Source organism: Flavobacterium bizetiae (assembly GCF_024271895.1).
In the GTDB taxonomy this organism is placed as follows: domain Bacteria; phylum Bacteroidota; class Bacteroidia; order Flavobacteriales; family Flavobacteriaceae; genus Flavobacterium; species Flavobacterium bizetiae.
In genome coordinates, this window is sequence record NZ_CP091861.1 from 1,214,557 (window position 1) to 1,272,227 (window position 57,671).

General features: G+C 34.5%; 52 protein-coding genes (2 of these 52 only partly in view). 7 read left to right on the forward strand and 45 right to left on the reverse strand.

Features of this window, described 5'->3' with window-relative positions; genetic code table 11:
• The 34 genes from L0669_RS05480 to flxA form a co-directional block, all read right to left on the reverse strand.
• Positions 1-1,267, reverse strand: the 5' portion of a protein-coding gene (locus tag L0669_RS05480) for a C45 family autoproteolytic acyltransferase/hydrolase (RefSeq protein WP_263761903.1). 404 nt of this gene lie to the left of the window's left edge; the window shows 1,267 of its 1,671 coding nt (coding positions 1-1,267); the start codon lies at positions 1,265-1,267; the stop codon falls past the left edge of the window.
• Positions 1,268-1,276: 9 nt separating this feature from the next.
• On the reverse strand, positions 1,277-2,794 hold the full coding sequence (locus L0669_RS05485) for a phytoene desaturase family protein (protein ID WP_263761905.1): 1,518 nt from the start codon (positions 2,792-2,794) through the stop codon (positions 1,277-1,279).
• 1 nt (position 2,795) lies between these two features.
• Entirely contained in the window at positions 2,796-6,476 is a 3,681-nt protein-coding gene (locus L0669_RS05490; RefSeq protein WP_263761907.1) for a 1-acyl-sn-glycerol-3-phosphate acyltransferase, read from the reverse strand.
• 255 nt (positions 6,477-6,731) lie between these two features.
• Positions 6,732-7,919: a DUF2062 domain-containing protein gene (locus tag L0669_RS05495; RefSeq protein WP_263761909.1), complete on the reverse strand. Its 1,188-nt coding sequence runs from the start codon at positions 7,917-7,919 to the stop codon at positions 6,732-6,734.
• A gap of 18 nt (positions 7,920-7,937) precedes the next feature.
• Positions 7,938-8,423 (reverse strand): hypothetical protein, encoded by a 486-nt coding sequence (locus L0669_RS05500; protein ID WP_173971344.1) that lies wholly within the window; start codon positions 8,421-8,423, stop codon positions 7,938-7,940.
• A gap of 2 nt (positions 8,424-8,425) precedes the next feature.
• Positions 8,426-8,797 carry an ApeI family dehydratase gene (locus L0669_RS05505; protein ID WP_083692048.1) on the reverse strand — a complete coding sequence of 124 codons (372 nt, stop codon included), beginning with the start codon at positions 8,795-8,797 and terminating at the stop codon, positions 8,426-8,428.
• A gap of 12 nt (positions 8,798-8,809) precedes the next feature.
• Positions 8,810-9,424: an outer membrane beta-barrel protein gene (locus tag L0669_RS05510; RefSeq protein ID WP_263761911.1), complete on the reverse strand. Its 615-nt coding sequence runs from the start codon at positions 9,422-9,424 to the stop codon at positions 8,810-8,812.
• Positions 9,424-10,029, reverse strand: a complete 606-nt coding sequence (locus tag L0669_RS05515) for a porin family protein (protein ID WP_263761913.1) — start codon at positions 10,027-10,029, stop codon at positions 9,424-9,426. The genes L0669_RS05510 and L0669_RS05515 overlap by 1 nt, the downstream gene beginning before the upstream one ends.
• A gap of 36 nt (positions 10,030-10,065) precedes the next feature.
• Positions 10,066-10,701: a flexirubin biosynthesis protein LolB2 gene (lolB2, locus tag L0669_RS05520; protein ID WP_263761915.1), complete on the reverse strand. Its 636-nt coding sequence runs from the start codon at positions 10,699-10,701 to the stop codon at positions 10,066-10,068.
• Positions 10,667-11,293 (reverse strand): flexirubin biosynthesis/transport protein LolA2, encoded by a 627-nt coding sequence (lolA2, locus tag L0669_RS05525; RefSeq protein WP_263761917.1) that lies wholly within the window; start codon positions 11,291-11,293, stop codon positions 10,667-10,669. Before lolA2 ends, lolB2 begins: the two co-directional genes overlap by 35 nt.
• A 111-nt stretch (positions 11,294-11,404) precedes the next feature.
• Positions 11,405-12,190 (reverse strand): polysaccharide deacetylase family protein, encoded by a 786-nt coding sequence (locus L0669_RS05530; protein WP_263761919.1) that lies wholly within the window; start codon positions 12,188-12,190, stop codon positions 11,405-11,407.
• Positions 12,187-13,248, reverse strand: coding sequence for a beta-ketoacyl synthase N-terminal-like domain-containing protein (locus tag L0669_RS05535; protein WP_263761922.1), 1,062 nt, complete (start codon positions 13,246-13,248; stop codon positions 12,187-12,189). The genes L0669_RS05530 and L0669_RS05535 overlap by 4 nt, the downstream gene beginning before the upstream one ends.
• A 1-nt stretch (position 13,249) precedes the next feature.
• Entirely contained in the window at positions 13,250-14,446 is a 1,197-nt protein-coding gene (locus L0669_RS05540; protein ID WP_173971352.1) for a beta-ketoacyl-[acyl-carrier-protein] synthase family protein, read from the reverse strand.
• Positions 14,447-14,575: 129 nt separating this feature from the next.
• Positions 14,576-14,833, reverse strand: a complete 258-nt coding sequence (locus L0669_RS05545) for a phosphopantetheine-binding protein (protein ID WP_017496902.1) — start codon at positions 14,831-14,833, stop codon at positions 14,576-14,578.
• Positions 14,834-14,835: 2 nt separating this feature from the next.
• Positions 14,836-15,450, reverse strand: a complete 615-nt coding sequence (locus L0669_RS05550) for a 3-oxoacyl-ACP synthase (protein ID WP_263761924.1) — start codon at positions 15,448-15,450, stop codon at positions 14,836-14,838.
• Positions 15,450-15,947: a hypothetical protein gene (locus L0669_RS05555; RefSeq protein WP_263761927.1), complete on the reverse strand. Its 498-nt coding sequence runs from the start codon at positions 15,945-15,947 to the stop codon at positions 15,450-15,452. Before L0669_RS05555 ends, L0669_RS05550 begins: the two co-directional genes overlap by 1 nt.
• 65 nt (positions 15,948-16,012) lie before the next feature.
• Positions 16,013-17,155, reverse strand: coding sequence for a beta-ketoacyl-[acyl-carrier-protein] synthase family protein (locus L0669_RS05560; RefSeq protein WP_263761928.1), 1,143 nt, complete (start codon positions 17,153-17,155; stop codon positions 16,013-16,015).
• A gap of 116 nt (positions 17,156-17,271) precedes the next feature.
• Positions 17,272-17,721: an acyl-CoA thioesterase gene (locus L0669_RS05565; protein WP_173971356.1), complete on the reverse strand. Its 450-nt coding sequence runs from the start codon at positions 17,719-17,721 to the stop codon at positions 17,272-17,274.
• A complete protein-coding gene (locus tag L0669_RS05570) occupies positions 17,696-18,985 on the reverse strand; it encodes an ABC transporter permease (protein WP_263761930.1) in 1,290 nt (429 codons plus the stop codon). Before L0669_RS05570 ends, L0669_RS05565 begins: the two co-directional genes overlap by 26 nt.
• Positions 18,975-19,727: an ABC transporter ATP-binding protein gene (locus tag L0669_RS05575; protein WP_263761932.1), complete on the reverse strand. Its 753-nt coding sequence runs from the start codon at positions 19,725-19,727 to the stop codon at positions 18,975-18,977. The genes L0669_RS05570 and L0669_RS05575 overlap by 11 nt, the downstream gene beginning before the upstream one ends.
• Positions 19,728-19,733: 6 nt before the next feature.
• On the reverse strand, positions 19,734-20,732 hold the full coding sequence (darH, locus tag L0669_RS05580) for a BtrH-related acyltransferase DarH (protein WP_263761934.1): 999 nt from the start codon (positions 20,730-20,732) through the stop codon (positions 19,734-19,736).
• Positions 20,732-21,136, reverse strand: coding sequence for a flexirubin biosynthesis protein DarG (DarG, locus tag L0669_RS05585; RefSeq protein WP_263761936.1), 405 nt, complete (start codon positions 21,134-21,136; stop codon positions 20,732-20,734). The genes darH and DarG overlap by 1 nt, the downstream gene beginning before the upstream one ends.
• Before the next feature lie 12 nt (positions 21,137-21,148).
• Positions 21,149-21,427, reverse strand: a complete 279-nt coding sequence (locus L0669_RS05590) for a hypothetical protein (RefSeq protein ID WP_263761938.1) — start codon at positions 21,425-21,427, stop codon at positions 21,149-21,151.
• 49 nt (positions 21,428-21,476) lie between these two features.
• The gene (locus L0669_RS05595) at positions 21,477-21,938 is read right to left on the reverse strand and encodes a hotdog family protein (protein WP_173971386.1); all 462 of its coding nucleotides are present in this window, start codon (positions 21,936-21,938) and stop codon (positions 21,477-21,479) included.
• Positions 21,939-21,946: 8 nt separating this feature from the next.
• A complete protein-coding gene (locus L0669_RS05600) occupies positions 21,947-22,378 on the reverse strand; it encodes a hotdog family protein (RefSeq protein ID WP_263761940.1) in 432 nt (143 codons plus the stop codon).
• Positions 22,378-23,511: a dialkylresorcinol biosynthesis protein DarB gene (darB, locus tag L0669_RS05605; protein WP_263761942.1), complete on the reverse strand. Its 1,134-nt coding sequence runs from the start codon at positions 23,509-23,511 to the stop codon at positions 22,378-22,380. The genes L0669_RS05600 and darB overlap by 1 nt, the downstream gene beginning before the upstream one ends.
• Positions 23,512-23,527: 16 nt before the next feature.
• Positions 23,528-24,430, reverse strand: coding sequence for an NADPH-dependent FMN reductase family protein (locus L0669_RS05610; protein WP_263761944.1), 903 nt, complete (start codon positions 24,428-24,430; stop codon positions 23,528-23,530).
• Positions 24,431-24,474: 44 nt separating this feature from the next.
• Positions 24,475-26,115, reverse strand: coding sequence for a phytoene desaturase family protein (locus L0669_RS05615; RefSeq protein WP_263761945.1), 1,641 nt, complete (start codon positions 26,113-26,115; stop codon positions 24,475-24,477).
• Positions 26,116-26,334: 219 nt separating this feature from the next.
• Positions 26,335-27,213 (reverse strand): LpxL/LpxP family acyltransferase, encoded by an 879-nt coding sequence (locus tag L0669_RS05620; protein ID WP_263761947.1) that lies wholly within the window; start codon positions 27,211-27,213, stop codon positions 26,335-26,337.
• Positions 27,213-27,467, reverse strand: a complete 255-nt coding sequence (locus L0669_RS05625) for an acyl carrier protein (RefSeq protein WP_263761949.1) — start codon at positions 27,465-27,467, stop codon at positions 27,213-27,215. Before L0669_RS05625 ends, L0669_RS05620 begins: the two co-directional genes overlap by 1 nt.
• Entirely contained in the window at positions 27,460-28,695 is a 1,236-nt protein-coding gene (locus tag L0669_RS05630; RefSeq protein WP_263761951.1) for a beta-ketoacyl-[acyl-carrier-protein] synthase family protein, read from the reverse strand. Before L0669_RS05630 ends, L0669_RS05625 begins: the two co-directional genes overlap by 8 nt.
• 172 nt (positions 28,696-28,867) lie before the next feature.
• Positions 28,868-29,599, reverse strand: a complete 732-nt coding sequence (gene flxB / locus L0669_RS05635; RefSeq protein ID WP_263761953.1) for a flexirubin biosynthesis SDR family reductase FlxB — start codon at positions 29,597-29,599, stop codon at positions 28,868-28,870.
• Between the two features lie 89 nt (positions 29,600-29,688).
• On the reverse strand, positions 29,689-30,936 hold the full coding sequence (locus tag L0669_RS05640; RefSeq protein ID WP_263761955.1) for a WG repeat-containing protein: 1,248 nt from the start codon (positions 30,934-30,936) through the stop codon (positions 29,689-29,691).
• 38 nt (positions 30,937-30,974) lie between these two features.
• Complete coding sequence (flxA, locus tag L0669_RS05645; RefSeq protein ID WP_263761957.1) at positions 30,975-32,495, reverse strand: flexirubin biosynthesis tyrosine ammonia-lyase FlxA; 1,521 nt, start codon at positions 32,493-32,495, stop codon at positions 30,975-30,977.
• A 101-nt stretch (positions 32,496-32,596) separates the two neighbouring features.
• On the opposite strand from flxA, the gene L0669_RS05650 reads away from it, so the two are divergent.
• Entirely contained in the window at positions 32,597-33,847 is a 1,251-nt protein-coding gene (locus L0669_RS05650; protein WP_173971372.1) for an NAD(P)/FAD-dependent oxidoreductase, read from the forward strand.
• 263 nt (positions 33,848-34,110) lie between these two features.
• Here L0669_RS05650 and L0669_RS05655 read toward each other — a convergent pair whose 3' ends face one another.
• The 5 genes from L0669_RS05655 to fucP form a co-directional block, all read right to left on the reverse strand.
• Positions 34,111-34,944, reverse strand: a complete 834-nt coding sequence (locus L0669_RS05655) for an amidohydrolase family protein (protein ID WP_263761960.1) — start codon at positions 34,942-34,944, stop codon at positions 34,111-34,113.
• Between the two features lie 219 nt (positions 34,945-35,163).
• Positions 35,164-36,012, reverse strand: coding sequence for a fumarylacetoacetate hydrolase family protein (locus L0669_RS05660; RefSeq protein ID WP_263761962.1), 849 nt, complete (start codon positions 36,010-36,012; stop codon positions 35,164-35,166).
• A 52-nt stretch (positions 36,013-36,064) separates the two neighbouring features.
• Positions 36,065-36,829: an SDR family NAD(P)-dependent oxidoreductase gene (locus L0669_RS05665; protein WP_263761964.1), complete on the reverse strand. Its 765-nt coding sequence runs from the start codon at positions 36,827-36,829 to the stop codon at positions 36,065-36,067.
• 37 nt (positions 36,830-36,866) lie between these two features.
• Entirely contained in the window at positions 36,867-38,522 is a 1,656-nt protein-coding gene (locus L0669_RS05670; protein WP_263761966.1) for a UxaA family hydrolase, read from the reverse strand.
• Positions 38,523-38,529: 7 nt separating this feature from the next.
• Complete coding sequence (fucP, locus tag L0669_RS05675; RefSeq protein ID WP_263761968.1) at positions 38,530-39,813, reverse strand: L-fucose:H+ symporter permease; 1,284 nt, start codon at positions 39,811-39,813, stop codon at positions 38,530-38,532.
• A 109-nt stretch (positions 39,814-39,922) separates the two neighbouring features.
• On the opposite strand from fucP, the gene L0669_RS05680 reads away from it, so the two are divergent.
• Positions 39,923-40,789, forward strand: a complete 867-nt coding sequence (locus L0669_RS05680; protein ID WP_173971378.1) for an AraC family transcriptional regulator — start codon at positions 39,923-39,925, stop codon at positions 40,787-40,789.
• Between the two features lie 132 nt (positions 40,790-40,921).
• Here L0669_RS05680 and L0669_RS05685 read toward each other — a convergent pair whose 3' ends face one another.
• From L0669_RS05685 to L0669_RS05705, 5 genes are all read right to left on the reverse strand, one after another.
• Positions 40,922-41,704, reverse strand: a complete 783-nt coding sequence (locus L0669_RS05685) for an L-fucose dehydrogenase (protein WP_263761970.1) — start codon at positions 41,702-41,704, stop codon at positions 40,922-40,924.
• A gap of 104 nt (positions 41,705-41,808) precedes the next feature.
• A complete protein-coding gene (locus L0669_RS05690; protein ID WP_173971380.1) occupies positions 41,809-43,494 on the reverse strand; it encodes a sodium/sugar symporter in 1,686 nt (561 codons plus the stop codon).
• Positions 43,495-43,716: 222 nt separating this feature from the next.
• Complete coding sequence (locus L0669_RS05695; RefSeq protein ID WP_263761972.1) at positions 43,717-44,772, reverse strand: UDP-glucose--hexose-1-phosphate uridylyltransferase; 1,056 nt, start codon at positions 44,770-44,772, stop codon at positions 43,717-43,719.
• Between the two features lie 16 nt (positions 44,773-44,788).
• Complete coding sequence (gene galK / locus L0669_RS05700) at positions 44,789-45,949, reverse strand: galactokinase (RefSeq protein ID WP_263761973.1); 1,161 nt, start codon at positions 45,947-45,949, stop codon at positions 44,789-44,791.
• 59 nt (positions 45,950-46,008) lie between these two features.
• On the reverse strand, positions 46,009-47,064 hold the full coding sequence (locus L0669_RS05705; RefSeq protein WP_263761975.1) for an aldose epimerase family protein: 1,056 nt from the start codon (positions 47,062-47,064) through the stop codon (positions 46,009-46,011).
• Between the two features lie 102 nt (positions 47,065-47,166).
• Here L0669_RS05705 and L0669_RS05710 point away from each other — a divergent pair, with 102 nt between their 5' ends.
• The 3 genes from L0669_RS05710 to fsa all read left to right on the forward strand — a co-directional run bounded on the left by L0669_RS05710 (position 47,167) and on the right by fsa (position 51,439).
• Complete coding sequence (locus L0669_RS05710) at positions 47,167-48,165, forward strand: GntR family transcriptional regulator (protein ID WP_263761977.1); 999 nt, start codon at positions 47,167-47,169, stop codon at positions 48,163-48,165.
• 553 nt (positions 48,166-48,718) lie between these two features.
• Positions 48,719-50,773 (forward strand): transketolase family protein, encoded by a 2,055-nt coding sequence (locus L0669_RS05715; RefSeq protein ID WP_263761980.1) that lies wholly within the window; start codon positions 48,719-48,721, stop codon positions 50,771-50,773.
• Between the two features lie 9 nt (positions 50,774-50,782).
• Complete coding sequence (gene fsa, locus L0669_RS05720; RefSeq protein ID WP_263761981.1) at positions 50,783-51,439, forward strand: fructose-6-phosphate aldolase; 657 nt, start codon at positions 50,783-50,785, stop codon at positions 51,437-51,439.
• A gap of 435 nt (positions 51,440-51,874) precedes the next feature.
• Here fsa and L0669_RS05725 read toward each other — a convergent pair whose 3' ends face one another.
• Positions 51,875-52,564, reverse strand: a complete 690-nt coding sequence (locus L0669_RS05725) for an NUDIX hydrolase (protein WP_173968776.1) — start codon at positions 52,562-52,564, stop codon at positions 51,875-51,877.
• A gap of 556 nt (positions 52,565-53,120) precedes the next feature.
• On the opposite strand from L0669_RS05725, the gene L0669_RS05730 reads away from it, so the two are divergent.
• Together L0669_RS05730 and L0669_RS05735 are read left to right on the forward strand one after the other, a co-directional pair.
• Positions 53,121-56,177, forward strand: a complete 3,057-nt coding sequence (locus L0669_RS05730; RefSeq protein WP_263761983.1) for a SusC/RagA family TonB-linked outer membrane protein — start codon at positions 53,121-53,123, stop codon at positions 56,175-56,177.
• A gap of 31 nt (positions 56,178-56,208) precedes the next feature.
• Positions 56,209-57,671 carry the 5' portion of a RagB/SusD family nutrient uptake outer membrane protein gene (locus tag L0669_RS05735; RefSeq protein WP_263761985.1) on the forward strand. Its footprint extends 100 nt past the window's final position, so only the first 1,463 of its 1,563 coding nucleotides appear in the window; the start codon lies at positions 56,209-56,211; its stop codon lies beyond the right edge, outside the window.

The following is a 57,671-nucleotide window of genomic DNA, read 5'->3' on the forward strand; positions in this document are numbered from 1 at the left end:
ACTGATACGGATTTGCCGAAACCCAAACCAGTTTTTCTTTTGGTTTAAAAATTACTCCATGATGCGCCATTAACTGATTCAGGGCTTTTTCATTGCCATAACCCAGTGCAATATTTTGTAAACCGTCTTTATTTCTTAGAATTTCAGAGGCAATTTTTGGATTGATTTTTGGGTTTTGCGCAAAAAGTTCCTGCATTCTTTCAAAGCGATATTCAGAATGACTGTTTGCAATTTGCAACTGATTTCGTTTTTCGTTTTTTAAATCTTCTCCCTGAAAATGGTTCGAACAAAACAATTGATCGGTATTTGGTACTTCGTAAACGTCCATTTTTTTGGGTGAAACTTCAATTAAAATCGCTTTGTTATCGTGTGCACTTCCCACCATAATAGATTCTGAAACAAAAACTTCCCTTTTTTTAGCAATCGCAATCGCTTCTTCAATATTCTTGGCATGTTGCAAAATTTCACGTGTCAAAATCGAAATAGGAGTTTTGGCAATCAACGGTATTTTAGATTTCGAAGCATTAATCGTAACCGTTAAACCTTCTTCATTCATTCCGGAAACCGCGCCCACCATTCCGGGCCAGGTTATCATCATAAATTGATGTCCTTCTTTCGGATTTATAAACGCCACGATTTTATTTTCCGCGAAAGCGTCATTAACATAAAAATCAAAATTACGCCCGAGGATTAAATTTCCGTCCTCAGATTTTTCTCCCCAGGCAGCAAAAGAGGAGCAACCCACCAAAGCCAAATCCTGCAAAGCGTGACCAATATCGTGCGCGGCGTGCAAATACAAACTACGCTGAAATTGTGGCGCAATATTATCGAAATCATGCGATGTGTATTGCGAGACTCCAAAAATTTCGGTTTGATATTCTTCAGGAACGTTCAGATATAATTTTCTGTTGTACCATTTTAGAAAATTACGAAGGAGTCTTTGCTGAAATTTCGACGGAACAATATCTTTTATTTTCGAGAAGAATATATGTTCCTGATTTTTTAAAAGAGAATCAGATAAAGCGCCGGTATTAAGACCAATTTCAAGCGGATCGCCTTCAACATATAATTCCCAAAGTCCTTGTTTATTTTTTAAAAGTGAATTTTTTCCCGAAACAAAAGCGCTGTCAGATTGTTTTACGACAACGGGCTTTGTCGCATTATAATTGGCAACTTCAGGAAGATGATGCATAGATTTTGATGTTCCGCAAGAGGCTAACACCAATAAAAAACCAACGAAAAAAAATAAATTAATTCGGCTTTTCATATCTACATTTTATTCAGATGCTTGATTTATTTTGGTGACTAAATATTCTTTTCCCAGAATTTCTGAGCAAGTTACAACCGCACCAATCGTTACGCCTAAGACTCCGTGCATGTTGATACTTTGGCCTGTAAGATATAAATTATCCAGCTTAGTTTTTGACGGAATCAGGGTTTTCATCGGATTATTCGAATCTTTAACATAACCGTACATATTACCATTGTCTCCGCCAATATAATCACGATACGAAAGCGGAGTAGAAGTATGTACAGATTGAATGCAATCTTTAATACCGGGGAATTTCACCTCAATTTCGGTTAAAAACTTAGCCGCTTTTCGGGATTTAAACTCTTCGTAGCTTTCGCCGCGATCATTTTCATCGACCGTTGTATTAAAAGTGTCCATCCAGGGCGCGACATCTTCATATTTCATATAAGTGATGAAAGTCATTCCCTCGGCCCATTCTTCCTGTTTTTTCGAGGCATTCATAGAAGCCATAAAAGCTTTTGGCCAGGAGTTTTCGTCATAATCATGCGCCGTCCAGACTTCGCTGCTTTTCTTAAAATGATAATGATTGTGGTTAATATATTTGAAAGTTTCGGGTTTAAAAACAATGTATAAACTAAAGGCCGAAATAACGCCCTCGAGACTTTGAACTCTGCTGTAAAATGATTTTCTAAAGTTTTCTTCGCCAGCCAGTTTTAGCGTAGTTTTGGGTTCTATGTTTGAGATAAAATAAGAACCGGAAACCTGAGTTCCGTCTTTCATATCAACCGAAGTTACTTTTTTATCTTCAACATTAAATCTTGTAACTTCTTTGTATTTGTAAAATTCGCCGCCGTATTTTTTAAGCTGTTTCAGAAGCTGTTTTGTGATCTGACTTCCACCATTGATACAACGCCAGGAACTTTGAATATAAGAGTTTACAGAAAGTGCATGAACGTAAAATGGCGATTTATCTGCAATACCGGCATACAAGAAATTAGAACCTGCAAGAACCGCTTTTAGTTTTTCATTTTCAGTACATTCTTCTATAGTTTGTTTGGCGTTTAGCGAAAGGATTTCGTTATCGTATTTTCCTTCCCATTCTAAATTATAGAGCGGAAAACATTCGCAAATCACTTTTATTTTTTTACAATATTCCTCGATGTTTGCTTTTTCATTTGGGAAAAAAGTGACCAACTGATTGGCAAAATTATCATAACCCTGAGCATGTGGATATTCATTTTCATCGTCTTCAAAAGAGATAATATCAAAACCATTTTCATCTAATTTTTTCAGATTAAGATGATCCATAATGCCCAAATATTTAAAATATTTGTATAGATTTTGTCCTTCGTCAAGACCTCCTATGTAGTGAATTCCGGTATCAAAAATGGTTTTATCGCGTACAAAAGTTTGCAGATTTCCGCCATATTGATTGTTTTTTTCAAGCACACAAACCCTATAGCCTTCTTTGGCCAGAATAATTGCCGAGACCAATCCGCCAAGACCGCTGCCTGTTATTACTACATCGTATTGCTCTTTCATGCTAGTTTTTCTTTAATACGATTATAGAATTTTCGTCTAAAACAGATTGAAAACCAAAGTTAATTAATGTGTTTTTTAAACCTGAACTATTAATTAAAATAACGCAAGATGTAGTAGCAATGATTTTCTCAAGATCATTTGCATAATTTTCATCAGAAATTAAAACAACATCATATTGATTTTCTAAAGCCAATTCGAGATGATCTAGATAAGAAATTTTTCTCTTTACAAGGAAATAATTCGTTTTGGCAACCGCGACTTTTTCTTCATCAGCAATAAAAGAAATTACTTTTCGTTGTGGTTCCTGCAAAGTCAATAAAACGTCTAATTGTCCGTAATCATTCGCTAAGTGCAATATTTTGGCTTTCGCCGAAAGATGCTTATTAAGCTGATAATACGTTTCGAGATTCTCTTTTAAATCGTTTTTGACAGCATTTATAATTTCAATTTCTTTGTAATCGTAACTATGAATTAGCATTTTTTTGAAATAATCCGGACCTTCTAATTGTTGACGAACTTTATGAAATTCTTCTTTAAAATAAGCACTTAACAGTTTTGTTCTTTCGGCATAATTTTTCCCAAAAGAAAGATTATCAGGTGTAATTCTTTCTAAAATAGACAAGGTAAGATGACTATGATGAATGACAAAATCGCCTTTTGGAATTGCTTCTGATGCGCCATGAATTAAAACCGGAACAATATCCAGATTAAATTCTTCGGCAAGATAAAAAGCACCTTTATGAAAACGCTTGATTTGATTACTTTCAGAACGGGTTCCTTCCGGAAAAATCATCAGCGAATATCCTTCATTTACCTTCTGACGCAGATGTTCGACACCGCCTTCGATTCCTTCAGAAACCGGATAAAATCCTGCTTTTCTAACCGTTCCGCCAAAAATAGGAGAGTTGTAAACCCAGTCGTTTACAAGAAATATAATTTTAGGACTTAGCATTCCCATTGCCAGAATATCGATAAACGAAGAATGATTGGCAATTATGATGGCTGGTTTTTCGAAGTTTTCATTAAACTTATTGATGACTTTTTTGTGCAAAAACGGATTTGAATACAAAACCGAATTCATGAATCTCGAAATGAAATATCGAAATCCTTTCATTTTCTTTTTTTCGTTTATTGGTAGGATTGGCATAATCGTGATGCTAAAAAGTGACATCAAAATACCGCCAAGTCCGTAGTAGGTAAACGAAATAATACCGTGTATAAAGCTTCGTAACTCGAAAGGAGCATTTCCTTTTTTCGCACGATTGGATATGAATAATTTAAAGAGAATTGGGTAGAAAATAAACGTAATAATCAATGCAGCAAAAACTCCAATTAAGGAAACAGATGAGATCGAGCGCAACGCTGGGTGATGGGCAAAAATCATGGCGCCAATTCCTAAAATGGTTGTGATAACCGCCAGAATTATTGACGTTCTGTAAATCGCGATTTCGTTTTTTCCGTTGGTATATTCTTTTTGAAGTGCGCTTGTCATGAAAATACTAAAATCGACACCGTGACCAAAAATCAGCGTACAAACAATCATACTAAATATGTTCATTTGAATACCAAAAATGCCCATAATTCCTGCTGTTACAATTCCGGTTAAGGCAATCGGGATACAACTTACGATGACCAATTCGACTCTGCGGAAAAAGAAAAACAAAATCAGAATTACAGCCACAAACGAATAATTAACCAGCGAATTAAAATCGGTTTTTAAAGTGCTGAAAAACGTTTCATTCATTTGCTGACGATCAATCGCAATCAGATTATTTTTGGCGGAAGCCGATTTTACAAAAGCATCTCGTTGCTCAGGCGTAACTTTTACTAAAGTCGATATGGTGAAGAAACCATTCTTCTCGGTTACAAATTCCTTTAGTTGCAAAGCCTGAACTTTTAGATATTCTTGTGCCGAAATAGGTTTGAAATTATAATCTAAATGATCATAAAAAGTAGAATAAGTTGAGGATTTAAACCCTAGTTTTGAACCTTCGGCAATCAATTCAGATTGTAGAACTTGCTTTTTATTGGCATCCCAAAACGAATTCCATTTGTCGATTTTTTGTTGTTGTTCTTTTTGCGAAAGCATAATTCCGCCAACAGAACTGAAATTCAATATTTTGTTGGTTTGTTTTTCTTTTGATAAAGCGGCAAAAAGCTGGCTGTTGTTTTGCAAAACTTCTTCCATACTTTTTCCGTACGAAGCCAGGTAAATCGTTTTTGATGTTAAACTCGTGCTTTCTTCCAGATCTTTTTCTGCGGCTTTAATTTCTTTTGGAACAAAATTCAATTGCGATAAATCATTATTGAAGCCCACATTATTATACGTAAAACAACAAACGATTGTAATTAAAACGCAAAAACCAATCAGGTATTTATTATTATGAAACGAGAAATGTGCCAGTTTATCAATGACATTTTTCTTGTGTTCAAAATTATTTTCTTTCGGTTTATACAAATGCGGAACAATCAAAAGCGAGAAGATTCCGGTTGCCATAACAATTACGGCAGCGAAAATTCCGAGATCATTTAAAGCATCAGATTTTACAAAAAGCAAACATAAAAAAGCAACAGCCGTTGTAGAACTGCTCATAATTACAGGCATTGTAATGTCTTTGTACAAAGTTTTTACATCGCTGTTATGTTTGTAATGCGTGAGAATATGTATCGAATAATCGATTGTGATTCCTAACAGGATCGATCCAATTCCAAGAGAAATGGCTGAAATTTGTTCTTTTACAAAATATAAAAAAGCTACGGCGAACAAAGCGCCAAAAACCGTTGGAAGAAAAATAATTAACGGAATCAATACTTTGCGATAAAACAAAATCAAGATCAGCATTAGCGTGATCATCGCGATTGTTGTCGTTAAAATAATATCGCTTTTAATTTGATCTGCATTGGCAACCGCAATCAAAGCCGAACCAAAATAACTAATCGAAGTTTTGCCTTTGAATTTCTGATTTAGATTTTCCTGAATTGATTTTAGTTTATTCACAAAAATCGTATTCTTTTCGGTTTCGCTCGAAGGTAGGTTTGAAGTTATAAAAAGCAATAATTTTGTTTTATCCTTGGTCATTACAAAACCATTGTTGAGCGTAAAATCGTCGCCAATATTTAATTGCTGTAATTTTTTTAAAGCGATAAATGAAATCCCAAGCGGATCTTGCAGAATAAAATCTTTTGTTACAAATCCGGATGGCGAAATAATCGATTTATAATTTCCCTGAACGGTTGCCGCAATACTGTCTTTTTGAAGTTTATTCTGAATCGCAGCATAATCTTTATTTTCCAGAAAAAGAGGTAAATTGTTGTATACAAAATCTATCGTTTCCTGAATGTTTTCTTCGTCAATTTTGCCCTGAATTCCGGTTATGTAAGGTTTGCAGGATTTAGAAACGCTATCAGAAAAAGCAGTTGCCATTTCTTTTAAATCTTCTTCAGAACCGTTTTTATCAAGTTTGAAAATAACAGTGATTTTATCTGCAAAGTTAAGTTGTTTCAGGACTTTTGCCGTAACATCAGCTTTATCGTTTGTTGGAATAAGTTTGGTAATGTCTTCTTCAAACTTAATTTGAGACGCAAAGAATCCAAAAGCAAAAAGCATCAAAATAGCCAAAGCAACCGATAAAGTTTTTTGTCGGTTTACAAATAAATGAATGGCGTAGAAATAGTGATGCATAATTATTTATTATTTTCTTTTGCCACAGATTAAAAGGATTAGTTTTAGTTTGTCACCCTGAGCGAAGTCGAAGGGCGCTCCAATTGGATGTGGGCTTCGACTTCGCTCAGCCTGACAAATTGGATGTAAAAATCATTTTAATCCTTTAATCTATGGCATTCATTTACGTTGCGTTTCCGCAATTTATTAAAAATTAATTCGTGCTAATTTGTGAAATTCGTGGCAAAAGAAACCCTTTTAATCTGTGGCAAACTTTTACGTAATATTTGTTTTGTTCTTAGAACTAAAAGCCGTTAAAAGTAAATAACTTATAAGACCAAAAGTCAGTGCCAAAACGGATGCTAAAATAAGACTTCCCACGATATATTGTGTCGCATTTTTTTGAATATCATCGAGCGTAACGGAACTATCTAAAATTAGCGGCGCATCATTCGATACAAAGTAACTTCCCATTTTTAGAGAACCGTAAATAACAAAAGGGATGAAAGGCGGAAAACTCACATTCGAAGCCAGATAAGCAATGACTTTATTGAGTCTGAACAAAGCGGCAAACGTAAAAAGCAAAACGGTTTGAAATCCCCAAAACGGAGAAATCCCGATAAAAATACCCAAAGCAATTGCAGCTGATTTTTTGAAATTAGAGTCGGAACTTTCTAAAATATCTTCAAGAAAGAATTTTTTAAAACCTTTTTTTTTTGCTCTTCTGAAAAAATCTCTCGGTTTAATGTACAACAATGCGTTGAGAACCAAAACGGTATTTAGAATACTAATTCGGGTAAAATCTTTAAATGGTCGAAAATGCGAAACACGTTCTGCAGGATCGTACAAAATCTGGATTGGGATGTTTTTAACCACAATTCCTTTCCATGCCGATCGCACAATAACTTCAATTTCGAACTCAAATTTATTGGTATAAAATTGTTTCGGAATTAACTTTAATGGATATAATCTAAATCCGGATTGTGTGTCTTCCAAGACAATTCCGGTTTCGAACTTAAACCAGAAATTCGAAAATTTATTACCAAAACTACTTTTCTTTGGCACATTTTCCTGCGTCATATTCCGGCTTCCAATCAAAAGAGAATCGGGTTCTTTTTGAATTTCTTCAATAAAATTAGGAATATCAGATGCGAAATGTTGTCCGTCAGAATCGATTGTGATGGCGTATTCAAAATGCATTTCGATTGCTTTTCTAAAACCATTTCGGAGCGCTCTTCCTTTTCCTATATTTCGAGGATGATGAATTTGAGTAAGCTCCGAATATTGTTTTAAAATTTCGTTCGTAGTATCTGTCGAACCGTCATTGACGATAATAATATTTGATGTAAAATCTAAAATAGAATCCAGCACTTTTTTCAACGTTTTGTGATTATTGTACGTGGGCACAATAACACAAAAATTGATTGAATCAAGTAATTGCTGCTGAGATAAAGTTGGTTGCATGGGGATTTTTTTCTTTACCTACTTCACAAATTGTTTCTCTTTTTCAGAGAAACTTTTAGATTGCAAAACAAAGTCTTTTAAGTATTCTTTTAAAACACCACTTTGCTCGGCATAATGATCGGTAATGAATTTTTTATCTTCTTTGATGTTTTTTTTATAACCTGTAATTCCAGGAACATCTTCCTGAATACTCAATCGAATCATTCTGATTTCGATATTGTTTGGGTCACTTTTTAAAGTCGCTTCAAGAAGTTTTGCACCTTCTTTAAAACGAGAAATTTTGCTTCCTACAATATTTTGAAATTTAGAATCTACTAAAATTGAAGCCGCTTTGTAAGCCACTAAAATTTTATCATCGTTGTTTGAAATCCCGGAAAGTTTTTCGGTAAAATCTTTAGCATTTGCTTCTGATTTTGCCACATCAGGATAAATTTTTCGGATAGAGGCTAAGTCCGGGTTTCCGGCAAAGTTTATCCATAGAAGTATTGACAATAGTAATTTCATAGTTATAATTTTTTATACGTATTGCTTAATTTTAAAGCAACGGTATCGTTAAAATATGTGGTGTTTTTCACCTTTACCAAATCATCTTCTGTGGTTGTTATATCAAGTTCTAAACGCAATTCAGGATTTGTTTCCGGATTAATTAAGGCCATGAATTTTACATTGGTCAGTGTTTGTATCATCAACGAACTTTTTGTGATTGATTCTGTAAGTTCTTTAATAATCTGAATCATGCAAACGCCCGGCATAATTGGGTTTCCGGGAAAATGTCCTTCAAAAACCTCATGATTGGCATTAACTAATATACGAATATTATATTTAGCATCTCCTGTTTTTTCTTCTGAAAGCACTTTATAAAAGTCTTTTAAAACCATATTTGTAATTTTTTATTTCGTTTCAAAAGAGTAAGAAATACCTATTTGAAAATTGATATTAGTATTATAATCGCCAAAAAAGTAATGACTATTAGAATTATTATGATAGTAATCGCTGTCTAAAACATCTAATAAACCTTTTTTAAATCGAAATTCAAAACCAAGGCCGGAAGGCAATTTATAAGCAACACCTGTAACAAACGAAAGATCATTGTAAGTTTTTCTAAAAGCTAAATTGTCGCTTAAAAGAACATCTAAAGCGGGTCCAAACTGAACCTGAAACCGAGCAAATTTTAATTTATTTAGCAGTGCAAAAGATAAATAACTCATTTGTAAATCCTGATGAACCGTTTTTTCTGTTTGCGTATCGGGATCAATAAAATTGCGTGCAACATTATTAGATCCTTGTCTGATGTAATTGATTTCGGGCTGTAATGCATATCGTTTCGTTAAGTTTATTTCTCCAAAGCCGCCAATATAAAAGTCAGGTCTGTAGTTGGCATGCATTTCAGAAACGGTCGAAAGACTTAGACCTGCTCTTAAACCAGGCTTAAAAGTTACTTGGGCTTGTATGTTGATGATTGCAAAAAAAAAGAATATGGCAATCGCTAATTTCTTTTTATACATTATTTTACTTTAAAAGTGTAACTAATACCAATCTGGAAAACCTGATTCAGGATAAGATCATTATAACGATAACCATTATCGTCATACTCAACTCCGTCGTAGCCATAAATATCAACTAAACCTTGTTTTAATCTTGCTTCAAACGTTAAACCATTTCGAAGTGTATATCCAAGGCCTCCAACAATGGCAAGGTCAAAACTTTCAGGACTGCTGTTGATATAATTATCAGAAATTTTAAAATCGAAAGACGGACCTCCCAAAAGGTGAAATCCCTGACCGCCAATATTAAATTTTGCAACCGCACCAAGCGTTAAGTAATTTAATTCATAATTTACATAACGGTAATTATATCCGTTTCCAAAATATTCTCTCCCTTTATCGCCTTGTCTTGAATATGTTATCTCAGGCTGTAACGAAAAATATTTATTAAATTTAATGTTCACTAATCCACCAATATAAAAATCGGTTTTAGTTCTATTATCATCAATATTAGTTAATGTAGATAAATTTAAACCTCCGCGAAATCCCGGACTAACGCTTACTTGTGCTATTGATGATGTAAGTCCGATAAATAAAACAAAAGCAATTACGGTTAATTTTTTCATTTAGGTTTGATTTAAAGTTTATGATTAGTTTAAATTTTATTCAGATTTGAAATAATTCAATTCAATTTTCAATTTAATATTCTGATGAATAATCTGAATCTTTTCGGCAAAAATATTGTTTTCTGAACTAAATGTCAGCGTAAATTTTTCTTTTGTTTGAGACGAATGAACGATCTTTTCTAATCGATGATCCTTTTTTGAGATGAAAAGATAATTGTCTCGTTTTCCATCCTTTGATTTATAAATGTCAGCTGAATCATTTTCAAATTGTTCCTGAATCTGATAGTCTTTTTTTAGCAACAATCGAAAATCTTCTTTCAATGTATTAATCAGGATTTTTCGATCTAATTCTGATATAATCGAGTTGACTTTGAAATCGGTATCCGAAATCTCAAAATCCATTAATTTATTTCCGAATTCCGTTGTAAAAACAATTCGGTGTGTTGTATCGTTTATTTTCTTGGCGATGAAAATCCCGCTGATTTCATTTCCGTAAACCGTTATATTTGTTTTGTAAACATAATCTGTTTTTGAATCTGAAAAATAGGGAACTTCATAAGACGTTTTGTCTAATTTTTTTGGAGTATAATTTTTTGTAACCGAGCCACAAGAAACTAAAACTAATGCCAGAAAGCAATTAATTATTAAAAACTGAATCGTCGATTTTTGCATTGATCACTTTATTTTTAAGTACAATTCTAGTATAATCTTCAGATGATTCTAATAGTTTTACCTGAACCACAGTTGCTTCTTCTTTATCGAAAGTCAGTTCGATTTGTTTGATGTATTTCTTCAAAGTTGCATCTTTCGGAATAAATTTCGCCAGATTTTGACCTTTCAATTTAAAATAAGATATCGTAAATTCTTTATCGTCAAACATATTTCCGCTTACGCTGCCAACGATTAATTTGTTGATTCGGCCAAAGATTTTGCTATTACCAATATCAACCGCACTTTTTTTGCCCTCGTCGTTAATCAGGATTTTTCCATTCTTGAAAACAATACTATAATTGTATGGTTTTTTATATTGCCATTGAAGTAGCGCTGGTTCTTTAAAAACCATTTTCCCCGAAGTTTCAATGTCTTTCGATAAAAAATCTAAATGTTTATACTGAACAAAATCAGTACTTAAGGTTTTGATTTTTTTCGATACTACATTTACATCTTGCTTGAAAGCAGCAATTTCGGCATCTGTCATTTTTTGTTCCTGAGCGAACAAACTGCCTGATATAAATAGAATTAGTAGAGCTATTTTAGTTTTCATATTTTGTTAAGAATTATGCTTATTATACTGCCACGAATTACACCAATTTCCACGAATTTTTAATTTCATAAAATCCGCTCTAATCAGCGTTTTCGCTTTAGCGAATCCGTTTTATCCGCGTTCCATTTCATAAGCTTTAAGATTCAAAAGTTCTTCTATCGAAATCACTTTATAATTGTTTTGCTTTAAAAATTGCAAAAACTGTTCCAATACTAAAACTGAGTGTGATGCCGTGTCGTGCAAAAGTACAATTCCGCCGGGAGAAACCCGTTTTATAATTCGGTTGAAAATTAATTCCTGATTTTTTGTTCCGCCGTCCAGCGATCGAATATTCCAGCCAATTACTTTATGTTTGGTTTTTTCTAAAGCTCTTCTGATCGAAGGCGTTGTAACTCCGTAAGGGGGACGAAAGAAGTTTATTTTTTTTGAAGTATATTTTTCCAGAAGTTCATCGGTTTTCTGAATTTCCTGCTGAATTTTTTCAGCATTATAAAAATCAAAAAATTTAGAATGACTGTACGAATGATTCCCAACCAAATGACCGTCGGCAATGATTTGTTTTAAGATTTCAGGATGTGCTTCGATGTTTTTTCCGATGCAAAAGAAAGTGGCTTTTACATCGTATTTTTTTAGCAGTTCTAAAACTTCTAACGTAAAAGTGCTTGGTCCGTCATCAAACGTAAGTGCAATTTTTTTTTCTGTTTCTAACGGATTATTACAGAAAGCTTTTACATGATAATTAGATGAAATTCGGGAAGAACCAAAAGCATTAATTCCTAACCAAATTAAAATTACAACAACAAACCACCATATGTTTATTGCTACATAAAAATTCAGAAGAAATAATAAGAGCAATAAAAAAACAAAAAATAGTGATATGTTTTTGTGCGTTATCATTTTGTGATTAACGTAAAACTATGGTTTTTTCCGTTTAATTGATTGTATAATAAAATGGTTTTGTAAACTGGTTTTTCAATCGAATTTACTTTTATGATTTCCGGAATTTCCTGTGTTTTTAAAATTTTTGCAGCCATCCATAAAGCAAAAGCCGAAGCCGTATCGTATTCGCCGCTTAAATGTTTGTAATATAAAACAGGAGTTTCTGTGAAAGTATTTTTAGCAAGATTTTTATAATAATTTTCGAAAGCTACATTTCCGTCGAAACCTAAAATCAAAGCATCAATGTCTGAAATTTCTAAATTATTCGATTTCAAAAAAGATTTAATTTCAGCTTCAATTTCGTTTTCTGCAAGCGTGTTTACAATTGCGATATCCAGAACTTCTGCGTAAGTATGTTCTTTTCGTTCATTTTCTAAAACAAAAAAACTGGCACCTTCGCCATAAACGGCTCCGCTTGTTGTAGAAGTTAAAACATCATAAGGTGCTTTGTTGTCTTCTTTAATACGACCAGAAAGTTTAAAAAGGGCAGTAGTATAATCTCCATTTTCATCAACTCCGCCTATTAAAATCGATTGCGCTTCGTCTTCTTCGATTTGCATTTTAGCATCTAATAAAGCCGACTCAAAAGAAACAGCGCCATTTACATACGTAAAATTATACCCTTTACATTGCTGCAACAAAGCGATTTGTGCACCAACGGTATTATGTGTAGATTGAATAAAAGATGTTGGCGTTAAAAATTCTTCGTTATTATCGAGAATACTTTTCAGGAATTTTTCAGAATCTTCGATACATCCTAAACCTGTTCCGGTAATAATTGCATCTACTTTTTCGACATTGGCATCTTTCATTGCCAGAGCCGAAGCAACGATTCCGTTTTTTACGCCTTTTGCCATCCTGCGGCTTGCGGCTGGAGAAATATAATCTTTGTAAACCGGAGGAACAATCGCCAATACATTTTGATCATGATTGACAACGGCTTCTTCTAAAAAAACAGTATCAAATGTTTTTTGAGTCGAAATACAACCTACTCCATTTATATATGTTTTCTTCATTTTAGCTTTTTGAAAATATAAGGGTTGAACAATTTCCTCCAAAACCAAAAGAGTTCGATAAAACGTGTTCGATATTTTTGTTCTTTACAGCAGTTTGAGGTTGTAAATCAAATTCTTCCATCGGGTTTTCGAAATTCAAATTTGGGTAAACCACATTATTCTGAATCGCCAAAACACTGTAAACTGCTTCAATTGCAGCAGCTGCAGCCAAAGTATGTCCGGTAAAAGGTTTTGTCGAACTAAAATCAGGTACTTTTTCGTCCTGATAAATTCTTAACAATGCTCTTCCTTCAGATAAATCGTTGTTTGGAGTTGCCGTTCCGTGTACGTTGATATAGTCGATTTGAGAAGGTTTTAAACCTGAAACTTCAAAAGCTTTTTTCATGGCCAAATAAGCGCCATCACCATTTTCTGAAGAGGCAGTTTGATGAAAAGCGTCGTTTGCATTTCCGTAACCGGAAACTCTTGCCAGCACTTTTTTGTTTTGTTTCTCTACAATTTCATCCGATTCTAAAACCAAATATGCCGCTGCTTCGCCAAGGTTTAATCCTTTGCGTTCATTGTCAAAAGGTTTGTTGAAATCGTCTGATAAAATCATCAAAGTCTTAAAACCATTAATCGTAAATTTTGCCAAACCATCGGCTCCGCCAACAATAACGCGATCTAATTTTCCGGTTTTAATAAGTCTGGCGCCCAACATAATCGAGTTTGCTGCAGACGAACAAGCCGTACTAATTGTGGTAACCATTCCTTTTAAACCCAATTCTTCGGCAATTTTCTCTGCAACATCGCCACCATCGTGACAGGCAATATATTTTACCAGTTCAGGATGTTTAAAATAATCGTAATAATGTCTTTCGGTCATGTCCATTCCGCCTACACTTGTAGCCGAAATAAGTCCGGTTCTAAATTCGTTTATCGATGTAATTCCTGCATTTTCAACAGCTTGTTTTGCTGCCAAAGTTGCAATCATTGCCGTTCTCGAAAAGTTATTATCTTCAGTAAGATTCAATTCATCAACCAATTCTTCGTTGGTTTTTTTGATTTCACCTACTTTAATAACATCCGCATGAACCGTCGAAATATTTGTGATACGAGAAATACCAATTTTATTTTCGATCAACGAAATATAATTTTCTTCGACTGAATTTCCAATCGAAGAGATAATTCCCATTCCCGTTATTGCAACACCTTTCATTTTTAGACTTCTTAGATATTTAGACTTGCTTAGACTTCTTAGATTTTAGACTTGCTTAGATTTTTGATTTCTGGATTTAGACAGTTTTTAGTCTAAAAAGTCTAAAAATCTAAGCCAGTCTAAGAAGTCTTACTTCGTTCTGTTAGCGCTAATATAAGCTGCCATAGTTTCGATCGACTGGAAAATTGTTTTTCCTTCTTTCGGATCTACTAATTTAATTCCGTAATCTTTATCTAAAATAACGATCAATTCAAGTGCATCAATTGAGTCTAAACCTAAACCATCTCCAAACAAAGGATCATTATCAGCAATATCTTCGATTGCGATATCTTCAAGGTTAAGAGTGGTAATGATTTTATTTTTTAATTCTTCTTTTAATGCTTCCATGATTATTTATTATATAATGTATTGATATTTTCGTTTTTATATGTTGCGTTTTCGTCTTTGCTAATCGTGCAAAGAAACGCTTTATAACTGTCATTAAAAAATTCTACCCAACCGCAAAGAACCATGTCTGCTTTATTCGTATTCAGAAGAATATCGGAGTAATTCGACATAAATTCAGTGTTAAAGTCCTCAAATATAAAGAAAGAATTTTCACTTTTCAGTTGATGACGAATACTTATTTCGCCCAAACAAATATTTGGCAACGTGTAAACAAAAACCGCCGGACTCGGAAAATAGTTTTCTTTGTCGGAAATCGATTCCTGATATTTTACATCGGTATCTAAACTCGAAGATTTATTGGCCAAAACCAAAGCAATATTACTCTCTTGTTCAGTTGAAGTTATCGGACTCAAAAGCAATTCAGATCCTAAAAAAGCCAGTTTGCTTAAAGCATCCATTTTGAAAAACTTCGGGTATTGAATATCAAAATTACGATATGCTTGTTTTGAAAAATCCCCAAAATCAGTTGGTTCAATTTTGAATATAGAAGTTCCATTCAAAACAATTTCGTTGTTTTGGATGGTGAGGTAGGATTGTATGTGAGTTTTTTGAGTCATTATTTTTTAATCATCTTCATTTTTTCATTAATGATATCATTTAATGGCTTAATGAAAAAATCTTCATTTTCATTTTCATCTTTTATGCTGTAAATATTTTTTATTTTTTCTTTCATCTGTAAAAAGAATTCTAAAGAGGTTTTTTCAACATTAATCAAATTGAAGGTAGCAAATAGATTTTCAGATAAATAATCCAGCTTTTCTTTATCATGAGTTCTTAAAAAAATGCAGCAATATAGATAATCTTGATCTATGTATTTATTATCACCAAATATAATTTCGTCAGCTAATGGATATATAGTTTTTTCGTTCCAATTGAAGATTTCTTTGGAAAATCTTTCACTATCAGTTTCACTTAAAGCGTTGATAACATCTCTGATTTCAGGACGGACAATATATTCCCAATGACCACCATCTTTATTTTTAAGATTTCGTTCAATATACTTTTTTAAATATGTAATATCATCATCGTCCATAATTCTTTGAATTTTAGCCATACTGAACTTGTAAGATTTATTTACAAGCTGAAAATTAAATTTTTACTTCGTGAAAATTCGTGTAATTAGTGTTTCACTTTTTCAAAAACAACAGCCGTATTACAACCTCCAAAACCAGAAGCTGTTTTTAAAAAATAATCAATATTCGCTTCTTTATTTTTCTCAATAATACTAATAGCTTCACTAACACCAATTTCATCAAAACCTTTCGATTCAAAAAGTATGTTTTGGTTTACGGATTCAATTCCAATTACCGTTTCCAACAATCCCGAAGCGCCTAAAGTATGACCATAAAATCCTTTTAAACTATTGATGGGAACATTTTGCAAACCTAAACGGTTTAATGCAATGGCTTCCATTTCGTCGTTGAACGGAGTTGCGGTTCCGTGTGCTGAAATATAATCGATTTTGTCCACTTCTATTTGGGCTTCTTTCAAAGCATTTTGAATACTTCTATACAAACCTTCTCCTGTTCTTGAAGGACCCGAAATATGATTGGCATCGTTTATAGAACTGTCTCCAATAACTTTTATTTTGGCATTTTTGGCTTCCGCCGAAATTAAAACAGCAGCGGTTGCTTCGCCTAAACTTACACCGGTTCTGTTTTTAGAATACGGTTTACAAGGTGAATCGCTCATCGCCTGAAAAGAATTAAATCCAGATAAAACAAATTCTGAAACTTCATCTCCGGCAATAACAAAAATATTATCATATAACTCAGACTGAATCATTCTCTTCGACACCGAAACAGCTAAAATTCCAGAAACACAAGCATTCGAAACCACGATAGGTTGTGTTTTGAATTGAAAGAAATCGGCAATATTTTGAGCTAAAACATCTAAATGCGCACTGTTGAAACTTTCTTCCGAATTCTCTTTTAATGCCGTAACATTTCCTTTTGTAGTCGAAAGTATAAAAGCAGTTTTTGAGTTTAATTCAACTCCCGAATTTTTGATAATTGGCTCTAAAGCCAAAATCATCATTTTCTCTATACGAGTATATTTTGTGTCAGCGCTTATTTTTGCAAAAGCACTGTTTATTTTTGCATCATCAATAATAGAAGCATAAAATGGATTCGGCATTAAAGTAACATCTTCATGCAATTGAATTCCAGAATCGCCACGCAAGATCGCTTCGACGTTCGATTGAACATCAAATCCTAAAGGCGTGATACAATTCGTTTCATTAATATATACTTCTCTTATCATTTTATCTTTATTTCTTAGCTTCTAAATAGCCCACAGATTTCACGGATTAAACAGATTTACACGGATTTTTATTAATTTTTAATTAGTTAAAATTAGTGTAATTCGTATTTCAATTTTTATTTTATCAATCCAACTTTTCGTTTCCATTCTTCATAAAAAGGAGGATTTGTCAACATTAGATTTCCTTCTTTATCTAAAAAGACCTGAACAGTTTCGCCTGTGCAGGCAACTTCGCCTTTTGCATCTATAATTTTAAAACGATAAATCATTTTGGCAGCTGGTGTGTCTACGACCGTTGTTTCGATTGTCACCACATCGCCGTAACGCAAAGACAATTTGTGTTCGCATTTCGATTTTACAATTGGAGTTGTGTATTCAGTTTCTCCAATGTCTAAATAGGTAAGTCCGTGTTGGCGGCCAAAGGCTTCACGTCCATCTTCAAAATAGGTAATGTAATTGCCATGCCAAACAATTCCAAGCGGATCAGTTTCGTTAAAACGAATTCTGATTTCGTGAGAGACGGTTAGGGCAGTGGCTTCGTTATACTGTTCTTTTCTTTTTGTCATAAAGTAAGGCAATGGATGTTGTGATAATGAAGAACAAAAATAACAAACTTATTTTTGGGATGATTTCCAGGAAAGATACGTTGCGTAATAATACATCGTAGAAAGCTTCTAATCCCCAATTCATTGGTGACGATTTTGCGATATATTGCATAATGGTTGGCATTGCAAAAACAGGAACCCAAACACCGCCAACCGCGGCAAGAATAAGTACACTTGTTGCGCCAAAAGGTGCTGATTGCTCTTGTGTGCTCGCTATGGTTCCTAATAAAATTCCGAAACCTATGGCAGCAAAACCAGAGAATAAAGCAACGACGCTCATTAAAAATAAATGTCCTTCGATATTTAAAGATGGTAAACCAATATGCGGAAATAAAAACACAGCAACGGCAACCATCATATAAAACTGAATCATACAAATGCCCGAATAGGTAATAGTTTTACCTATAATCACCACCAGATTAGAAACCGGATTGGTCAATAATCGAACGAATGTTCCTTGCGATTTTTCTTTTACAATATTAATAGACAACGGAATAACGATAAAAAATATCGCAAAAAGTGTCCAGGCCGGAACGTTGTGTTGTACCGAATTTGGTCGAACTTCTTTGTTGTTGATTTTAGGAATTATTTCTTTGAAAGTAATGAAACTTTTTTGTTCAAATTCGGCAGTTCCTTCTCCTAATTGATTTTGAAAAGTGGTGTAAATTGATTTGGTTTCGATTTGAGAAATCATTTTATCAATCGAACTCATCACCGCATTTTTGAAACTCATTTGTACTGCCGGATCAAAATACAATTTTACTTCTTTCTCTTTGATTACTTTAGTTTTTTCAGTTTGTGCTGTAGTATCCGTTTCTACTAAGCCCATTTTGCTGATGATGTTCTCAACATTCTGATCGATTTTGGTTTGCAAATCAATGCTTAGATTTTTCGGAATTATAATCGCTAACTGAAATTTTCCCTTGTAAACGGCTTCTTTCGCCACTTCTTCAGTAATGGGTTTATTGTCTATTTGAGTAACAACGCTAAACAAATTACTTTTTTCGAGATTGTCAAAAACCGTTTTAGATACAGAACCCTGATCGTTATCGACCAATAAAATCGGAATTTTATTGTCGCTAATCGTTTTAAAAGTACTGTCTTGTATTAAAGTTACCGTGATTACCAAAACCAACGGCATGATAAATAGAATAATTAATCCGCCTAAATCTCGTTTGAGGAGGAGGAATTCTTTTACAACCGACATACAAATTTTATTGACCATCTCTAAAATCTTTACCGGTTAATGAAATAAAAACTTCTTCAAGATTTTCTGCTTTTTCTGTCGAAGCAATTAAACTTGATGGTGTTCCTTGTGCAAAAATCCTGCCTCGGTCGAGAATGGCAATATTGGTACAGAAATCTTCGGCTTCAGCCAAATGATGAGAGGTATATATAATCGTAGTTCCGTTTTGATTTAAAACTTTTAAATAATCGATAATCGCATTTTTAGATTGTACATCGACACCAACAGTTGGTTCATCTAGAAACAATACTTTTGGATTGTGCAGAATTCCGGCAATCAGATTCACTCTTCGTTTCATTCCGCCCGAAAAAGTTTCGATACGTTTGTCAGCGAATTTTAGTAATCCCAAAAGATCTAAAGTTTCGATTACTTTATCTTTTAAGTAAGCACCTTTTAAGCCGTACATACTCCCAAAATAATGCAAATTTTCTCTGGCTGTCAAAGTTGGATATAAAGCATATTCCTGAGGAACGACTCCTATGATTTTTTTAATTTTAGATGAATGATGCGTGTAGTTCAGATCATCAATCGTAAAATGTCCTGAAGTTGGTTTTATTAATCCGCAAAGCATGGAAATTAAAGTGGTTTTTCCGGCACCGTTTGGCCCAAGTAAACCAAAAATCTGTCCTTCGTTTATATCCAGCGAAACGTTGTTCAAAGAATACTGGTCGGCATCTTTGTACTTTTTCGAAAGGGATTCTATTTTTATAATCGGTTGCAAAATATATTAGCTAATGGCTTTTTTTAGTTTTTTGAAAAAGATTTCTTCTCTATTGGCAATGCTCAAAAGTTCATCAGCAATGGCATTGTAGGCATCTTCTTTGGCACTTCGGTTTTTGTAAATTCTTGAAGCTTCAACAGCAAAATCACGCCATGAATCTCCTATTTGTGTCATTTCTTTAGAAAGAGTTTTCAATTCTTCATTATCTAAAATAACCGAAGCTTCTTGTAAAAAAGCAGCATAAATAAATCTAAAACCTCCGCCGCCTGTTCCTATTTCTTCCTGCATACGAACCATTTGTGCCAGGTAATGATTGGCTTTTTTGGTACCGTGTTTTACCGGCCATTTACGGATTTGTTTCGACACGAATTTTATTCCGCGTACACCAACAATTGGCATTGGCGCCAGCATATCTCGACACGTATTTTTGATTCCTTTGATAATGGCACTTTTTAAATCAACATCTTTTGGAATCTGAATTGGGTAATACATTTGTCCTCTTGGAGCAAAAGCACCTTTGGCAAAACGGACTTTGTCTAATTCATCATGTGTTAAAGTCGTAACAGTTTCCATAACAGGATCGCTCACCAAATAATCAGTTTCGGTTTTTCCGTAAACAACTAAATTATGTGCGTTGAAATGAAAACGGTATTCATCAGGAAAATAACTCAAATGATACACACCAACTTGTAATCCGGTTGGAATGTTATTTTTTAAATTTTCATCTAAAGCTTTATTTGCATTTGCCGGAGAAGAAAATTTTTGTCTTTTTATTTTTAAGTTTAAACGATTGGCTAGTTTATTAAAAATTTGTCCAGGCAAAGTTCTATAGCTAATTGCTGGTGCATGATTTACTTTTATAAAAGGCAAATACACGAAAAAAAGTCCAGAGCCAATACCAAAAACCATCGGTTCGCTGATGTTCAGTCCGTTGTTTTTTAACAAATTCGAAGCTACTCCGTTCTCACAATGAGCAGATTGATGATGTGTGAAATTGATTTGCATTAGTCTGTTTTAATTTTTTTTAATTCGGCTACCGAAATCTCAAAAGCATCGGCATATTTTTTTAGGATCGATTCGCTTAATTTGGCAAAAACGGTAGGTTTAAAATGTCTTTTTACACGCCATTTCCACATGCCAACATAACTGGATAGAATAGTAAGATCCATTTTGTTGACTTCCATATAATAACAAATCGGGCTTACTTCGCCAATTTCGACTTGCATTTTTGCTTCGGCAATTCGTTCGTTTATTTCGTCTATTGAATTTGAAAGTGCGATGGTTTTGGGTTCCCAGCCGGTACTTAGAGTTGTTGTATAATTGCCATCCGCATCGGTAGCATACAAAAGTTCTTTAACGTTGTTTTTTGTTAAGTTGCTTTTATCCTGTGGTACTTTTTCTTTTTCCATATTGTCTTTAAACTATGATATTCCGAACATAAAAGCTGCTATTATAAAAGCTAAAATTGCTAAAATTCCCAAATTTGCAAAAGCTATTTTTTTTCTTTTTTTGATAAATAAATAAATCATTTCAGTAAATAAACCGATACAATACATTAGGATAATGAGGAAACTTACAATAAATAATCCTAAACCACTATCAACGTGTCGGTGTATATCTCCTTCACAATGTTTATGAGGATCGTATGAAAAACTCCAAATAAGAAAAAGACTTCCTAGCAATAATACTAAAATTGCCATTCGTATTAAAACATGAAAGAATATCTTTTTGAAATCCATGTTTAAATTATTACATGATTGAATTTATCTTTTGAATGAATAAATTAATTTCGCATTCTAGAAGTAATTTATGTCCCCATAAACTTTCGCAGTGCATCGTGCATAAAGTATAATCGTCGCCTTCAAATTTTGAAACCAAAGTTGCTTTGGTAATAATTGTATCACCCACTTTTGGCAGTAAATGTATTTTAAGGTTTTTTATCGCACTGATAAAACCAAGAACATTTACGTTTTCATTTTCCGTTCCGTCTTCTTCAAAAAAATACTTTTTACCTACTATAGACGAACAGGTTTGCGCGGTGTTTTCGATTAAACCTGCTTCGATAAAAATGTTATTGTCGATAAAAATATTATCTTTTTTGATCAGGAAAGTTGTTTCTACAAAATTAGAATCTATATCCAAAATTAAATCCACCATAAGCATTGGCGCCCGGTGCGGTAAATAGTTTTGTATGTCGACTCCGGTTTTCATTCCTGCTATCATTTCGCTAAAACAGTTTTCATTTGTCCGTTAGCAATTTCTTCATTGTTTAAATAAGTCACAACATCTACCAAAGTTATTCCTGCAAATTCCTGCAAAATGGTTACGGTAGATTGAATTGTATCATTAATTTTTGGCAGTTTTTTAATCTCAATTTCTTTAATAGAACCAATATATCCTGTTGGGGCTGTTTCATTTTTTAAGAAGAATTGATAACCCGTGTGCAAAGCCACTGATTGTGCCATATGTTCGATTAAACCTGCTTCGAGAAAAATATCGTTGTCAAAAAAAATGTTGTCGTTTTTAATTTCTAAACCTGCTATTAATGAGGTTTCTGTAAACGAATACATTTTATCTACCATAACAAAAGGAAACTTTTGCGGCAGTAAATTTTCAACAGCTTCTTTTTCTAAAAGTGATGTCGTCTCCATTAGCAAACTGTTAAATAAGCATACGCAAACGAGAATCTCCCGCTTTCAGGAACTGATAAAAGAATACGATCTCCTTTTTTTAAATTTCCTGAATTCATTAATTCTTCCAGCGCCAGGTAAATAGAGGCAGAACCTACATTTCCAACTCTAGAAAGGTTCATGAACCATTTTTCATCTTCCATTCCAATGCCTCTTTCAGTTAATCCTTTTTTTAGTCCTTCGACAAAAAAGTTAGAAGAAACGTGAGGAATAAAATAATCGACCTGATCTGAACTTATATTATTTTTAGACATGGCATCGCTCATACTTTCAGCTCCTTTAGAAAGTATAAATTCATCCAGTAATTTTACGTCTTGTTTAATGGCAAAAACCGATTCGTTTAACCATTGTTCCGGCTGATAATCACTCCATGACTTAATTTCGCCATTTTCTAATTTATCACCACCGGCATACATGCAAGTTTCTAATTCATACGCATATGAAAAGGCTTCCATCCATTCTATTTTTAGAGAAATTGTGCCTCTTGGTTTATTTTCTAATAAAAAAGCTCCGGCTCCGTCCGATAACATCCAACGTAAAAAATCTTTTTTGAAAGCTATAATAGGCTGTTCTTCAAGGCTTTTTAGATTGGCTGCTTCGTGATTATACATTTGAGCATTTAGCCAGCTTGAAACTTTTTCTGATCCGGTACAAATAGCATTTTGAGAGTTTCCTGATTTTATAGAAAGAAAACCAAATTTTAAAGAATTCATTCCGGCGCAACAAACACCAGTTGATGAATTTAATTCTACCGATTTATTTTTTAGTAATCCGTGTACCATCGCGGCGTGCGAAGGCAAGAAAACGTCAGGTGTTGAGGTTCCGCAGGATAATACTTCAAGGTCTTGTGCCGTAAAATTTTCATCAAACAATTGTACAACAGCATTTTTTGTTAACTCAGCATTATTATGGGTACTTTTTCCTGTTTTATCTATGGCGTAATAACGACTTGTGATTTTATTATTGCGCAAAATAATGCGTCTTGCTTTAGAAGCGGCATCATTAATGAGTCCTAAATAATCTTCCATTTCATCATTCGAAATAGCTTCATTTGGCAAATACTTTGCGGCTTTGGTAATATATACTTCAAACATAATCTAATTTCGTCTTCTAAACTCCTTGATAATATCGAGTTTCTTTTTTTATAGTTTTTAACTTAAAAGGGTAGGTAATAAGGTGCAATATATATACTATTGGTGAGATTAACCATATTGCGAGGAATAAATAAACATTAAATACTTTAAGCAGCTGTTTTCTGTTTTTTTGGTGTTTATAAATAAGATTCGACCATTTATCGAAAATTTTATTCGCAGTTTTGTCTACAGTAACGAGATACGGGCTGATTTTTACTGCACCAACAGAAAGTAATTTTGGTTGTAAATCTTCAAAATTATTCTGATTTAGGGCAGAAACAATTACTTCTCCAAATTTATCTGATTCCTGAATGTCTTTATCCGAAACTCCCGGTAGAGGCAAAATTCCCCAATGTTTTTTCTTAATTCCGGAGAACATCCATTCTACAATTGTGATTACACTGATTAAATTTCCAACGCGATCGACCAAAGCTACATTTCCTACCAATTGTGCATTGGCTCCTTTAAGTAAAGTTTTGATTTTTTCCTGCGCCATGATCCACATATTACGAGAACCACTTATGGTAACAACAGGCGTATTATTTAATATTCTTTTTGCATCATCGCTTTTCAAAAAGGAATTGATTGGTATTGATGGCGATAAGTACCAAACCTGATAATGAAATAGAACCAGATCGAATTTTGTATTTAGAATTTCGTCCGGAACTGGTTTTAATGCTGTTGGTATTTGAAGGAATGATTCCGGAAAAGCATCAAAGAAAGAATCTTTATCCCAAGGAAAAGGGAAAGGTTTTTCTAATTGTATTTCGTGAAACGTTACATTTATTTCTTCTGAATTTAGAAAAGGCTTTGCAATGTTTCGTGCTATTTCTTCTAATTGTCCAGATTGCGAATAATAAATAACAAGAACATTTTTCATTTTGGTTGGTTTCTTTGGTGGTTGCGCAAAAATAAGTATTTTTTTTAAACGAATTTCCTTATTTTATCTGTTCGTTTGGTATGAACCCAATCAGGCCATGTGGCAGAATCTTCGGCATCATAAATTCTGATTTTTTGATTTTCATCTTCTAGTAATAAATCATCAGATTTACAGCCCAAAATAGCAGCAGCAGCTTCTACACCAGAATATGTTGCTCCTGCAACGCCATGAGACAAGGTACAAGCGCCGCAAAGAAACAGATTTTCGATTTCGGTTTTGTTTTTATAAGCGAATGGTCCAACCTGATTTAACGTTTTTTCGGTTCCGTACACATTCCCTTTTGTTGAATTAATATAAAATTCATTTGTTTTTGGAGTTCCTAATTCTGCCTGAATGATATGTTGTTTGGCATTGGGAATTATTTTCTCCAGATTGTTCATCAGTTTATTGATGATTTTTTCTTTGAATATTTTATATTCTTCGTTGTGATAATCGTCTAAACCATTAAAATCTTTCAGATGATCATAATTCACGTAAGTGACAATTTCGAAGTTATGATAACGTCCGTTAAAACTTGCCGGATCTTTGAGGGTTGTACAACTAATAAATACGGATGGGAATGAATCTCCAGAATCAATATTACTACTCATTAAATCCTCAAAATTAGCATCGTCATTTTCATCTTTCATCATCCAGAAATTTCCGGAATCGATATTATATAAGGTAACATCAACATCAAGCGTGAGGAATAAAATCAAAGAAGTAACAGAATATTTTGTCTTGTCGAGTTTCTTAAGAAGTGATTTACTCAGATGTCCTTTATCAATTAAATTTAAATAGGTGATGGAAGGATCAGCATTCGAAACGATATTTTTGGCTCGTATTTCTTCGCCATTTTCGAGCCTGACACCAACTACTTTTTTATTTTCGATAATTATTTTACGAACGTTTTGTTTTACACGTATTTCTCCATTATGTCTTTTTACACCATTTGTCATGGCTTTTACGATTCCGCCGCCACCGCCCATCGGATAAAAACCTCCATCAAAATAATGACTCATGACAGAACAATGCACCGGGAAACAGGCTCGAGCCGGAGGAAGTCCGTGATCGCCACATTGAATATTAAGAACGGCTTTTAGTTTGGGATCTTTTACATGCCAGCCAATTACTTTTTTTAAAGGAAAAAGGGCAAATTTTCCAAAATGTTTGGTTCGAAAAGGAACGGTGATATTCTGCCAGATCCCTTTTAGTTTGGGAATCAATTGCAATTCGTAACTCACTTTTTCGATGAGTGAAAGATATTCGCGAATGTTTTTTTCTTCGTGCGGAAAATGTTTAGAAAGTTTTTGCTTTAGATTTTCGACTCCGGCGGGAAGATCGAAAGTTTCGTCTCCAATTAAACAATGTTCGTAGGCATTTTTATTCATCCTGAAAAATACCATGTCATTGGCAATTCCTAAACCGCGATACAATTCGTTGGTCGATTGTCCTTGTTCTAATTGTCCTACATAATGTACGCCGGGACTAAAACGCTGACCTTGTAAAGTAAAACTATGACTCCAGCCACCAGGAACATAATGTTGTTCGAGTACCAAAACTTTTTGTCCGGCTCTTGCAAGACATATTGCAGTGGATAATCCGCCAACTCCTGAACCAATAATAATTGTGTCAAATTCCTGCATATCTTACTTTTAGAATTGTAAAGTATAAAAGAACGACATTTAATTAAATGATTTTTACTTTTGCCCCGAATTCACGAATTATTTTTTCATGCAGAGTTAAAAAGATTTCAGCTGATAAGCACAAATTAATTTAATAAAAATCTAAAATTGGCTCGATTTTTAACCGCAATCCCGATAGCTATCGGGAGCAAGGTTAAATTTATCTTTAATGGTTTATTTTTATTTCAATTGATTCCAAAAATCAAAGTAGTTGAACCATTGCAAAGGATATTTCTTGACCATAGATTCTACGCTTTCAATATACGCTTTCAATAATCCTTTTTCGTCACGATGTTTTACTGTGGCTTCGCGTGCATAAAGATGGTAATGCAAATTTGATTCTTTCATTACATAAACAAAAACTACAGGGACTTTTAATCTTGAAGCAATTAAAAACGGACCTGCTGGAAAGTTGGCTTCTTCGCCAAGAATTTTTTCAGATAATGATTTGGTGCCTTCAAAATAACGATCGCCTGTAAAACAAACCAATTCGTTTTTAGAAAGCGCGGCATTAATTTCGAAAATATGAGAAAGATCTTCTCTGATAATGATAAATTTAACGGTAGGTTTTTGTGTAACGCTTTCGAGATAATTTTTAATAGCAGAATGTTCGAGATCTGTAGTAACCAGATTAATTTGAAAATCGATGTCGATATCGCCCAGAAAATGTTCGGCGATTTCAAAATTCCCAATATGTGCACTGATTAAAACGCCTCCTTTTTTTTCTGCCAAAAGATTTTTCAGCGTTTCGATTCCGTCAAATTCATAGGTAAATTTGTTTCGCATTCCTGCCGAAATGGAAATCTTATCAATAATGGTTTGTCCAAAAGTGTAATAACTCTTGAATACCATTTTTTTAGATTTAAACCAGGAATATCCAAGCCTTTCTTTAAAATAATAAGAAATGGCTTTGTTACTTTTCTTTAGAAATAAAAAATAATAAGAAGCAACAAAATAAAGTAAAACGTAAGCAGTTTTAACACCCGCTTTTTGTATTAAAAAAACGAATATTTTATATCCTAAAACAGTTCCTTTTGATTTGCCATCCCATTTGCTCATTAAGCAGTTTTGGCTTTTAATTTGTTTTCGATAAGATCATAAAAACTTTGGAAAGAATCAATTCCAACGAAATCAACTTCAACTAGTTTTACACCAAAGTTGGCTTCGATTGAAACGACTAAATCAACATAGTCCAAACTATCTAACCCAAGTGTATCTTTTAAATTAGCATCTGGTTCAATATCATCATTATCTACTTCAAACTCCTCAACTAAAAAACCATTTATTCTTGCTATAATCTCTTCTTTATTCATCGTTCAATTTAAACTTTTTAACCACCAACGCGGAGTTGGTTCCTCCGAACCCGAAGGAATTGGACAAAAATATGTCAAATTTTTTGTTTATAGTAGTTTTGACCAAATTTAATTTGGCAGCATCTTCGTCAGGATTGTCTAAATTGATGTTGGGTGCAATGAAATCGTGCTGCATCATTAAGATCGAGTAGATTACTTCGCTGGCTCCGGCCATCCAACATTCATGTCCTGTCATTGATTTTGTAGAACTTACATACGGATTTTTCTCGCCAAAAACTTCAAAGATGGCTTTGGCTTCATTGCCGTCTCCTACAGGTGTTGAGGTCGCGTGAGCATTTATATAATCAATATCACTAGCTTTTAATTGTGCATCATCAAGCGCTCGTTGCATGGCTATAGACGGACCTTCGACATTGGGCGTCGAAATGTGTCCTCCGTTTGATGAAAATCCGTAACCTGAAACTTCGGCAATAATGGTAGCGCCTCTGGCAATCGCAGATTCATAACTTTCGAGAATTAAAGTAGCACCACCACCACTAGGAATTAATCCGTCGCGATCAGCATCAAATGGGCGGGAAGCTTTTTCAGGTTCATTTTCTCTGTTCGAAAAAACACCTAAACCATCAAAACTGCTCATCGCATATTTGTTGATTTCCTGAGCACCTCCGGTAATAATAATATCCTGAAATCCGCTTTTTATTAAAAAATAAGCCAGACCAATAGAATGCGAACCACTGGCACAAGCAGCACTTATGGTAAGATTGATGCCGCGGAGTTTAAAAATCGTAGATAAATTCATCGTTACGGTAGAATTCATCGATTTAAAAATAGCTCCCGAACCTATTAAAGCAGTATCTTTTTTCTCTCGAACAATATCTGTTGCTTCTATAATAGCTTTTGAGACACTATCATTTCCGTACATAATTCCCACTTCGTGAGTATCGAAAAAAGCGTCGTCTATATTGGCATTTTTCAACGCTTCGATTGTGGCCATATAAGCATACTCGGTTTCTTCACCAATGCTCATACGCTGTCTGCGGGTTAATAAATTTTTTAAATCTGCTTTCGGAACCATTCCCGTAAGGGCAGACTGAAAACCAAATTCTTTTCTTTCAGGATCAAACTGAATACCAGATTTTCCGTTGTATAAAGAATCTTTTACTTCTTCTAAAGAAGTTCCGATACAAGAATAAATTCCCATTCCAGTAATTACTACTCTCTTATTCATCGTCTTTCAAAGTGTTTTGTAATTTTTTTAATCTCGCAATCCCGATAGCTATCGGGAGCAGAGCCGCAAAGCTTATTCTTTTTTTAAGTTTTTAATAAAACTTTGCGACTCTGCGTCTTTGCGAGCAATTTTTGACGTTTAAAAAAATCTCGCAAACGCGGAAGAAATATTTTTATGAATAAATTCCTCCATTTATATTGATAATCTCGCCTGTAATATAGCTTGCTTTTTTTGAAATCAAAAAGCTTACCAAATCTGCCACTTCCTCGGCTTCGCCAAAACGATTTACAGGAATTAGTTTTAATAATTCTTTTTCGTCGAGTTGGCTTGTCATGTCGGTTCTTATAAAACCTGGTGCTACAGCATTTACAGTAATATTTCGTTTGGCAACTTCTTGGGACAATGCTTTTGTAGCTGCAACAATTGCCCCTTTTGCTGCCGAATAATTGGTTTGTCCTGCCGTTCCTTTTACTCCTGAAACCGAAACGATATTGACGATTCGGCCATATTTATTGCGTAACATTTTTTGAATCAAAAATTGTGTTACATTAAAAAATCCGTTTACGCTTGTGTTCATAACGCCGTTCCAGTCTTCGGGAGTCATCCACATAAAAAGACCATCTTTTGTAATTCCGGCGTTGTTTACAATTGCTTCTACAATCGCTTCAGGATTGGCGTCCTGCCATTGCGTTAATATTTTTTGTACTTCTTCGAAATTAGAAACATCAAAACCTAAGATTTCTCCAGTGGCTCCTAATTTTTGTATTTCCTGAAGTGTTTCTTCAGCTGCTGTTTTATTCGAGTGGTAATTAATCAGGATATGATAATTTGCATCTACGGCTAATTTTTTACAAATAGCACTTCCAATTCCTCGTGAACCGCCAGTTACTAATACACATTTCATATCTGTAAAATTTATTTTTTTATGGGTCAAAATAGGGTATCACTAATAAAAAAGCGATACCCTATTTGTATTTTATTGGTTAGTTGATTTTATTTTTTCTTTTTAGCTACTGGTTTTGTAGCCGTTTTTGTAGCTGGTTTTGTTTCAGACTTTGCTGTCGGTTTTGTTTCTGCTTTAGGTTTTTCAGCAGCCACTTCGCTTACAGTATTTCTTTCTTTTGATTTCGAAAAAAGTTCAGCATTTTCAAACCATTGGTTGCTTAATACCGTTCCGTCAGGTCGTAAAAATCCCCATTTGCCTTCGTTTTTTACTCTTGCAATACCATCAATAAAACCTTTGTCTTGTTGTACAAACAAAGCAATTACGAAGCTATTTGCAGTAATGCCGTATTGAGTTGGTATTACCAATTTTCCTGATTCATTAATAAATCCCCAGTTTTTTTCTTTTACAGGAGCCAATCCGTTTGTACTGAAAACTTCTGCATCGCTATACGTTGGCGGAATAATAAAATCAGCTTTAGGATTGATGTATCCCCATTTAGACCCAATACAAACCGGAGCTAAATTTTTAGAGAATGCTTTTGCTTTATCATATATAGGTAGAATTGTCCAGTTTCCTTTGATGTCAATAAAACCAATTTTACCACCTTTTCTGGCGTACGTTAAATCCTGAGTTTCAAAATCCCAGATTTTGTCAGCACCATCTACTACAATAAAGTTTCCGGAACTTACAAGTCCAAAAGTTTTGTCTTTTCTTGCCCAGGTTGTGTTTTTAAAATAATTTCCTATTTCATCATAAACAGGTTCTACTAATTCTTTACCAGAAGTATTAATAATTCCCCATTTTTTATTGTTCTCAACTCTTGCATAACCATTTTCGAACGATTTGATCTGATCGTATTTTGGCTCTAAAACAATAGCCATTTTCGAATTGATTAATCCCACTTTTTTGCCTTGTCTTATAAAAGCAACGCCATCATTAAAATCAAATAATTTTTCAGTAGGCGGCGGAGTCTGCACTTCTCCTTTTGTATTAATATAAACCCAGTCCTTATCTTTTTGTACTACTGCAATTCCGCTGTTAAATTCTTTAGTGTCTTTAAAAGTGGCCGGAATTACCCATGTTCCTTTAACATCAATAAATCCCCATTTACCATTATCTTCAACCGCTGCTAAACCTTCAGAAAAGCTTTTGGCTGATTTATATTGAGGCTCAATTTTAAAGTTTCCATCTTTAGAAATATATCCAATTTTACCGTTCTTTTTAACTAAAGCCAATTCCTGACTATTAACAAATTGAATAAATAATACGAATAAAAAAATAAGTGGTTTTTTCATGATTTTAAGGTTCAATATTAATACTGTAAAATAAAGTTTTAACTGTTGATCAGATAATCTTTTACTTTTTGAACAAAAGGATACATCACCTGATCTTCTTTAAATGTAGGAATTATATTTCGAATATCGTCGTACCATTTTTTAGTAACAGATGAAATTTGATCTTTTTGTACCAAATAATCAATTGCCTGAACGATTGTAATGAGTTCGATTGCTAAAACTTCAAAAGAATTTTCGATTACTTTTGAGGTAATAACCGCAGCGTTTGTTCCCATACTTACAATGTCCTGATTGTCATTGTTGTTTGGTATGCTGTGCACGTACATTGGGTTGGATAACATTTGACTTTCGGCAGTTGTTGAAGTTGCTGTAAACTGAACTCCCTGCATTCCGAAATTGAATCCTAATGTCCCTAAATTGACAAACGGAGGAAGAATTTCGTTGATTTTTGAATTCAATAAATAATTCAACTGACGTTCTGCCAACATCGTTAGTTTGGTAATAACAATTTTCAGTTTATCCATTTCAAGCGAAATATAATCGCCATGGAAGTTTCCTCCGTGATAAACGTGTTTGTTTTTTACATCTATAATAGGGTTGTCGTTTGCTGAGTTGAATTCGTCTTCAAGAATAGAAGCAACATTATTGATGGTTTCTAAAACCGGACCCAAAATTTGAGGCACACATCTTAAAGAATAATATTCCTGAACTTTTTCTTTGAAGATTTCTTCGGTATTTTCTCCTGAATATAAATGATCTTCTCTTTTACGGATCAAAGTACTGTCAGAAAGATTTTGTCTCATTCTTGCCGCCACTTCCTGTTGTCCTTTATGACGTTTGGTTTGGTTTAATTCTTCAGAAAAATGATCGTCGTAAGCCTGAACCAATTCGTTTATGGCGCAAGAAGCTTTTAACGACCAGTCTAATAATTTATTAGCATGATGAACATTTACAACTCCAATTCCGGTCATTACAGATGTACCGTTTATTAAAGCCAGACCTTCTCTGATTTCTACCTGAATCGGTTTTAAACCTTCAATTTCGAAAACCTCCTGAGTTGGTCTTCTGTCTCCTTTATAAAAAACTTCGCCTTCGCCTATTAAAACTAATGCTAAGTGTGATAATTGTACTAAATCTCCACTGGCACCTACACCACCGTGTTCAAAAATAAGAGGCGTAATATCTCTGTTGATTAATTCTGCCATTAGGTGAATTACTGACGGATGAACCCCAGAGTTTCCTAATGATAAAGTATTTAATCGAGCTAAAATTGCAGCTTTTGCACAAACCGGGCTCAAAGGTTTTCCTGTTCCTGATGAGTGACTTCTAATTAAATTGTATTGTAACTGAATTTGGTCAGACTCTTTAATGCGGTATTGCGCCATTGGCCCAAAACCAGTATTTACACCATATATTACTTTGTTTCCTGAAAATTCCTTCAGGAAATTGAAGCTTTCGTTTACTCGGTTTAAAACAGCATCACTTATCGAAACTTTGTTATTTCCAAAAATGATGGATTCGAATTCTGCTAAACTTAAATATTCATTAATTGTATTCATTAAACTGGTTTTGATTGTGCTAATTTAATTTTATTTATCAAAATAAATGTAGTTATTTTGATGATGGCAAATGTAGGTTAATAATTGATAATATTTTTAATATGATAAAGGAGTTTGTTGATGTTTTAGTGATTGGTGCGGGACCTTCTGGATGTGTGTCAGCATCTTATCTTCATAAAAACAATGTTAAGATAAAAGTAGTTGAAAAAACAAAGTTTCCAAGACTGGTGGTTGGCGAAAGTCTGATACCAAGAGTAATGGATCATTTTGCTGAAGCTGAGCTTTTTGAATGCCTCGATGCAATGAATTTCGAGAAAAAATTAGGAGCCCGTTTTATACGAGGCGAAGAAATATGCGTTTTTGATTTTAGTAAAAAATTTGGTGAAGGCTGGGATTGGACCTGGCAGGTGCCAAGAGCTGATTTCGACAATACAATGGCGCAGGAAGTAATTAGAAAAGGTATTGATCTTGAATTTGAATCGGAAGTTTTAGAAGTTTCTTTTGAAGGCAAAAACTCTAAAACCATCGTAAAAGATAAGGATGGAAATTTAAAAGAAATTCACGCTAAATTCATCATCGATTCCAGCGGATACGGACGTGTTTTACCAAGACTTTTAGATCTTGATACGCCTTCGCAATTAGATCCGCATTCTTCGATTTTTACACACGTAAAAGATATTAACAGAACCGAAGGCGAGGAGGGAACTCAGATTTCGTTTGATATTCTGGAAACGGAAGTTTGGTTATGGGTAATTCCTTTCTCGAACGGAAATACAAGTTTAGGAGTTGTGGGACCAACAGACTTTATTAATTCATTATCTGAAAATAAAGACAATGCCGAGGCTTTGCGAAATGCGATTCAGAAATCGGATTATTATATCAAAAGATTCAAAGGAACCGAGTTTTTGTTTGAACCGGTAAAACTGGAGAATTATTCAAGAGCGGTGAAAAGAATGTACGGAGATGGTTTTGCCTTAACCGGAAATAGTTCGGAATTTTTAGATCCTGTTTTTTCATCAGGAGTTGCTTTTGCAACCGAATCCGGAATGCTGGCAGCAAAATTATACCTAAAAGAATCGCAAGGAATCGAAGTAGACTGGGAAGTAGAATTTACAGAATACATGAAAAAAGGTATTGCGGTTTTTACCACTTATGTGAAAGAATGGTACACCGGAAACCTTCAGACTTTATTTTTTCACCAACCCGAAAATCCGGATGTAAAAGAAAAAATATGCTCGGTTCTGGCAGGTTATGTCTGGAACGAAGAAAATCCATTTGTGAAGAAACATGATCATGTTATAGCAAATATGGCGTATTTATTGAATATGCAGAAAGAACAAAGCCCTGAATAATCAGGGTTTTTTTTATTAAATTCATTTCGTTAGGAATAGTTTTATTTGAATGCTTTCAATACTTCATTCCGTAGGAATGTTTCATTGGTAGAAAAAAAATGAAATTGTGGTTATACGTTCCGTAGGAACGTTTGATAATGTGGCAAATATTTTTTTTCTACCAATGAAATATTTCTGCGGAATATTATTCTGCCAGAAATAAAAAAAGACCATCCTTTACAGACAGTCTTTCATTCTTCAAAAAATAAATATTAAGTAAAAAACTATACTTCTAAATTATAAAAACTCACGGCGTTATTTCCCCAGAGAGCCTTTTGATCTGCAGTAGAAAACGATGTAAAATAATTTTCTACTAAGGCAATTACTTCGGAGTAATTGGCAGACAATAAACAAACGGGCCAATCGCTTCCGAACATTAAACGATCGCTTCCGAAGTTTTGAGTAACGATGTCAAGAGCGGTTTTAAAATCGTCCGGTTTCCAGTTGTGCCAATGTGCCTCTGTAACCAAACCTGAAACTTTGCAACATACGTTTGGATTCTTTGCAATGGATTGGATTGTTTTTTCAAATTCAGTAAAATCACTTTTCTTAAAATCAGGTTTTGCCAAATGATCAAGTACAAAATGTTGCTCCGGAAACTTTTGTATAAATGGGGTAACAAAAGGCCACTGTTGAGCACCAATTAAAATATCATAAGTAAAATTATACTTTGCTAATTTGCCAATTCCGTTACAAAAGTCATTTCGAAGCATAAATTCAGGATCTGGTTCGGCCTGAAAAATATGCCTAAATCCTTTTAGTTTTTTAAAACCTGAAAAATATTCTAATCGTTCCTCGATATTTGGAGCTTTAAAATCGACCCAACCTACAACACCTTTTATAAAATCATTTTCACGAGCCAGTTCAAGCAAAAAATGAGTTTCATTTTCGCTTTGATCTGCCTGAACCGCAATACAACCTTCGAAATTGTTCTGACTTAAGAGTGGCTTCAGATCCTGAGGCAGAAAATCCTTTTGAATTACTGCCATTTCAGGAGTAATCCAGGCCTCTTTAATGGGATCGTATTTCCAAAAATGTTGGTGGCTGTCGATTTTCATTTATATAGATTAATTGCAAAATACAATTCTTAATCCGTTGGGTGTAATTAATTTTAACACATAGTAACATAGATTTTAAACCCTCAAAAAAGGCGTTTCACTTATTTAAAATTCGCATAGCTATGTGAAAGAAATGTATTTCTTTTTTGCATTCTTTTAGCTAAAAAAATCTATGTTTCTATGTGTTTATTTTTTTAAATTATACCCAACAAGTAATTTTTAATACGCTACGGCAACTTGTTTACTCGTGCCTAATCCTTCAATTCCTAATTCAATTACATCTCCCGGTTTGATGTAAACAGGATCTGGTTTTATTCCAAGTCCAACTCCCGGAGGCGTTCCTGTACTTACTATATCGCCTGGCAAAAGTGTCATGAACTGACTTAAATAATGAATTAGAAACGGAATTTTAAAAATCAAGTTTGAAGTGTTACTGTTCTGGAATTTCTTGCCGTTTACAGTAAGCCACATTGATAAATTATTGACGTCTTTAATTTCATCTGCAGTAGCTAAAACTGGTCCAAGCGGAGCAAAAGTATCGCATCCTTTTCCTTTAGCCCATTGTCCGCCGCGCTCGATCTGAAAAGCTCTTTCGCTATAATCATTCAATAAACAATAACCGGCAAGATAGTTTAGTGCATCTTCTTCGGCAACATAACTGGCTTTTTTGCCCACTACAAAAGCAAGTTCCACTTCCCAGTCGGTTTTATCGCTGTTTTTAGGAATGATTAAATTATCGTTTGGTCCGCATAGCGAAGTAGTCGATTTAAAGAAAATAATGGGTTCTTCCGGAATTGCAGCGCCAGTTTCTTCGCAATGATCTACATAATTTAAGCCAATGCATATAATTTTTGAAGGTCGTGCGACTGGCGAACCCAATCTGATATCGTTGCTTACTTCCGGAAAAGAAGTGTTGTTTTTTAAAGCTTCTTCTAATTTTGAAAGTCCGTCATTTTCAAAAAAAGCTTCGTTATAATCTGTTACTACAGACGAAACATCTATTCTTTTATCATTTATTAAAACTCCGGGTTTTTCCTGACCGACTGCTCCAAATCGTATTAGTTTCATATTCTCTTTTTTTAATAGTATTGTATTTTTCTAACTGTAAAAGTTATTTTTTTTAATTGTTTAATTTGATAAAACCTCCGTCAATTGGATAATCAGAACCGGTAATAAATGAAGATTCATCGCTGCAAAGAAACAAAGCAAGCGTTGCTATTTCTTCCGGTTTTCCCATGCGGCCAATAGGTTGCGATTGGGATAATTTTTCGAATATTTCGGCTTCTTGTCCCGGATAATTTTTCTCAATAAATCCATCAACAAAAGGCGTATGTACTCTTGCCGGAGATATTGAGTTGCATCTGATGTTTTCTTTTAAGTAATCTTTTGCTACAGATAAAGTCATGGCCATAACCGCGCCTTTTGCTGTAGAATAAGCGAATCTGTCCGGAATTCCGACCCAACAGGCAATAGAAGCAAGGTTTAAAATAACACCTCCGCCAGCACTTTTTAATGCGGGAATTGAAGCGTGTAAACAATTGTAAACTCCTTTTACGTTAACATTCATGATGCGGTCAAAATCAGTTTCAGAGGTTGTGTCTACTTTACCCACGTGTGCAATTCCTGCATTGTTGACTAAAATATGAATAGCTCCTATTTTTTCAAAAGTAGTTTTTACTTCCTGATGATTGGCAACATCGCAGGCATGGGCAAAAACAATTCCTCCGTTTGATTCTATTTCTTCGACCGTATTTTGGGCACTTTCAAGAGTCAGTTCTAAAACATGAACTTCGGCTCCTTGTTGGGCAAATAAAACAGAGATCGCTCTTCCAATTCCGCTTCCGCCTCCCGTTATAATTGCTTTTTTATTTTTTAATGAAAACATTTTACTTGAATTAAAAATTATTTTTTTTGATTGGATTTTATAAAGATACACCACGTTTCCACGGAATAAAATCATCCTGATTCAGTTGTACGGCTTTCGGAATAATTTCTCCACTTGCGGCTTTGATACAATAGTCGAGAATTTCTTCGCCCATTTCTTCGATCGATTTTTCGCCACTAATTATAGGGCCACAATCAATATCGATAATATCTTTCATTTTTGTAGCTAAAACAGAGTTCGTGGCTACTTTTATTACCGGACAAACGGGGTTTCCTGTTGGAGTTCCTAATCCGGTTGTAAATAAAATTAAAGTGGCGCCAGAAGCTGCTTTTCCGGTTGTAGCTTCTACATCATTTCCGGGTGTGCATACCAGACTTAATCCTGGTTTGGTGACCAATTCGGTATAATCTAAAACGTCGACAACGGGAGAAGTTCCTCCTTTTTTGGCTGCTCCGGCACTTTTTATAGCGTCTGTAATTAAGCCATCTTTTATATTTCCGGGAGATGGATTCATATGAAAACCAGAACCCACTTTGTGTGCCAGTGCATCGTAAGATTCCATTAAATCAATAAATTTTTCGGCAGTTTCTTTGGTAATGCAGCGATCAATCAAATTTTGTTCGGCACCGCATAATTCCGGAAATTCGGCCAAAAGAATCTTTCCGCCCAAAGCGACAACCAGATCAGAAGTATAACCAACAGCCGGATTGGCCGAAACGCCGCTGAAACCATCACTTCCTCCGCATTTTACACCAATGCATAATTCGCTTAAAGGCGCATCGGTTCTTTCGTATTGATTGATTTCGATTAAACCTTCGAATGTTTTTTTAATGGCGTTTGTAATTAAAGCTTCTTCACTTTCGGTTTGTTGTTGTTCAAAAATCAATAAAGGTTTATCAAATTCAGGATTTTGCTTTTTTACATCATTTACAAAATCCTGCACTTGCAAATGTTGACATCCTAAACTCAATAAAGTTATTCCGCCTACATTGGGGTGGTTGGCATACGAAGCCAGTAAAGCGCTTAAAGTCGCTGAATCCTGACGGGTTCCGCCACAGCCTCCCTGATGGTTTAAAAATTTTATTCCGTCGACATTCTCAAAAACGCGATTGTTTTTTGGTGTTGGATTCAATTCAATATTGATGCTTTCGATATCTTCTCCTTTTAGGTAACCTTGCAATAATTCGTGTGTAAACTGATTGTATTTATCACTTACGGCATAACCTAATTGATTGTAAAGCGCTTCTTTAATGACATCTAAATTTCTGTTTTCACAAAAAACAGTTGGTACAAAAAGCCAGTAATTCGCCGTACCAACGCGACCGTCATTTCGTTTATAACCTTTAAAAGTTTTGTTTTTGTATTTAGAAACATCAGGAGCTTGCCATTCGTAAGAAGCATTTCTGTACGCATAAGGATCAGCGGCATGTTTTAAATTTTCGGTTGTCATTAAACTTCCTTTGCTGATGTCGGTTTGTACTTTTCCTACCAGAACCCCATACATAATTACTTCTTGCCCTTTAGTCATATCCTGGGTATAGAATTTATGTTTTGCTTTGATGAGGTCTTTTAGAACGAATGTTTCGGCTTCAAAAGTTATGCTTTCTCCTTTTTGCAAGTCAGATAATGCAACCAAAACATTATCGTCTGGATGCAGTTTTACAACTTGCTTTTTTGTTTTATTCTCGGACATGATAATTTTATTGTCTGGTTTGTTGTTGCCCTTTGTATGCAAAAAGGGCGATTATTAAAAATGAAATTAAAGGAACGATATATCCGTTTTGGATGCTTCCGGTATGATCTGAGATTGCGCCTAAAATAGGAGGCAGAATGGCGCCGCCTACAATAGACATCACAATTAATGATGATCCTATTTTGGTGTTATGAGCAAGTCCGTCTATTCCCATAGAGAAAATAGTGGGGAACATAATACTCATAAAAAATGCGATGGCAATTAAAGTATAAACAACTAGCATTCCGTTGCCTAAAATGGCTACAAGGCACAATATAATATTGATGAAAGAATACAGTAATAATAGTTTTTTGGGCTCGACGAATTTCATGAAATAAGTTCCTGCAAAACGGCCAATCATGAAAAATAATCCAAAAAGACCTAAATATTTGGCTGCCGATGATTCAGATAAATCGGCCGATGTTGTGGCCATTTTTATAAAAAAACTACCCACACAAACCTGAGCTCCCACGTAGAAAAATTGTGCCAAAATTCCCCATTTTAGTTTTACAGATTTAAAAGCTTCTTTAAAGCTGCTAACCTGAGTATCTACTTTTTCTTTTACATCCGGCATTGGGGTAAAATAGAAAATTACGGTGATCACTAAAATGATTAATCCCAAGGTCAAATAGGGCATTTTTACACTGGCGGCTTCGGCTACCAAATAAGCATGCATTTGAGCATCTGACATGGCATTGGCTTCTTCGGCAGATAAGGTTTTGTTGGATAAAATTAGCGGACCAATATAGGCAGGTGCAATATAAGCGGCAAGTCCATTAAAGGATTGTGCGAAATTAAGTCGTTGCGTGGCGGTTTCCGGCGGGCCTAAAATGGTCACATACGGATTTGCTGCGGTTTCTAAAAAAGTAAGTCCACACGCAATGATAAATAATGCACCCAGAAAATAACTGTATTCGAGTGAATTTGCTGCGGGAACAAATAAAACAGATCCTATTCCAAAAAAAAGTAAGCCAACAAGAATTCCCGATTTATAACCGTATTTTCTCATGATATAACCCGCGGGCAATGCCATGGCAAAATAAGCGATGAAAACTGACGAGTCTACAAGCGAAGATTCGAAGTCAGTTAGATTAAATGCTTTGCGCAAATGCGGAATTAAAATAGGGTCCAGATTATGCACAAATCCCCAAAAGAAAAACAAACTTGTCACTAAAATATAGGGCAACAACCATTTTTTTGAAGTTTTGACCTTTACGCCAGCGTCATACTCGGGAAAAACGGCTTCTTTCATAATTTTTTGGGATTATTTTTGTGTTTAATAAAATTTAAAATTATAATTTTTACAGCTTAGTTAATAATCCGATATTATCCTTGTTTAATCTTTAATTATCTTTGTGAACATGAAATTAGAGCAAACTAAAATAACATCTTACACAAACTCTACGGTTTCGGTTTTAAATCGTGAAGAATCGTTTTTTCAATCGCCATTTCATTCTCATCCTGAACTGGAGTTGGTTTATGTTAAGGAGAGTTTTGGAAAGCGAATAATTGGTAATTCGGTAATGCCTTTTGAACCCGGCGATATGGTTTTTTTGGGTTCAGATTTGCCTCACGTCTGGCTGAATGATGAAATGTATTATCAGGGCATTTCGACTTTAAAAGCTAATGCTATTGTGGTCTATTTTAGCAAAGATATTTTTGGCCCTGCTTTTTACGAATTAAAAGAAACTCAAAAAATTAATGAGTTGTTTTTTCAGGCTGGAAAAGGAATTTCGATTATTGGAAAAACGAATAAGCAAATCGCTAAAAAATTAGAAAAGCTGTTGCTGAAAAAAGATTTTGAAGTGATTATTGGTTTGTTTGAAATTTTATCTCTGCTTTCAGAAAGTCAGGATCGTGTTTATATTAATAATGAAACGTATTCTTCGGGACATCAGGATTCTAAAAAAGACAGGCTTTCGGAAGTTTTTCAATATGTAAATGAAAATTTCAAAAAAGATATTTTATTGATCGAAATTGCCGCAATCGCCAATATGACGCCAACTTCTTTTTGCAGAATGTTCAAACTAAAAACAAAGAAAAGTTTTGTAGAATATTTGAACGAAATTCGGGTTTCTAAGGCTTGCAAGTTTTTATTAGAAACCGATTTGAGTATGTCTGAGATTGCCTATGAATCCGGATATAAAACGGCTTCGAACTTTAATAAACTTTTTAAAAAATTTATGGGAATGACTCCCAGTGAATTTAAAAAGAGTGCTGCGGTTTAATGAGTTGTAGTTCAATTTTAAACACGAATTTCACTAATTCACACCAATAGTAAACCAGCTTGGTTCGTTAAATTAATTAGTGTCAATTAGTGAAATTCGTGTTTTGTTTTTTTAATGATAATGCCTTTTTCTTTAAGAAATCGAACGGTCTAAATGGGTATAACCTCCATCAACATAAATAATTTGTCCTGTAGTGTGACTTGATCTTTCGGATAAAAGAAAAACAACCATATTGGCAATTTCATCTACAGTAGTCATTCTGTTTTCAAAAGGAATGTTTTGTGTAATTGATGCCAGTTTTTCTTCTTTATTTTCGAAAGTATTGATCCAGGTTTCATAAAGAGGCGTAAAGCATTCTGCTACTACAACCGCATTTACGCGAATGCTATATTTTAATAATTCAACAGCCCATTCTCTGGTTAAGGCATTTCTTCCTCCGTTTGATGCAGCATAAGCAGAAGTTCCTCCTTGTCCGGTTTCGGCGGTTTTTGAACCAATATTTACAATTGCTCCTTTAGATTCAATTAAATAAGGCAACGCATGCTGCGCCATTAGATAATAATGAATTAAGTTTTTATGTAAAGAAGCTACAAAGTCTTCATAATTTCCTTTTTCAAGACCCACCCCGTCATTTACTCCGGCATTGTTTACCAGTCCGTCGATTCTGCCACATTTTTGAATGATAGCTTCAATCGCTTTTTTGCAATCTTCGGGTTTTGTTAAATCGGCAACGACCTGAAATGCTTCTTTTCCGGAAGCTTTGATATCGTTTACAGCTTTATTGTTATCCTCTTCATTACGGCCTACAATAAAAGGGATGGCACCTTCGGCAGCTAATACATTACAAATGCCAAGTCCAATTCCTTTTGCACCGCCTGTTACTATAATAATTTTATTGGTAAGGGATAGTTGCATGTTATTTTTTATTAAAGATGAAAAATACAGACTAGTTTATAATTTTATAGCTGTTGCCTTTACGACAACAGCTATAAAAATAGAGAGAATTAAAACGTTCTAAATTACCAGAACTTAACGTATAAAGCTACAATTACTAATAATGTAATTACGATTAAAACTGTAGTTTGTGGTTTTACTTTAAACATTTCAGCATCGATTTCGAATGCTTTAGGATTTACTTTTGGTCCTGCAAAACTGATGGCAATCATTACTAACATGGTAAAGAAGAATGATAATCCCATACAGATATGGAAAGGAATTTCAAAAGCACCTTTTCCGTTATTATAAGCTGTGTACAATAAAGTTTCGTTTCCGAATAAAGCCGGTGCATATTCGTTGAATAATACAGATAAAACAAATCCTAAAATTACACCAACAATTGCTGCAGTTCCGGTTGTTCTTTTCCAGAACATACCTAAGAAGAACATGGCAAAAACTCCAGGGCTAATAAATCCTGTGTATTTTTGGATGTAGGTAAATCCACCAACTCCACCAATTCCTAAAATATCATTCCATGTAAATAAAACAGCTAAAAGCATTGCAGCAAAAACGGCAATTCTACCAATGTTTACTTGTTGTTTTTCGCCAGCATCTTTCTGGATGTATTTTTTATGAATATCTAAAGTATAAATAGTCGAGATACTGTTTACTTTTCCGGCTAACGAAGCTACGATTGCAGCAGTTAAAGCCGCTACCGAAAGTCCTTTTAATCCTGTTGGTAAGAAAGTCAATACAGCAGAATATGCTCCGTCTTTTCCTCCAACTAATTGAGGTAAATGTCCGTTTGTGTATAAAACGTAAGCAGCAATACCAGGTAACATTACGATTAATGGCATTAATAATTTTAGCATACCGGCAAATAAAATACCTGTACGGGCAGTTTGCAAATCAGCACCTAAAGCTCTTTGAGTAATGTATTGGTTACATCCCCAGTAGTTTAAGTTGATGATCCAGATACCAGCCAAGTAAGACATTAAACCTGGGAAAGTCAAATATTTATCAATTTCAATTTGAGAAGAATTTGCAGTTGGTTTTGGGATAATCATTTTGAAATGCTCAGGAGCTTCTTTCATCAAAACTTTAAAACCGGCAATTGCATTTTCACCTACTCCAAAATATTGTCCAACAGTTGTCAGGGCGATATACGAAGTTACTAAACCACCAATAATTAATACAGCAACCTGAATAACATCTGTATAAGCTACCACTTTCATACCTCCTAAAGAGATGAATAAAGCAAATACCGCTAAACCTATCATGATCACGTGCAGATATTCTCCACCGGCTAAACCATTAATAGCAACTGCTCCTAAATAAAGGATAGAAGTTAAATTTACAAATACATATAAAAACAACCAGAAAACCGCCATAATCAATGCCGTAGATTCGTTGTAACGTGTTTTTAAGAATTGAGGCATCGTGTAAATCTTATTTTTAAGATATACAGGAATAAACCAAACTGCTACAATAATAAGTGCGATAGCAGCAAGCCATTCGTAAGCAGCAACAGCGATTCCTAAAAAGAAACCTTCACCACTCATTCCGATGAATTGTTCAGCTGAAATATTTGAGGCAATTAAAGATGCTCCAATAGCCCACCAGGTTAAGTTTCCTTCGGCCAAAAAGTAAGCCTTAGCATCTTGTTCGTCTTGTTTACGCTTGCGGTAAACAGTGTAACCGTAGGCAGAAACTACGATAAAGTAAATAATAAAAACCGCATAATCTGCGAAAGCGAGGTTCTGGTTCATTGTTAGTAGTATTTTAAAAATTAGTATAGGTGATTGTTTGTTTAATTTGGTTTAAAATGTGATATGTGTTTTTATTCTGTTATTTTTTTATGAAAATAAGAATGAAGCCAAAAGTAAAATAAATAATTATAAATACACCATTTACAAATGTATTTTTTACATTTATAAATAAATTATTGTGTTAAATTTAAAATTGGCTTTCTTATAAACGACTTTTACAGGTTATTTACTAGTCGATTTATAATGCACATCAGCTTGTTGTCTTAAAATCTCCGCACTTTTTTCAGGTGTAATATCACGTTGCGATTCGCCTAACATTTCATAACCCACCATGAATTTTTTAACCGTTGCTGAACGCAATAATGGCGGATAAAAATGCATGTGAAAATGCCATTCCGGATGCTCTAAACCATCTGTTGGCGCCTGGTGAATTCCTGACGAATACGGGAATGAAGTATTAAATAAATTGTCGTACTTAATAGTTAATTGTTTTAAAATCGTTGCAAATGCATTCACTTCTTCAGCAGTAAAATCAGTAATTTTATTAAGTGCTCTTTTGCTGATGATCATTGTTTCGTAAGGCCAGATTGCCCAAAACGGAACCAATGCTACAAAGTGATCATTTTCGATTACGATACGTTCTCCGGTTTTTAATTCGGCTTGAAGATAATCCTCAAGAAGCGTTCTGTTGTTTTTATCGAAATATGATTTCAGGCTGTTTTGTGTTTTTTCGACCTGAGTTGGCAATGACGATTGTGCCCAGATTTGTCCGTGTGGGTGTGGGTTACTACAACCCATAACGCTTCCTTTATTTTCAAAGATCTGAACGTGGTTGATGTATTTTATGTTTCCTAAATCAGTGTATTCTTTTTGCCAGGTTCTGATGATATTTTCGATGCCGTCAATTTCCATTTCCGGTAATGTAAGATCATGTCTTGGAGAAAAACAAACTACTCTTGAGATTCCCTGTTCTGGTTTTGCTTTAAAGAAAGTGTGTTTAATATCTTCTTCAAAAATAATTTCGTCCTGCTTCATGGCAGCAAAATCATTTTCGAATACAAAACTGCTTTCGTAATTTGGGTTGTTTAATCCGTTTGCACGAACATTTCCCGGACACAAATAACAAGTTGGGTCGTATTTAGGTAATGCTTCTGTTGCAATTGTTTCGTTTTGTCCTTGCCACGGGCGTTTTGCGCGATGAGGTGATACTAAAACCCATTCATTAATTAAGGGATTAAAACGTCTGTGAGGATCTTCGTTAATGTCAAAATTTTTCATTGTAATTCTTGTGGTATTAAAGTAGTGTTGTTCCGTTTGAGATTTTTACATCGTAGAATTTTAATTCAATCCCAAATGTATCTAAATAAAGATTTGAAAACTTACTTTTTACCTCATTTTCATGTCTTTTTTTAATCAAATTGATGGTACATCCACCAAAACCTCCGCCCATAAGTCGCGATCCAATAATTGTATCGTCAGCTTTTGCGGTAGCTACAAGCATATCCAATTCGGCACAACTTACTTCATATTCTTGCGATAAACCATCGTGAGTTTCAAAAAGCAATTGTCCTAAAAGTTTTATATTTCCGTTGTCTAAAGCCTCGCAAGCCTTTATTACGCGGTTAATTTCTTTTACAACAAAATGTACTCTTTTAAAAACAGTTGGATTTATTTTGTCCTGAATGCTCAAAAGTTGTTCTTCTGTACAATCTCTGAAACTCTTTACTTCAGGAAAATTTTCTTTAATGATAGCCAATCCTTGTTCGCACTCAATTCTACGGGTATTGTATTCAGATGTAAAAAGCGAATGTTTTACATTACTATCAAATAAAACTAAAGAGTAATCTTTAAAATCAGCATTGTGATATTCAAAGTCAAGCGTATTACAATCTAATTTGATTACTTTATTCTCAAGACCATGAACGCTCGAAAACTGATCCATGATACCGCAATTAATACCTACCCAGTGTTCTGCTTTTTGTCCTAATAAAGAGATATCTACTTTTTCAATTTTCAGATCAAAAAGTTCTTTTATTCCGAAAATCATCCCGCACTCTAAAGCTGCCGAAGAAGACAAGCCCGAACCTACTGGAATATTACTGCTGAACACACAGTTAAAACCTTCAAAAACAAAACCATTATCCTGCAATTGTTTGATAACGCCACGGATATAATTGGTCCAGACCACATCGCTTAATGTGATTTCCTGAGTCAGATCAGCTTCAAAATCTTCGTTTAAGTCGATCGCAACTATTCGGGATTTTTTGGTATTGTTTTTCGCAAAAGCAAAACAAATTACTTTGTCGATTGCGGCTGGTAAAACATAACCGTCATTATAATCAATATGTTCCCCAATGATGTTGATTCTTCCTGGAGAAAGTACTACTTTTTGAGGAGCTGATCCAAAAGATTTCTCAAAAAAAGCAGTGGTGTTCTGTACTAAAATGTCATTCATTATGATGTAATTGAAATGGTATTATCTGGTAATTTTTTGAACTTTTCTGTAAATAATTATTAGTTTATATTTTCGAATTTATAAACCGTTTTTTGGTTGTATGTATCTCCTTTTCTTAAAACCGAATTTGGAAAATGTTCCTGATTGGGTGCATCCGGAAAATTTTGCGTTTCAAAACAAATTCCGCTTGACGGATGATAACTTATATTTTCTTTTCCTTTTAAGGTATCAGAACATTTACCGCCTACATAAATATGTACACTTGGCTGATCTGTGTAAACGCTCATTTGCAAATTATTTTTGGCACTGTATAATTTTGCTACAGCATTATTTGTTTTTTCAACAACAAACGAATTGTCAATAATTGCAGGACATTTTTTAGCAGTTCTAAAATCAAAATCATGATTAGAAAGCGTTGTAAAACTTCCACTCGGAATATTATCTGAATCTGTCTCTAATATTTTTTCAGCATCGATAAACATAGTCTGATCCAGAACATCTCCGTCATGACCATCAAGATTAAAATAACTATGATGCGTTAAGTTTATAACCGTATCTTCTGTAGTTGTTGCTTTGTATTCCAGTTTCAGTTCATTGTCTTCGGTCAAAGTATACGTTAAGTCAACGTGTAATTCTCCCGGAAAACTTTCGTCTAAATTCTCACTTAAAAGACTCAAAGTAATCGACGGATTATCTCCTGAAGTAATGTTGGTTACATTCCATACTTTTTGTCCAAAACCTACAATTCCGCCATGCAGTGTATTTCCGTTATTATTAATGTTCAACTGGTACGTTTTGTCGTTTAATTGAAAAGAACCTTTACTAATTCTTCCTGCATAACGACCAACAGTTGTCCCAAAATAAGGAGCACCCGGTAAATTATACGAAGCCAGATACGATTCTAAATTGTCAAAACCCAAAACAACATCAACAAGATTACCATTCGAAACCGGAATTTGTAATGAAGTTACCGTAGCGCCATAATTAATGACCTGAACTTTCATTCCGTTTTTATTTGATAATTCAAAAGAAAGAATTTCTTCCTTATCGGGCATTAAACCAAATGATTTAGATATAGATCCGTTTTGAAAATGCGATATATGTTTTATTTCCATATTATTTTTGCCAAAAGTGAAATCCAAAAATAGAAACATTATTTACGTTTGCATACCAGTACCTACCAGTTTTTTGTATATTGCACCCAAAATTCCTTTTTTATGAATATTATTTCGATTCAAAATAACATTGGTTTGCCAAAATATAAGCAGATAATTCTGTCAATAGAAAAAGCAATCGAAGAAGAAAAACTGGTAAAAGGCGACCGATTACCATCTGTAAATAAAGTGTGTCTGGCTTTTTCGTTATCGCGTGATACGGTTTTATTAGGATACGATGAACTCAAAAAAAGAGGAATTATTTATGCCATTCCCGGCAAAGGATATTACGTTAAAAGCGTTGAAACGACCATAAAACAAAAGATTTTCTTATTATTTGATGAATTAAATAGTTTTAAAGAAGACATCTATAATTCGTTTTTACAGCATATCGGAAAAAATGCTCAGGTCGATATTTTCTTTCATCACTTTAATGGTCCCGTTTTTCAGAAGCTTATAAATGACAGCAACGGAAATTATACAAAATACATCATTATGCCCACCGACTTAAACGATGTAGCTAAATTGATAAAAACCCTACCAGTAAGCGAAGTTATCATACTGGATCAGACTAATCCTGATCTAAAATTGTATCCCGCTATTTACCAAAATCACGAAAAAGATATCTTCGAAGGATTGCTTAAAGGAAAGTCAAGGCTGAGTAAATATGAAAAGCTAATCTTGATTTTCCCGGGTTTCAGAGAGCCACTTGGAATGAAAATTGGGTTTGAAGCTTTTTGTACCGAACATAATTTTGAGTACGAAATCATTACAGAATTTACCGACCGCGAAATCACTTTGGGCGATTTGTATATTATTCCTAATGATCGTGATTTGGTACGCGTAATCGAGAAAGCAAGAGACCAGAACCTGAAATTAGGAATCGATCTCGGAATCATATCCTATAATGAAACACCTCTAAAAAAGATTGTCGCCAACGGAATCACCACAATTTCAACCCATTTTGAAACGATGGGAAAAATTTTGGCAGATATAGTACTAAAAGGAAAGAAAGAACAAATAGAAAATAAATCCTCACTTATAATGCGTAATTCTTTATAAAAGCTTTTTGTTTTTTTAGGAGCTAATCCCGCTATTCGTTTCAATCTTTTGTGCCGAACCCCGGCACAAAAGGATTTCCTCTTCTATCGGGGCTATGACAATCATTTTCATAAGATGTTTCCCCGTATAGTTTGTCATCCTGACGTAGGAAGGATCACACAAGAAGCTCGACAAAGATTGCGGTTACGAACAAATAAAAAAAGAATAAAAATCCGTTTTTAATCCGCGTTTTTGCGAAGCAAATCCGTACCATCTGCGTGCCATGACAAAGACATACCCATTTAATTTCCAATCTCCGTTATCTAAAAATCAATATCTCAGAATAAAAACACATAATCTGTTAAATCCCTAATTTTTTAATTAAAAAAACGGGGAAACAATTTTTTTGTTTTTGTGGAATTATTTTACATACATTTGTAAATGTAAATTTTACACTTATAATTTATTTTGTTTTTCCTTTATGAAAATGGCATAAGCGTTGTTTTAAAATGAAGTAAAGACAAAAACAAATTTGCTATTAAATAAACCAACCAACTTAAAATTAACTTTAGAAATGAACAACAAAATAGACCAATTATCGGCAGATAATATAAGAGCTTTGGCTATTTCGATGGTCGAAAAAGCCAATTCCGGACATCCGGGAGGATCTATGGGAGGCGCAGACTTCATGCATATTTTATATTCTGAATATTTAAAATACGATCCAACTGATATGAACTGGATTTTCAGAGATCGTTTTTTTATGGATGCCGGACATCTTTCGGCTTTGATGTATGCGCAATACTATTTCCTTGGCAATTATGAAAAAACAGATCTTGAAAATTTCAGACAATGGGGTTCTGTAACTCCGGGTCATCCTGAAATTGATGTAAAAAGAGGTATCGAAAATACTTCAGGACCATTAGGACAAGGACATGCAATGGGTGTTGGAGCAGCAATTGCAGCTAAGTTTTTATCGGCGAGATTCGAAAATTTATTCGATCATAAAATTTATGGTTTTATAACCGATGGTGGCGTGCAGGAAGAAATTTCGCAAGGAGCAGGACGAATTGCAGGACATTTAGGACTGAACAATTTTATCATGTTTTATGATTCGAATGATGTACAGCTTTCGTCTATGACAGATGAGGTTACGACCGAAAATACGGCAATGAAATATGAATCATGGGGATGGAAAGTTATTACTATCGACGGTCATAATCACACTCATATTCGTTCAGCATTGAATGCAGCCCACGCCGAATTAGAAAGACCAACCTTAATTATTGGCCGTACCATAATGGGCAAAGGTTGTGTAACGGCAGACGGAACAATGTACGAAGGACAATGCGAATTGCACGGAAAACCTATTGGCGCTACAAAAGCCAATTTCGAAAAAACATTACAGAATTTAGGCGCCAATCCTGAAGATTCATTTGCGGTTTATAATGATGTAGCATTACATTATGCTGCAATTTTAAAAAATAAAACAGAAGAATCAGCAGACAGAAAAATACAAATTTCGGCCTGGGAAAAACAAAACCCGCAATTAGCTGAAAAGATAAAACAGTTTTTTAATGGAGATTTGCCGGCATTAGATTTCAGTACAATTGCTCAAAAAGCCAATGCAGCAACACGCGATGCATCGGCGGCAGTTTTAGGATATCTGGCGGAAAATGTAGAGAATATGATCGTATCTTCTGCCGATTTATCGAATAGTGATAAAACAGATGGTTTCCTGAAAAAGTCATCGGTTTTACAAAAGAATAATTTTCACGGAGGATTTTTGCAAGCGGGTGTTGCTGAATTAACGATGGCCGCAATTGCAAACGGAATCGCGCTTCACGGTGGAGTAATTCCGGTTGTGGCAACATTTTTTGTGTTTTCTGATTATATGAAACCAGCAATTCGTTTGGCCGCCATTCAGGAATTACCGGTAAAATACGTCTGGACACATGATTCTTTCCGCGTAGGCGAAGACGGTCCAACGCACCAGCCTATCGAGCAGGAAGCGCAAATTCGATTATTAGAAAAAATTAAAAACCATTCCGGCGATCAGAGTTTATTGGCTTTGCGTCCGGCAGATGCTATCGAAACTTCTGTAGCCTGGCAAATGGCACTCGAAAATAAAAAAACACCAACAGGTTTAATTCTTTCGAGACAAGATATAAAGGATATTCCAACAAACGGAAATTCAAGATTTGATGAGGCTTCTCAGGCCAAAAAAGGCGGTTATCTGGTCAAATCAAATTCAAATCCGGATATTACTTTAATTGCAAACGGATCTGAAGTAGCCACACTTATTGAGGCTGCAAATGAACTGGAGCAGAATTTTAAATTAAATATAAACGTAGCTTCTATTATTTCTGAAGGACTTTTTAGATCTCAGTCAGCAGAATATCAGGAAAGTGTTATTCCAAAAGACGCATTGGTTTTCGGACTTACCGCCGGACTTCCGGTAAATCTTGAAAATCTAGTAGGTACTAAAGGAAAAGTCTTTGGCTTAGACCATTTTGGCTATTCGGCTCCGGCATCAGTTTTAGATCAGAAATTTGGATTTACCAGCGAAAATGCACGTAAAGAAATCCTGAAATATTTAGAAAGTAATAATTATAACTTATTAAAATAATAGAACGACATGAAATTTTTTATAGATACAGCAAACTTAAAAGATATTAAAGAAGCCAATGATTTAGGCGTTTTAGATGGTGTAACCACAAACCCTTCCTTAATGGCAAAAGAAGGTATTACCGGAGCTCAAAATATTTTAGACCATTATATAAAAATTTGCGAATTGGTGGATGGCGATGTAAGTGCCGAAGTAATCTCAACAGATTTTGATGGAATGGTAGCTGAAGGTGAAAAACTGGCAGCATTGCATCCGCAGATTGTGGTAAAAATTCCGATGATAAAAGATGGTGTAAAAGCCATCAGATATTTTTCGAATAAAGGAATCAGAACCAACTGTACTTTGGTATTTTCTGTGGGTCAGGCTTTGTTGGCTGCAAAAGCGGGAGCAACTTATGTTTCGCCATTTATTGGCCGTTTAGATGATATTTCGACTGACGGAATGGTACTAATTGAAGACATCAGACTGATTTATGATAATTACGGATACGAAACTCAAATTTTGGCAGCTTCTGTTCGTAACGTAATGCACATTATCAATTGTGCAAAAATAGGATCAGATGTTATTACCGGGCCATTAAGTGCCATCGAAGGTTTACTAAAACATCCTTTAACAGATATAGGTCTTGCAACTTTCCTTGCTGATTATCAAAAAGGAAATAGCTAATTAGAATATTTTTTGGCGCACGGATTTGAACGGTAAATGTTTTGACACAGATTTTAATTTTAAAAAATGGGATAGCAAAACTAAAATTTATCAGATCAATTGATAAATAAAATAAAATCAGTCTGTTTATCTGCTTAATCCGTGACCAAAACTTACAAGATAATTTGTTAGTTTTTAATTGTAGTTTTTTTGAAGAAAAAACCCTGAAAGTTTGTGGCTTTCAGGGTTTTGTTTTTTTATAATATGCCCACTGATGGTGCGGGTGATAAAGATTAGCACGGATTTTTCTTTTTTTTCTCTCGCAGATTTAGCAGATTTTTTTAAACTATTAATCTGCACGATCTGCCAAATCAGCGAGACAATTTTTTAAAGTTGCCTATAAAAAAAATCAGCGAAAACCAGTTAGATAAGTAAAATCCGTGGGCAAACTACTTTTTACAAATTCAATACAAAATCGTTAAGTAATTTCTCTTCATATTTTTCTTTATTAAAAGTATACAGATACGATCCTTTTCGGGAAGACTGCATATCTTTTTCATCCAGTTTATTTAGAATTTCTAAAGAATTAATCTTGCTGATAAAGTTACGTTTGTCTAATTCCTTACTCAAAATTGCTTCGTATAATTCTAATAGCTGACGCATGGTAAACTTTTCAGGCAACAATTCAAAACCAATTGGTTTTATCGAAGTTCTGTAACGAAGTCTTTTAATGGCGTTTTGAACCATTTCGTTGTGGTCAAAAATTAAATTAGGAGCATCAGCAATACTAAACCATTGTGCATGATAATTTTTAATCAGTTCAGCATTATGATTTTCGATATTAATCAAAGCATAATACGAAACCGAAATGGTTCTTTCGACAGGATCACGATCAATTTCGCTGTAAGCATATAGTTGCTCCATATAAATGTCGTTTAAACCTGTATAAGTATTTAAGATTCTAATCGCAGCATCATCCAGTACTTCATCACGCTTTAAAAAACCTCCAATCAAAGACCATTTTCCCTTTTCAGGCTCAAAGTCTCTCTTGATCAAAAGGATTTTCAACCCTTCGCTGTCGAATCCAAAAATGATACAATCTACTGCTAATAAGACTTTATCTGCAGAACTATAACTGTTTAGCATATTCAATTTTTTATTGGTAAATATATAAACTTCCTAATACGTTTCATAATTTATTAATGTAGATTTTACACTTAATAAATTAGTCTTTTTTCCAGAAGTTCAGTAATGAGTTTTTTATAGTCAAATTTAGATCACGATTTATCTTTTTCAATCGTTTTCGGAATGAAAAAACTTCGATTTCATCAAAAAACAATCTTTCAGGCAAAATTTAAAAGAGCCTAAAGAGGATTTTATTTACAAAAATAACAAAATTTTATGCTCATAATCTTCAATAAATAACTCAAATGTGAATTTTTTTTCTAATGCCATTTTTTGAGTAAAAAGTTGCTTTTTAATAAAAAGTGTTGGTTTTACACAAATTATAGATCAAAAAGGTCTTTTTTTTGAAAATAACATTAATTTTTAAATGTTGTTTTTACACTTAATTTATGATATGCGTTTTTTTTGAGTCCTTTTTTTGCCATATTAATTTGTTTTTAAGCTTTTTTTTTAGTTAAATTTACAAATGTAAAATTAACACTTATAATTATACGCTAACCAACTTAAACTAACCAGTATGATAACAAACCAAAAATTATTTTTTTACTGCAATTTTTTATTGCCAAAAAAAGAATGGCTTGTAGCATTTATGATGCTATTATTTTCCGTAAATCAAATGTCGGCTCAGGGCAAAGTGATTACCGGAATTGTTACCTCGGCGCAAGACAAACTGCCTTTGCCGGGAGTGAATATTATGATAAAGGGAACCAAAACCGTTTCGACAACAGGTTTTGATGGAGAATATTCGATTAAAGCATCTCCAAACGATGTTTTAGTTTTTTCATTTATAGGATTTCAAAATCAGGAATTAACGGTAGGAAATCAATCTAAAGTAAATGCAGTTTTAAGCGAAGACACGAATAAACTAAATGAAGTAGTCGTAATTGGTTACGGAACACAAAAGAAATCAGATCTAACCGGATCTGTAAGTGTTGTTAATATGGAATCGGCTAAAAAAACCGTAACATACGATGCTGCAAAAATGCTTCAGGGGCAGGTTCCGGGAGTAACAGTACAATCTTCAGGAGAACCGGGTGGTTTTGTAAATGTCAAAATTAGAGGGATAACTTCATTCACCAACAACAATCCTCTTTTTGTTATTGACGGAATTATGGTGGATGCTCCAAATGATTTTGCACCAGGAGAAATAGAATCTATGCAGGTTCTTAAAGATGCATCATCGGCCGCTATTTACGGTGTTCGTGGAGCAAATGGAGTGGTAATTATTACAACTAAAAAAGGTAAAGCAGGTAAAACAGACGTTAAATTCAAATCTATTGTAGGACTTCAGAATGTTACTAAAAGATGGGATGTAACAGATCGTTTGGGGTATCAGCAAATTACCAGTGAGGCCGAAAGAAACAGAGACATTAGAGCAGGAGTTCCTGTAAATATTGCTCCCGGAAATAATCCGGCAAGTTCGTCATACATTTCCAATGTTGATACAGACTGGCAAAAAGAATCGATGAAAACGGGTGTAGTACAAAATCAGACACTTACATTTTCAGGAGGTGCTGAAAATATTGCGTATAGCTTTAATGTTGATTATTTCAAAAACACCAGTTACTTAAAAACGCCACAGGATTATGAAAGGCTGTCAACGAATTTGAATTTGAATGGTAAAAAAGGAAAATTCAAATACGGGGCGAAAATTGCCTACACACAATCTGATAAGGAAATTTTTAACGAATATAATGCAGGACAAACCTTTATCAGTGATATGTTAGGTGCTGTACCAACAATGCCGGTTTACGACGCTAACAGATTAGGCGGTTACGGAGGAACAGATAACCTGACACAAAGAGCGATCTCAATGAACCCTATTGGATACAATAATTTGATCACTAACAATGGCAAAAGAAACCGTTTTATTGGAGACATCTGGGGCGAAATTGAAATTGTTAAAGGGCTTAAATACAAATTGGATGTAAGTTATGACAGAACAGATTGGGAAAACAGAAAGTTTATACCGCCAAGTGATTTAGGATGGTATTATATTACGACAAACGATGAGGCTTCTTTAGATACAGAAACTGGAAATGAGCTCAGAACGTTCTGGAATAATTTATTGACTTACGAAATTTCATTAGGCAAACATAAAATTGATGCTCTTGCAGGATTGATTCAGGAAAGAAGAGACTATCACAGATATAATTCAAGAGGTGTAGGTTATACACCTGGAGAAATACCAATGCTTCAGTTTGCTGATGCAAGAAATGCGAGCGAGTATAAATTTACCATTACAGGAATATCATACATCAGCAGATTAAACTATGCTTATGATGACAGGTATTTGCTACAGGCAAATTTCAGACAAGATAAAACATCTCTTTTTAGCGAGATCAATAACTCGGCAAACTTCTACTCTTTTTCAGGAGGCTGGAAAATTAGTAATGAGAAGTTTTTACACTTACCAAGCTGGGTGAGCAATATTAAACTTAGAGGAGGTTACGGTACAATAGGAAATAACACCATTCCGCAATACTTCTTTGCTTCAACAGTAAATAGTTTTGCAGGTTATGATTTTAATAATTCACTTGCTCCGGGAACAACTGTTGTTGCAGCACTTGACCCTAATGTACACTGGGAAAAAACAACCAGTAAAAATATCGCATTAGAATTAGGGTTTTTAGATAACGACTTGCAATTTACAGGAGAGTATTTTATAAAAAAAGTAACAGACATGTTGGTTAATGTTCCTTTACCATATTCTAATGGTGCTTTCCCTGCCAGTATTTTTACTAATGCAGGAGATATGCAAAATAAAGGTTTTGAGTTTACAGCTTCATATAGTAATCATCATCGAAAATTTAAATATGATATCTCAGCCAATTTTGGAACTTTAAAAAATGAAGTAACTAAAATTGGAGTAAATGGAAATCCTCTTTACGGAGCAGTTTCAAAAACAGAAGTAGGAAGATCTGTAGGAGAAATTTATGCTTGGGAAGCTGTTGGTATTTTTCAAAACGCAGCCGAAGTTGCAGCTTCTCCAACACAAACTGGTGCAGCTCCGGGAGATGTCAAATTTAAAGATGTAAATGGAGACGGAATTATTACAGATGCTGACAGAACTTTTCAGGGAGTATCGATTCCTAAATATGGTTTTGGATTGAATTTCAGTGCTTCTTATGAAAATTTTGACTTCTCAATGTTTTGGCAAGGTAGCGGAGGAAACAAAGTTTTTAATGCCATGTACCGTAATTTAATGACAGGACAATACGGAAACCACAGTACAGATGAATTGAATTATTGGACTACCACTAATACCAATACGAATGTTCCGGCACCGGTAATTGGTGATCCTAACGGAAATAACAGAGATTCAAACCGATTCATTCAAAGTGGAGACTACGTGAGATTGCAAACAATGGAACTAGGTTTCAATATTCCGTTGAAAGACAAATTTATCCAAAAAGCAAGAGTATATGTTAATGGTCAGAACTTATGGACGATTACAAAATATACAGGATATGATCCGGACTTTAATAGTGACGGATTGCTTTCAAGAGGATATGATGCAGGATCTTTCCCAAATCCAAGAACTATTTCTTTAGGAGTAGAGGTAAATTTCTAAAACTGGTTTAACCCATTAAAAACGTATTAAAATGAAATATAAGATATATAACTATATAACGATTTTCTTTTCATTGGCTGTTGTAACAACAAGCTGTGTTGAAAATGAAGATTTGACCCAAATTGACCCAAATAATAATGCAGTAGATTCATTCTGGAAAACAGATCAGGATGCTATTGAAGGAGTAAATGCAGCTTACGGAAGTTTATTAACAGATGGAACGTACATGAGAAGTACACCATTATTATTAGACGCAAGAGCAGATGATGCGCGTACCAATAGCCCTTGGGGGTCAATGTATAATGCAGGTCACTTTAACTCAAATGTTGCCGACGCATCCATTTATGGATGGGCTTTCGAAACCTATTATCAGGGAATTTACCGTGCCAATCAGGTTTTAACAAATGTACCGGAAATAGGTTTTCAGGATCAGGCGCTTAAAAACAGAATTTTAGGACAAGCATATTTCTTAAGAGGATTATTTTTATTTCATGCCGTTAACTTGTTCAAAAATGTACCGGTACCAACAGAACTGGCAGTATATTATCCGCAAAAAACAGAAGCAGAAGGCTGGGCTCAGGTGATTGCCGACTTTCAGGCTGCTGCAGATTTATTGCCTGTTTCTTATGATAATATTTCAGGTTTAGACGGAGGTCAAAAAGGACGCGCTACAAAAGGTGCTGCATTAGGATATTTAGGAAAAGCGTATTTGTTTAATAAAGATTTTGCAAATGCTAAAACGGCTTTCAGACAAGTAATCGATTTAGGCGTTTACTCCTTAGTATCGAACTACCGCGATAATTTTACAACTGCAAACGAAAACAATTCTGAATCTCTTTTCGAAGTACAATTTAGCAGAGAAGCAGGTGGAGTTGATTTAGGTTGGGGAGGAGCTCCTGCATCAGGTTGGGGAAAAACTTCTGCGCGTGCAATTACTTATGCACCAAGAGCTTTTGGATGGACAGATGTTCAGCCTTCATGGGCATTATTCAATGAATTTCATGATGAAAAAACAAAAACAGGAGATCTTGATCCACGTTTAGATGCTACTATATTTTATAATAAACCAGGCGGAATGAAATTGTACGGAAAAGATTTTGCCACTTTTTATGCTACAAGTCCTGGAGATTTAAACGACATATTTTGTAGAAAATACCAAAATTCTGACGGAGAATTTGCAGACGAATACGACTGGCGTTCCGGAATTAACGAGCGTTTATTAAGATATGCAGATATTCTTTTAATGTATGCCGAAACTCTAAACGAAACAGGCGATACTCCCGGAGCATACGGATATATCCAGATGGTAAGAAACAGAGTGGGTTTGCCGGACTTAGCAACAGTAAAACCAAATATGACACAAGAACAAATGAGAGAGCAGTTGGGTCACGAAAGATTCCTGGAGTTTCCACTTGAAGGACACCGTTTTGATGACATTCGTCGTTGGGGATGGTTGCAAAATTCAGCAAAACTGGCATGGCTAAAATCGAGAGA

Coding starts and splice junctions, on each gene's coding strand:
- L0669_RS05485 (WP_263761905.1), bottom strand. CDS start 2,794: ATGAAAGAGCAATACGATGTAGTAATAACAGGCAGCGGTCTTGGCGGA.
- L0669_RS05490 (WP_263761907.1), bottom strand. CDS start 6,476: ATGCATCACTATTTCTACGCCATTCATTTATTTGTAAACCGACAAAAA.
- L0669_RS05495 (WP_263761909.1), bottom strand. CDS start 7,919: ATGCAACCAACTTTATCTCAGCAGCAATTACTTGATTCAATCAATTTT.
- L0669_RS05500 (WP_173971344.1), bottom strand. CDS start 8,423: ATGAAATTACTATTGTCAATACTTCTATGGATAAACTTTGCCGGAAAC.
- L0669_RS05505 (WP_083692048.1), bottom strand. CDS start 8,797: ATGGTTTTAAAAGACTTTTATAAAGTGCTTTCAGAAGAAAAAACAGGA.
- L0669_RS05510 (WP_263761911.1), bottom strand. CDS start 9,424: ATGTATAAAAAGAAATTAGCGATTGCCATATTCTTTTTTTTTGCAATC.
- L0669_RS05515 (WP_263761913.1), bottom strand. CDS start 10,029: ATGAAAAAATTAACCGTAATTGCTTTTGTTTTATTTATCGGACTTACA.
- lolB2 (WP_263761915.1), bottom strand. CDS start 10,701: ATGCAAAAATCGACGATTCAGTTTTTAATAATTAATTGCTTTCTGGCA.
- lolA2 (WP_263761917.1), bottom strand. CDS start 11,293: ATGAAAACTAAAATAGCTCTACTAATTCTATTTATATCAGGCAGTTTG.
- L0669_RS05530 (WP_263761919.1), bottom strand. CDS start 12,190: ATGATAACGCACAAAAACATATCACTATTTTTTGTTTTTTTATTGCTC.
- L0669_RS05535 (WP_263761922.1), bottom strand. CDS start 13,248: ATGAAGAAAACATATATAAATGGAGTAGGTTGTATTTCGACTCAAAAA.
- L0669_RS05540 (WP_173971352.1), bottom strand. CDS start 14,446: ATGAAAGGTGTTGCAATAACGGGAATGGGAATTATCTCTTCGATTGGA.
- L0669_RS05545 (WP_017496902.1), bottom strand. CDS start 14,833: ATGGAAGCATTAAAAGAAGAATTAAAAAATAAAATCATTACCACTCTT.
- L0669_RS05550 (WP_263761924.1), bottom strand. CDS start 15,450: ATGACTCAAAAAACTCACATACAATCCTACCTCACCATCCAAAACAAC.
- L0669_RS05555 (WP_263761927.1), bottom strand. CDS start 15,947: ATGGCTAAAATTCAAAGAATTATGGACGATGATGATATTACATATTTA.
- L0669_RS05560 (WP_263761928.1), bottom strand. CDS start 17,155: ATGATAAGAGAAGTATATATTAATGAAACGAATTGTATCACGCCTTTA.
- L0669_RS05565 (WP_173971356.1), bottom strand. CDS start 17,721: ATGACAAAAAGAAAAGAACAGTATAACGAAGCCACTGCCCTAACCGTC.
- L0669_RS05570 (WP_263761930.1), bottom strand. CDS start 18,985: ATGGTCAATAAAATTTGTATGTCGGTTGTAAAAGAATTCCTCCTCCTC.
- darH (WP_263761934.1), bottom strand. CDS start 20,732: ATGCAAATCAATTTCACACATCATCAATCTGCTCATTGTGAGAACGGA.
- DarG (WP_263761936.1), bottom strand. CDS start 21,136: ATGGAAAAAGAAAAAGTACCACAGGATAAAAGCAACTTAACAAAAAAC.
- L0669_RS05590 (WP_263761938.1), bottom strand. CDS start 21,427: ATGGCAATTTTAGTATTATTGCTAGGAAGTCTTTTTCTTATTTGGAGT.
- L0669_RS05595 (WP_173971386.1), bottom strand. CDS start 21,938: ATGAAAACCGGAGTCGACATACAAAACTATTTACCGCACCGGGCGCCA.
- L0669_RS05600 (WP_263761940.1), bottom strand. CDS start 22,378: ATGGAGACGACATCACTTTTAGAAAAAGAAGCTGTTGAAAATTTACTG.
- darB (WP_263761942.1), bottom strand. CDS start 23,511: ATGTTTGAAGTATATATTACCAAAGCCGCAAAGTATTTGCCAAATGAA.
- L0669_RS05610 (WP_263761944.1), bottom strand. CDS start 24,430: ATGAAAAATGTTCTTGTTATTTATTATTCGCAATCTGGACAATTAGAA.
- L0669_RS05615 (WP_263761945.1), bottom strand. CDS start 26,115: ATGCAGGAATTTGACACAATTATTATTGGTTCAGGAGTTGGCGGATTA.
- L0669_RS05620 (WP_263761947.1), bottom strand. CDS start 27,213: ATGAGCAAATGGGATGGCAAATCAAAAGGAACTGTTTTAGGATATAAA.
- L0669_RS05625 (WP_263761949.1), bottom strand. CDS start 27,467: ATGAATAAAGAAGAGATTATAGCAAGAATAAATGGTTTTTTAGTTGAG.
- L0669_RS05630 (WP_263761951.1), bottom strand. CDS start 28,695: ATGAATAAGAGAGTAGTAATTACTGGAATGGGAATTTATTCTTGTATC.
- flxB (WP_263761953.1), bottom strand. CDS start 29,599: ATGAAATGTGTATTAGTAACTGGCGGTTCACGAGGAATTGGAAGTGCT.
- L0669_RS05640 (WP_263761955.1), bottom strand. CDS start 30,936: ATGAAAAAACCACTTATTTTTTTATTCGTATTATTTATTCAATTTGTT.
- flxA (WP_263761957.1), bottom strand. CDS start 32,495: ATGAATACAATTAATGAATATTTAAGTTTAGCAGAATTCGAATCCATC.
- L0669_RS05650 (WP_173971372.1), top strand. CDS start 32,597: ATGATAAAGGAGTTTGTTGATGTTTTAGTGATTGGTGCGGGACCTTCT.
- L0669_RS05655 (WP_263761960.1), bottom strand. CDS start 34,944: ATGAAAATCGACAGCCACCAACATTTTTGGAAATACGATCCCATTAAA.
- L0669_RS05660 (WP_263761962.1), bottom strand. CDS start 36,012: ATGAAACTAATACGATTTGGAGCAGTCGGTCAGGAAAAACCCGGAGTT.
- L0669_RS05665 (WP_263761964.1), bottom strand. CDS start 36,829: ATGTTTTCATTAAAAAATAAAAAAGCAATTATAACGGGAGGCGGAAGC.
- L0669_RS05670 (WP_263761966.1), bottom strand. CDS start 38,522: ATGTCCGAGAATAAAACAAAAAAGCAAGTTGTAAAACTGCATCCAGAC.
- fucP (WP_263761968.1), bottom strand. CDS start 39,813: ATGAAAGAAGCCGTTTTTCCCGAGTATGACGCTGGCGTAAAGGTCAAA.
- L0669_RS05680 (WP_173971378.1), top strand. CDS start 39,923: ATGAAATTAGAGCAAACTAAAATAACATCTTACACAAACTCTACGGTT.
- L0669_RS05685 (WP_263761970.1), bottom strand. CDS start 41,704: ATGCAACTATCCCTTACCAATAAAATTATTATAGTAACAGGCGGTGCA.
- L0669_RS05690 (WP_173971380.1), bottom strand. CDS start 43,494: ATGAACCAGAACCTCGCTTTCGCAGATTATGCGGTTTTTATTATTTAC.
- L0669_RS05695 (WP_263761972.1), bottom strand. CDS start 44,772: ATGAAAAATTTTGACATTAACGAAGATCCTCACAGACGTTTTAATCCC.
- galK (WP_263761973.1), bottom strand. CDS start 45,949: ATGAATGACATTTTAGTACAGAACACCACTGCTTTTTTTGAGAAATCT.
- L0669_RS05705 (WP_263761975.1), bottom strand. CDS start 47,064: ATGGAAATAAAACATATATCGCATTTTCAAAACGGATCTATATCTAAA.
- L0669_RS05710 (WP_263761977.1), top strand. CDS start 47,167: ATGAATATTATTTCGATTCAAAATAACATTGGTTTGCCAAAATATAAG.
- L0669_RS05715 (WP_263761980.1), top strand. CDS start 48,719: ATGAACAACAAAATAGACCAATTATCGGCAGATAATATAAGAGCTTTG.
- fsa (WP_263761981.1), top strand. CDS start 50,783: ATGAAATTTTTTATAGATACAGCAAACTTAAAAGATATTAAAGAAGCC.
- L0669_RS05725 (WP_173968776.1), bottom strand. CDS start 52,564: ATGCTAAACAGTTATAGTTCTGCAGATAAAGTCTTATTAGCAGTAGAT.
- L0669_RS05730 (WP_263761983.1), top strand. CDS start 53,121: ATGATAACAAACCAAAAATTATTTTTTTACTGCAATTTTTTATTGCCA.